The sequence below is a fragment of the Leptolyngbya sp. FACHB-711 genome (assembly GCF_014695615.1).
In the GTDB taxonomy this organism is placed as follows: Bacteria; Cyanobacteriota; Cyanobacteriia; order Elainellales; family Elainellaceae; genus Leptolyngbya_A.
Map to the genome: position 1 here is coordinate 1 of NZ_JACJOR010000371.1, position 45573 is coordinate 45573.

At 49.4% G+C, this 45573-nt stretch carries 37 protein-coding genes and 1 pseudogene; 20 read left to right on the forward strand and 18 right to left on the reverse strand.

All coding sequences use genetic code 11. The annotated features are described in order from the left end of the window. The first annotated feature begins 159 nt into the window (after positions 1 to 159). The 5 genes from H6F80_RS15395 to H6F80_RS15415 all read left to right on the forward strand — a co-directional run bounded on the left by H6F80_RS15395 (position 160) and on the right by H6F80_RS15415 (position 7457). The gene (locus tag H6F80_RS15395; RefSeq protein ID WP_199296601.1) at positions 160 to 408 is read left to right on the forward strand and encodes an HAD hydrolase-like protein; all 249 of its coding nucleotides are present in this window, start codon (positions 160 to 162) and stop codon (positions 406 to 408) included. Between the two features lie 146 nt (positions 409 to 554). Further along, positions 555 to 848 carry a hypothetical protein gene (locus H6F80_RS15400; RefSeq protein ID WP_190792410.1) on the forward strand — a complete coding sequence of 98 codons (294 nt, stop codon included), beginning with the start codon at positions 555 to 557 and terminating at the stop codon, positions 846 to 848. 644 nt (positions 849 to 1492) lie between these two features. Beyond that, complete coding sequence (locus H6F80_RS15405) at positions 1493 to 1891, forward strand: hypothetical protein (protein ID WP_190792411.1); 399 nt, start codon at positions 1493 to 1495, stop codon at positions 1889 to 1891. A gap of 1116 nt (positions 1892 to 3007) precedes the next feature. Next, the gene (locus H6F80_RS15410; protein WP_190792412.1) at positions 3008 to 5143 is read left to right on the forward strand and encodes a serine/threonine-protein kinase; all 2136 of its coding nucleotides are present in this window, start codon (positions 3008 to 3010) and stop codon (positions 5141 to 5143) included. Between the two features lie 271 nt (positions 5144 to 5414). Further along, on the forward strand, positions 5415 to 7457 hold the full coding sequence (locus H6F80_RS15415; protein WP_190792413.1) for a CARDB domain-containing protein: 2043 nt from the start codon (positions 5415 to 5417) through the stop codon (positions 7455 to 7457). A 360-nt stretch (positions 7458 to 7817) separates the two neighbouring features. Here H6F80_RS15415 and H6F80_RS15420 read toward each other — a convergent pair whose 3' ends face one another. Further along, a complete protein-coding gene (locus H6F80_RS15420) occupies positions 7818 to 12929 on the reverse strand; it encodes a WD40 domain-containing protein (protein ID WP_190792414.1) in 5112 nt (1703 codons plus the stop codon). Positions 12930 to 13429: 500 nt separating this feature from the next. Here H6F80_RS15420 and H6F80_RS15425 point away from each other — a divergent pair, with 500 nt between their 5' ends. From H6F80_RS15425 to H6F80_RS15440, 4 genes are all read left to right on the forward strand, one after another. Beyond that, on the forward strand, positions 13430 to 13705 hold the full coding sequence (locus tag H6F80_RS15425; RefSeq protein ID WP_190792441.1) for a UBP-type zinc finger domain-containing protein: 276 nt from the start codon (positions 13430 to 13432) through the stop codon (positions 13703 to 13705). 383 nt (positions 13706 to 14088) lie between these two features. Then, positions 14089 to 14655 (forward strand): CAP domain-containing protein, encoded by a 567-nt coding sequence (locus tag H6F80_RS15430; protein ID WP_190792415.1) that lies wholly within the window; start codon positions 14089 to 14091, stop codon positions 14653 to 14655. Positions 14656 to 15211: 556 nt separating this feature from the next. Next, on the forward strand, positions 15212 to 16108 hold the full coding sequence (locus H6F80_RS15435) for an alpha/beta fold hydrolase (protein WP_190792416.1): 897 nt from the start codon (positions 15212 to 15214) through the stop codon (positions 16106 to 16108). Positions 16109 to 16482: 374 nt separating this feature from the next. Next, positions 16483 to 16761, forward strand: coding sequence for a Mo-dependent nitrogenase C-terminal domain-containing protein (locus H6F80_RS15440; protein WP_190792417.1), 279 nt, complete (start codon positions 16483 to 16485; stop codon positions 16759 to 16761). Positions 16762 to 16782: 21 nt separating this feature from the next. Here H6F80_RS15440 and modB read toward each other — a convergent pair whose 3' ends face one another. From modB to H6F80_RS15455, 3 genes are all read right to left on the reverse strand, one after another. After that, entirely contained in the window at positions 16783 to 18687 is a 1905-nt protein-coding gene (gene modB / locus H6F80_RS15445) for a molybdate ABC transporter permease subunit (RefSeq protein ID WP_190792418.1), read from the reverse strand. Positions 18688 to 18819: 132 nt separating this feature from the next. Continuing rightward, complete coding sequence (gene modA, locus H6F80_RS15450) at positions 18820 to 19644, reverse strand: molybdate ABC transporter substrate-binding protein (RefSeq protein WP_190792419.1); 825 nt, start codon at positions 19642 to 19644, stop codon at positions 18820 to 18822. 156 nt (positions 19645 to 19800) lie between these two features. Next, the gene (locus tag H6F80_RS15455) at positions 19801 to 20196 is read right to left on the reverse strand and encodes an AraC family transcriptional regulator (RefSeq protein ID WP_190792420.1); all 396 of its coding nucleotides are present in this window, start codon (positions 20194 to 20196) and stop codon (positions 19801 to 19803) included. A gap of 691 nt (positions 20197 to 20887) precedes the next feature. On the opposite strand from H6F80_RS15455, the gene H6F80_RS15460 reads away from it, so the two are divergent. The 9 genes from H6F80_RS15460 to uraH all read left to right on the forward strand — a co-directional run bounded on the left by H6F80_RS15460 (position 20888) and on the right by uraH (position 29290). Next, positions 20888 to 22027: an ABC transporter ATP-binding protein gene (locus tag H6F80_RS15460; protein ID WP_190792421.1), complete on the forward strand. Its 1140-nt coding sequence runs from the start codon at positions 20888 to 20890 to the stop codon at positions 22025 to 22027. A gap of 281 nt (positions 22028 to 22308) precedes the next feature. Continuing rightward, complete coding sequence (locus tag H6F80_RS15465) at positions 22309 to 23391, forward strand: ABC transporter substrate-binding protein (RefSeq protein ID WP_199296603.1); 1083 nt, start codon at positions 22309 to 22311, stop codon at positions 23389 to 23391. A gap of 55 nt (positions 23392 to 23446) precedes the next feature. After that, on the forward strand, positions 23447 to 24553 hold the full coding sequence (locus tag H6F80_RS15470) for an extracellular solute-binding protein (RefSeq protein ID WP_190792423.1): 1107 nt from the start codon (positions 23447 to 23449) through the stop codon (positions 24551 to 24553). Positions 24554 to 24565: 12 nt separating this feature from the next. Continuing rightward, positions 24566 to 25426: an ABC transporter permease gene (locus tag H6F80_RS15475; protein WP_190792424.1), complete on the forward strand. Its 861-nt coding sequence runs from the start codon at positions 24566 to 24568 to the stop codon at positions 25424 to 25426. 31 nt (positions 25427 to 25457) lie between these two features. Then, on the forward strand, positions 25458 to 26315 hold the full coding sequence (locus H6F80_RS15480; protein ID WP_190792425.1) for an ABC transporter permease: 858 nt from the start codon (positions 25458 to 25460) through the stop codon (positions 26313 to 26315). Then, complete coding sequence (locus tag H6F80_RS15485; RefSeq protein ID WP_190792426.1) at positions 26315 to 26677, forward strand: hydroxyisourate hydrolase; 363 nt, start codon at positions 26315 to 26317, stop codon at positions 26675 to 26677. Before H6F80_RS15480 ends, H6F80_RS15485 begins: the two co-directional genes overlap by 1 nt. 5 nt (positions 26678 to 26682) lie before the next feature. Beyond that, positions 26683 to 27408 carry a maleate cis-trans isomerase family protein gene (locus H6F80_RS15490; RefSeq protein ID WP_190792427.1) on the forward strand — a complete coding sequence of 242 codons (726 nt, stop codon included), beginning with the start codon at positions 26683 to 26685 and terminating at the stop codon, positions 27406 to 27408. Positions 27409 to 27417: 9 nt separating this feature from the next. After that, a complete protein-coding gene (locus H6F80_RS15495; protein WP_190792428.1) occupies positions 27418 to 28842 on the forward strand; it encodes an amidase in 1425 nt (474 codons plus the stop codon). A gap of 85 nt (positions 28843 to 28927) precedes the next feature. Beyond that, positions 28928 to 29290 carry a hydroxyisourate hydrolase gene (uraH, locus tag H6F80_RS15500; protein ID WP_190792429.1) on the forward strand — a complete coding sequence of 121 codons (363 nt, stop codon included), beginning with the start codon at positions 28928 to 28930 and terminating at the stop codon, positions 29288 to 29290. Positions 29291 to 30019: 729 nt separating this feature from the next. On the opposite strand, the gene H6F80_RS15505 is transcribed toward uraH, so the two are convergent. From H6F80_RS15505 to H6F80_RS31360, 11 genes are all read right to left on the reverse strand, one after another. Continuing rightward, a complete protein-coding gene (locus H6F80_RS15505) occupies positions 30020 to 31330 on the reverse strand; it encodes an IS701 family transposase (protein WP_190792430.1) in 1311 nt (436 codons plus the stop codon). Positions 31331 to 31397: 67 nt separating this feature from the next. Further along, positions 31398 to 32063: an arsenical resistance protein ArsH gene (arsH, locus tag H6F80_RS15510; RefSeq protein ID WP_190792431.1), complete on the reverse strand. Its 666-nt coding sequence runs from the start codon at positions 32061 to 32063 to the stop codon at positions 31398 to 31400. 90 nt (positions 32064 to 32153) lie between these two features. Then, the gene (locus H6F80_RS15515) at positions 32154 to 33404 is read right to left on the reverse strand and encodes an MFS transporter (protein WP_199296604.1); all 1251 of its coding nucleotides are present in this window, start codon (positions 33402 to 33404) and stop codon (positions 32154 to 32156) included. Positions 33405 to 33519: 115 nt separating this feature from the next. Next, complete coding sequence (locus H6F80_RS15520) at positions 33520 to 33969, reverse strand: ArsI/CadI family heavy metal resistance metalloenzyme (RefSeq protein ID WP_190792432.1); 450 nt, start codon at positions 33967 to 33969, stop codon at positions 33520 to 33522. 113 nt (positions 33970 to 34082) lie between these two features. Beyond that, positions 34083 to 34445: a metalloregulator ArsR/SmtB family transcription factor gene (locus H6F80_RS29930; protein ID WP_190792433.1), complete on the reverse strand. Its 363-nt coding sequence runs from the start codon at positions 34443 to 34445 to the stop codon at positions 34083 to 34085. 129 nt (positions 34446 to 34574) lie between these two features. Continuing rightward, positions 34575 to 34877, reverse strand: coding sequence for a protein-tyrosine phosphatase family protein (locus H6F80_RS31355; RefSeq protein ID WP_518523595.1), 303 nt, complete (start codon positions 34875 to 34877; stop codon positions 34575 to 34577). Further along, positions 34825 to 35274, reverse strand: coding sequence for a phosphatase domain-containing protein (locus tag H6F80_RS15535; protein WP_190792435.1), 450 nt, complete (start codon positions 35272 to 35274; stop codon positions 34825 to 34827). The genes H6F80_RS31355 and H6F80_RS15535 overlap by 53 nt, the downstream gene beginning before the upstream one ends. A gap of 96 nt (positions 35275 to 35370) precedes the next feature. Beyond that, entirely contained in the window at positions 35371 to 36525 is a 1155-nt protein-coding gene (gene arsB / locus H6F80_RS15540) for an ACR3 family arsenite efflux transporter (protein ID WP_190792436.1), read from the reverse strand. Between the two features lie 34 nt (positions 36526 to 36559). Beyond that, positions 36560 to 37822, reverse strand: coding sequence for an organoarsenical effux MFS transporter ArsJ (gene arsJ, locus H6F80_RS15545; RefSeq protein WP_190792437.1), 1263 nt, complete (start codon positions 37820 to 37822; stop codon positions 36560 to 36562). A gap of 24 nt (positions 37823 to 37846) precedes the next feature. Continuing rightward, positions 37847 to 38860 (reverse strand): ArsJ-associated glyceraldehyde-3-phosphate dehydrogenase, encoded by a 1014-nt coding sequence (locus H6F80_RS15550; protein WP_190792438.1) that lies wholly within the window; start codon positions 38858 to 38860, stop codon positions 37847 to 37849. A gap of 310 nt (positions 38861 to 39170) precedes the next feature. Further along, positions 39171 to 39281, reverse strand: coding sequence for an ArsR family transcriptional regulator (locus tag H6F80_RS31360; RefSeq protein ID WP_518523594.1), 111 nt, complete (start codon positions 39279 to 39281; stop codon positions 39171 to 39173). A gap of 282 nt (positions 39282 to 39563) precedes the next feature. Between H6F80_RS31360 and H6F80_RS31365 the strand changes: the two are divergent. Then, positions 39564 to 39675 (forward strand): annotated as a pseudogene (locus H6F80_RS31365) (transposase); the annotation flags it as partial. A 197-nt stretch (positions 39676 to 39872) separates the two neighbouring features. Here the strand turns inward: H6F80_RS31365 and H6F80_RS15565 are convergent. The 3 genes from H6F80_RS15565 to H6F80_RS29940 all read right to left on the reverse strand — a co-directional run bounded on the left by H6F80_RS15565 (position 39873) and on the right by H6F80_RS29940 (position 44002). After that, a complete protein-coding gene (locus H6F80_RS15565; RefSeq protein WP_199296605.1) occupies positions 39873 to 42416 on the reverse strand; it encodes a TonB-dependent siderophore receptor in 2544 nt (847 codons plus the stop codon). 217 nt (positions 42417 to 42633) lie between these two features. After that, entirely contained in the window at positions 42634 to 43557 is a 924-nt protein-coding gene (locus tag H6F80_RS15570) for an MFS transporter (protein WP_242067386.1), read from the reverse strand. Further along, positions 43478 to 44002 carry an MFS transporter gene (locus H6F80_RS29940; RefSeq protein WP_242067387.1) on the reverse strand — a complete coding sequence of 175 codons (525 nt, stop codon included), beginning with the start codon at positions 44000 to 44002 and terminating at the stop codon, positions 43478 to 43480. Before H6F80_RS29940 ends, H6F80_RS15570 begins: the two co-directional genes overlap by 80 nt. Before the next feature lie 648 nt (positions 44003 to 44650). Here H6F80_RS29940 and H6F80_RS15575 point away from each other — a divergent pair. Next, a partial coding sequence (locus H6F80_RS15575) for an ABC transporter substrate-binding protein (protein WP_242067390.1) occupies positions 44651 to 45573 on the forward strand: 923 nt, incomplete at its 3' end.

Here is a 45573-nt window from a genome sequence, read left to right on the forward strand (position 1 = left end):
ATTACACGAGTGCGTAAATCCGTTGAGTAAGCGACAGGCATTTCACCAACTTGATAGATTGTCCACTCGTTAGCTTAATAGAAAAGGGGCTAATTACCTAAAAACTGCTGTAAAGAAATCTACTTCTGTCCCGGTTTTGAAGGCAGACGATGTTTTCGCGTGACTCGTCACAACTTCCACAACCATAGTCAAAGCAAGTGGTCGGGGCAGTACAGTAAACCCGGCCCAGGAATGCTGAAACTGGCGATGGCGCGGTACAAGCATAGCCCTCAAAATACTTGGTATGTGGGCGATCGCTCAGAAGATGAAACCGCTGCCCGCCGGGCTGGGGTGCAGTTTCAGTGGGCAGAAGATTGGATTGAGCAACATCAAGCGTCTGTGGCTGAACTTACAAATGTCTCTCCATAAAATGGCTCTTGTTCAGATCATATTCTCTGCTCATGCTCGATGAATCCTTGGGGACCCTCGATGCCCTGACCGGATTGAAATGCAGCGACTAATTGAACGAATCTGGCAGGAACACCGATTTTCTATTTTTCTAATTACTTCATGATGTGGATGAAGCAGTGATGCTGGGCGATCGCGTTCTCCTGATCGAACATGGTCAGATTACGGTAGATATGCCTGTAACGCTGCCACGTCCCCGCCAACGCAAATCTCAGGAATTCATAGCGCTGGCAGAGGAAATTTTGGAGCAGGTAATGGGGCATCAAGCGGATTCAACGAATGTACAACCAGCAGAAATGACAGAAATCATATACGCCTATTGGCTTCTACCACAAGTTAAACTTGAGCTGCCACTGTTGGCACGTTATAGAGCAGTATTTCCAAATGCAGTGACGCACTGATGAATTCAAAAAGAATTGCAGCAGCAGAACTAAACATTTAACCAATTTCCTTTCGTTGGGCAAATTATATGGTTTTGTGCTTACATGATTTTTTAATTTAAGGCACTCCCTTATGAATACATAAGCTTCGCTATTTTGGATGAAGCAACCTTGTCAAGATCGCGCTTTAATAATTAAAATCGTTAATAAATCGGAAAAGACTTGATGCGATAAGCGTATTAAATCGCTTTAGTGGAGATATTTATATAAATACTCTGTTAATGCAAAAGCCCTAAGAAACTGATGAAGCTTTTTAATAGCCTCAGTTAATGAGTTTAAACGCTGTACTTGCGCGGTTCACGATCGCTTTACAAGCCAAATTGAAAATCCAAATTGAAGATTGATTGTAGACATGAATGTTGAAGAAAATCGTGAATCATAACGGAGAGTACAAGCCATAACGATGAAACAGTGTTGGAAGAGGTCGCTTCTGATCCTATCCCACTAATATCCCTTCCACAGATCACCCGCCTCCAGAAGATGCTGCTAATCCAGATGAGGAGACGATCGAAGCTTCCCAAAGCATGTCAGATGAAGCTGATAATCGATACATCCATTAACCGCTTTCAATAACCACTTTGCAGTTCCTATGCGAGGAGAAACTCATGAGTGACCCATCCCTATCTGATCAAGCCGTCAATCCTGATCAAGCAGTTGTTGCATCCGCGCAGTCTCAGCCATTAACTGCTCAAAATATGCAGGGGAGTGCAATGCTGGACGCTCGTGTAGAAGTCGGTGGTAGACAACCGGAGGGCGATCCAATCAGTGCTCCGATCGCTACCAATTTCTCAAGTGCACCTGGAACAGGAGATGCGAAAACGGCTGATGCTTCCGGCGAAATGGGAGCCTTTTCTACTGTCGAACCTTCAGCTGAGAAGGGGGCTGTCAATCTCCATAACAATCCAGATATTCCTGCAAACAGCAGCGATTCGTTACAAGGAGTGTTACCTGACACCGAGCAAATTGGTATGCCGACAGATTCTGCAACTAACCTGCCAGATTAAAGGCATCTAATTCCTCCCTCCATCCTGCAACGCCAAATTGCTTAGATTACAGGACCAAGTCGAGGACTGGGCAAAAATACTGCTCTGGCACTGGCAAAAAAAGGAACGGGTGCGATCGTCACGGATCACAGAAATGAAGTGGAAGCCAAAGTAGTCGTCTCGGCGATCGAAGCACTGGGCAGCAAAGCAGTACCTTGCCCAAGCTATGCCGGTTATGCTAGCGCGAAGGGCGCGGTCGAGGTGTTAACCCGGTATAGGGCGAAGGAATTGGGACAAGACAAGTTACGCTGAATACGATCGCTCCCGGTACAATCGAAACGGATTTTGGCGCTGGTATAGTGCGAGACAATTCAGACATTAACCGCTTCATCGCTTCGCAAATGGCTTTGGGTCGCGTTGGTGGGCCTGATGACATTGGTGTGCGATCGCGGTACTGTTGTCTGAAGACAATCGCTTGTCCGAAGACAATCGCTGGGTGGATGAACAGAGAATTGAAGTTTCCGAGGGCAATCGCTCTAGGTTCAACTGAACGCGCTTGGCGCGACAAAATCGCTCGTAGCCGCAATCCAGGGAAGTCGATCGGCTCTGCCTGCAAAAGCAGGTTTTTTCGTTGGTCGCCTTCAATCTCTTTCTTGATACAATACCTAATATTTGTAACACTGTATCAAAAAAAGCCTCTGTGATTATCGATACAGTTAATCCGAAGCTTTACCCCCGTTGTTCTGTCAGTGTTCCCTTGATTGTTCAGGTTTGCTATCGGAATACGTTCTATTGTTTAGGTCTTGTGCAGGAATCGATTGAATCGCATTTGAATTCTAATCTCGGTTTGTAATCCTTCAAGCCATCTGTCGAAAGGTAGATTAGAAGAAATGTGTTATTGATAACATCGATCGTCGGACTGACTACTGAAGGAAGCGTATTTTCCAACTGAAATTAAAATGAAGAGCTTGTGACTTCTTGCATAAGACAGCAATATGGAAGATATATTCTTTTGGGTTTATCCGGAGGTAAGAACCCACTTTAGAACTGATATTATATTGCTGAAATTATTAGGGTGAGCATCAATATAGTGACCGTAGAATAATCAGACTCGATTCTGTAAGCTACATAACAATCATGATTGGCAAAACACTGAGTGGACGCTATTCAATCATCCAGCGGTTAGGTGGGGGAGGATTTAGCGATACTTATCTCGCTGTAGACAAGCAGCTTCCTACGGTTCCTCGCTGCGTTGTGAAGCGGCTGAAGTCAAAATCACCGGACACGGCAACTTTAAAGACCGTGAGGCGTCTATTCAATGCGGAAGCCACAACTCTATATGAGTTGGGTCGCAGAAGCGATCGAATTCCCCGTCTGCTTGCCCATTTTGAAGAGGATGAGGAATTTTATTTAGTCCAAGAATTTGTTGAAGGACACGACCTGAGCCACGAGCTAGCCTACAGCAAGCGGCTGAGTGAGGCAGAAGTGATTGCGATGATCAGCGACATCCTCAGTGTGCTTCAGTTTGTGCATCGGCAGGGCGTGATTCACCGGGATATTAAACCGCGTAATTTGATTAGGCGACAAGAAGACGGCAGGATTGTACTGATTGACTTTGGCGCGGTCAAACAAATTAGCACCGAGGTCGTTCACCTGCAAGCAAAAGGGCAAACCAGCGTCACGATCGCCATTGGCACACCTGGCTATATGCCAAACGAACAGCAGGGGGGTAAGCCTCGCTTTAACAGCGATATTTATGCGGTAGGGATGGTGGCAGTGCAGGCACTCACGGGTTTACCGCCGCATGAGCTGCAAGAAGACTTTGAGACCGGTGAGGTGATTTGGCGAGAACAGGCTCAGGTGAGTCAGGAGTTTGGTGATGTTGTCGATAAGATGGTTCGAACCCATTTCATCGATCGCTACAAATCCGTTGAGGAAGTATTATTCGACCTGCGACAGTTACAGGATGTTGTTTTACAGGGTGTTGTTTCTGAGGAAACCGTAATTTATGACCCGGCTACAGTTCCTGGCACGCTTCCTAGCACGCTTCCTGACCCGGTAGAGCCATTCCCAACTGCCTTAGGTGATTCCATCATAAAATCCAGTAAAGGTGTGGCAAGTACAGGTGCAACAGGTACAGGTGCAACAAGTACGAGTATCGCAAGCACCAGTATCGCTCGTCGCTGGCAATTGCTTCTTTCTCTAAACCGTTTTGTCAATCGCTGGGCGCTTGTGGGAGTAACGCTGGCATCTACCTTTGCAGGATATGGATATTGGCGGTTTCAAGCGATTCCCAGCAGTAGAGCCCTCACAACTCAATTTTTGCCTGCACAGCCGCCGAGTTCGTCCCAGAGCTCATCCCAGAATTCGTCCCAGAATTCACGCCAAAATTCATCTTTATTTACCCTTGCGAACACGTTAGCAGTCCATCGAGGGGCAGTTGATGCGATCGCCATGAGCCCCGATGGCAAAACCTTTGTGAGCGGCAGCGAAGATAATACCGTGAAGCTGTGGGATTCGCAGACTGGCGCATTGCTCCAAACTTTTTCAGGACATACTGCCGAGGTGGTGGCGGTTGCCATTAGCCGCGATGGAGGGATGCTTGCCACGGGGAGTCGAGACAATACCGTTCGGCTTTGGGATCTCAACACTGGAAAGCTGATACATACCCTTAATCATCCCGATTGGGTTTCCTCTGTTGCTTTTAGTCCAGATGGAAAAATGCTTGCGTCAGGCAATTACGCTACGACCGTTTCTGTCTGGAATACAAAAACCGGGGAACTTTTGTGTGACTTTGAAGGTCATTCACAGCCAGTTAAGTCCGTTGCAATTAGCCCTGATGGAAAACTTTTAGCGGCGGGCAGTGAAGATCAAACCATTAGAGTCTGGAGTTTAGAAACAGAGAAACGGGTTCATACGCTCGATCAACATGCGGGTGCAGTGGAATCGGTTGCGATGAGTCCTGATGGGCAAATATTGATCACAGGAGGAACGGATGAAACCTTGATTTGGAATCTCAAAACTGGGAAAGTGGTACAGACTCTGCCAGAGCAGTCAGGCTTTGTTCGATCGCTGGTTGTTAGCCCGGATGGAACAACATTGGTCAGTAGCCACGAAGACAACACGATCAAGCTTTGGAATTTGCAGACCGGAGCATTGCTAAACACGCTGCCTGGACATCAGGATTGGGTTTTATCGCTTGCACTTAGCCCGGATGGAAAAACATTAATTAGCGGTAGCCGAGACAAAGCAATTAAGATTTGGCGTTTGTAGAAATTATCGAGTTATTTTTTGGGATTCGCTCAGGGGTTTGATCTCCAATCTTTACAGCCGCTTCCGCCTAGTAAGGCATGGGAGGGGGGAAGTTTCTGCATCTGAAGTTTCTGGATCTAGAAACTGGGTTGCCCTGAGCCAAAAACTGACGGTATTCCGGCGATCGACCGCAATTTTGAGTAAATTTGATGATCCGGTGCGAAAATCCTTCGGTTTTTAAGAAAGAACCGATGTAAAGACATAGGAACCTGCTAAAAGTTTGAGGTTTAGAATGGAAGACTCTACAGCCTTACTGGCTTCTGGTGCAGTTGATTTAGCCAGAGAATTTGGACCGTCAGGAGATTTCGGAGAATCTTCTCTGCATCGGGCAACTCGCGCTCGATCGGCTCTTTACTCCGGTGAAACTTTCAGTCACGCTCCCGGGAACAAGCTCGGTCACACTCAAAATAATACTTCAAACAATAAAAAACAATCGACTTTTGATTTGGTTTTCCCAAAAGATGTGGAAGGCTTGAATGACGATCGAAGCTCAGGAATGGATAGCCGATCGGCACAGCTCACAGGTTCAAAAAATAAGAATAAGCCAACATCGCATAATTCGCAGACGCATAGCAATCAAGACTCCTTAACGGGTACTACAGTAGAAGATCCGCTGGTGGGAAATCGCCCTGGCTCAGTGCGGGTGAATCGCAAGCATGGGGGCGCAGGCAGCAGTGGTTCTGATTTAATTGGTGCGGTGGATGACGTGACCATGCCAAAAACGATCGATCCCAGAAAGAAGGATGACAAAGGAAAAATTAAGGTAGATATCACCAATGTGGGTAAGGCTCGAGCTTCAGGATCGCTGGCGGTCGATATCTATGCCTCTCCTGACCTTGTTCTTGATGCAAGCGATCAGCTTCTAGACAGCGTCAATCGGGGCAATGTTCAGATTCAGGCAGGCAACACACGAAAATTTACCTTTAACTTCACGAATCCGGCTGGGGTCGCACCGGGAGCATATTATCTCATTGTCGATATTGATTCTGAGAAAACCATTTCCGAGAGCAATGAAACCAACAATGCAGCCTACCACCGGGTTTCTGCCTCTGGAACGGATGTAGTGGTGGACTGGAACGCAACGATTTTGAATGCGATCGTGGCAACGAAAAGTTCTCCTCCGATCGCATCTCGCAACATGGCAATCCTCCATACCGCGATGTTTAATGCAGTCAATAAAAATTATTCAGAGCCCGTTTCGCGAGAAGCCGCAGTGGCAGTGGCAGCTCACCAAATTCTGCTGAATCTATATCCCACTGAATCCAAACTGTTGAAAGAACAGCTTGAGATGTCGTTAGCCGAGATTACCAACGGTCGGGCAAAAACCGAAGGAATCAGGCGGGGTCAAGAAGTTGCAGTCGCCATGCTGGAAGAGCGAAAACCGAATGAGGATGGCTCAGGCGATTCTGTTCCTCCTTATAACCACACTCTGGAACCGGGTCGCTGGCGGCCCACATCCTCCGCTGTAGCCGTTCTGCCTCACTGGGGCAAAGTTACGCCATTTACGCTTAAATACGGCTTTCAGTTCCGTTCCATGTTATCGGGTCCTCCTGCCTTGAGCAGTGCTCAATATGCAGCAGAGATGAATCAAGTGCAAGCGGTGGGCAGTGCAAACAGCACTAACCGCACCGCCGACCAGACCGAGTCTGCTTTGTTCTGGGCAGATAGTGCAGGCACGTTTACCCCACCGGGACACTGGAATCTGGTTGCCGAACAACTGGCTGTGATCAAAAAGAATACGCTGGCTGAAAATGCTCGGCTGTTCGCCCTGCTGAATTGTGCTCAAGCAGATGCTGGCATTGCTGCCTGGGATGCCAAGTATCTTTATGACAACTGGCGGCCTGTGACCGCAATTCGACTGGCAGATCAAGATGGCAATGATGCCACGATCGCAGACCCCTTCTGGACTTCGCTCATTCCGACTCCTCCCTTCCCAGATTACGTTTCAGGACACAGCACGTTTAGCGGTGCCGCATCCACGATTCTTGCCTCTCTGTTCGGCGAAAATACCAGCTTTAGCACGACCTCGATTGGATTGCCGGGTGTCATCCGCTCATTCACCAGCTTTAAGCAGGCGGCAGATGAAGCGGGCATGAGCCGGATTTATGGAGGCATCCATGTGGATTCAGCCAATGTGGATGGGTTAAAGCTGGGTCGATCGATCGGTCAGTACACTTTTGACATCTCGCCTTTTGGAGCCCAGCTTGAATCGCCGGTGAGAAGGGTTAGAACCCAGAGTCGATCGCCCCTCCGGGCAAATGCCGCTAAACAGTGACGCTGTCCTTCACTTGTGGAACCTTCTGAACGCTCGAAGTTCTCCAGCAAGGGCTACTGGGTTATCTACAAACTGTCTATCCACAAACGGGGTATCTACAAGCTGATTCTGCAAACGTTCCAGGCTTCACAGCCTCAATTCCCCAATATTAGGGGACTTTGAGCGTGAGCAGGATTGGCTCGGTTCCCCTCAGCATTCACCCGCGAGGGGGCGAACCGGATCGCCGTTTGAGCAGGAATCGACAAATCTGTCCGAATGCTTAAAGCCCCCTGTTGCCAGCGATGATCTATTTAGCGGGCTGCTCTTAGGGGGCTGATCAATGTTTGCCAAACTCAATTCTGGATTCCCGATGCAGCAATACTAGTCAATTGACACAGAAGCGATCGCCTGTTGAAAGACGGCTGCATTCTTGAAGTAAATTGAGGGATTATCGACGAGTGCCAGATCGATCAATTCCGCAAGTGCTTTGGGAATTCCGGCTTCGCGCTGGCGAATTGGCACAGGATTGGTTTGCAGCAGTACCAGATACGGATCTTCGCCTTTAAAGTCGCGGGGGAATGTCCCCGTCAACATATAGTAAAGGCAAGCAGCGATCGCCCACAGATCAAGTTCAGGCTGGGTCGCTTTGAAATCGATCGCCTGCTGGCGCGGCATAAAAGCGGCTGCATTTGCGGCAGAGAAATCGCCGAGTCCGGCTTGTGCGATCGCAGTGGCGATTCCATAGTCAGAGATTTTGACGCCCTGGTCCGGGGTGAGCAGCAGATTGCTGGGTGTGAGCCGTCCATGAATCCTGCTCTGAGGTTGATCGGGTGATTGATCCGGGAAAGTTGCCTGATGGGCGTAAGTTAACCCCTCCAGAGCTTGCAGGACAATCTCAATCGCTTCGCGGGGCAAAAGCTTGCCCTGCTGCCGAACCCGATCGGCAACGCTCTTCCCCTCAAACGAGTCATAGGCAAAAAAGAAAGCTTCACTGGCAATGCCAATTTCCTGGAGGCAAAGCAGGTTGGGATGCTGAAGCGATTTCAGCGCATTGACCGATCGCAAAAATGTATCGATCGCCGAAAGCGGAACCGTTTTCTCGGGCTGAAAAAGTTTTAGCGTGACCGCTTTATCGGTTTGCAGCTGCTGTGCTCCATAAATTGAAACGTGATCGGGGTGATGTGAAACTGTTCCCACTTCCGAGGCATCAAGCCGATGCAAGATCTTGTAGCCTGCAATTTCAGGGAGCGGTGCAGCACTAGACGAGTGAACTGAATGATTCAACGCCGAACGATCGCTTACGGTTTTCTGATCCAAAATCGCGGTTTGACCCACGCCCGTTTCGTGAAAGACAGCTCGATTTGCAGCAGCTATTGGATTCACGCCTTCGATCGCAACTTTAAAGACGGTTTTGCCAAGTTTGATTTCGTCTCCCTGCCGCAAGTGATGCCCGGAAGAACGAATCTGCATTCCCTCCTCCGGAGATTGGTCGGGATTTCGCCGTCCAATAATTTGACCATTGACATAAGTGCCGTGCAGGCTGCCCAGATCGCGAATGCTGACCGAGGGCGGATTAATGTCTAGTAGGCAGTGGTAGCGGGAAACCGTTTTGTGATTTTCGTCGTTGGGCAGTGGCAAGTGACAGTCCTTTGCCCGACCGACAATACAAACGGTGCGATCGCGAAAGCTAAACTTCTGCCCTTTCAAAACCCCTTCTGTCACCGTCAGAATGACCTTAGCGGTTGTCTCCAGCTCTGTGAAGGTCGTACCCAGTGAGGTCGCGAACTCCGTCGCAAATGCCGTCGCAAACGCGGTTGAATCCGGAGATGCCACAGCCCTCCGTAAGCTCTCTGGTATAGCTCCCGGTAAGGCTCCCGGTAAAGCCGCCGGTGAAGCAGATACAGTGGCAGATCGAGTGCGGCTTGTTAACTGCTCGCGAACCCCCTCTGGCCGCAGCCAGCCATAGCCCACCTGCTGAAGTAGCCGCATCAACTGGTTAAAGTCGGCTTCTCCCCAGGCAGGCGTTCCATACGGGGTGAGGGCTTGCCTAACGTCTTCGGGACTGGGTTCGCGCAAATCGGGCAGCGTCGCACGAGGCGGCGTATGTAGCCTCAAGAAGATATCTAGATAAGGACTTGCGCCCTCGTCCCAATCGGCAGGCGATCGATTGTTCAATTCCCAGTCCAGTAGCCACAGTTTTATTGTGCGATCGTCACTGCCCGATGCGACAAAGCGACTATCAGGACTAAAGGTGACCGACTGAACCCTTTCCGTATGCCCGGTCAACGTTTGTACAGCGTCTCCGGTTGCCAGGTTCCACAGTTTCACCGTGCGATCGTCACTGCCCGATGCGGCAAAGCGACCATCAGGGCTAAAGGCAACTGATTTCACTGCCTCAATATGTCCGCTCAGCGTTCGCACACAGTCTCCAGTTGCCAGGTTCCACAGCTTCAGCGTCCAATCATCGCTGCCTGACAGTGCCATTCGTCCATCGGGACCAATCGCGACAGAAGACACGATCGCACGATGTCCCTCCAGGGTTCGCAGCACTTCACCGGTTGCCAATTCCGCCAAAACTACGGTTTTATCCGCCCCACCTGACAGCAGCGATTGTCCGTCCGCACTAACTGCCACTGCGGTGACGCGATCGGTGTGGTAGGTCAAGGTTCGCAGACAGCGTCCGGTTGCGGTGTCCCAAAGTCTCACCGTGCGATCGTCACTGCCTGACACGGCATAGCGTCCCTGAGGATGAAAGGCAACCGCCCGCACTGTGCCCTGATGTCCGGTCAGCGTTCGGAGTCTTTCGCCTGAGTTGACATCCCAGAGCGTCACTGTTCCATCGGCGTTGCCCGATAGCATCTGGGTTCCGTCTGAACTGAGGGCGATCGCCTCTGCAATACTCTGATGTCCTTCAAAGTTGAGCAGACAGCGTTCCGTTTCTACATCCCAGCGTTTAAGGGTGCGATTGACACTGCTAGAAAGGATGGACTGTCCATTGGGTTGAAAGGCAACTGCCCGTACTGAAGCCGTGTGCCCGTCCAGGGTTGTCTGCTCCCAGATCTCGCGGAGAGATTGGCGCGGTAAGTCGAAATAAAGCTTTAACCATGCCTGCACTGCTTCTATGCCCCGTGGGTAGCCGGAGCGTGCTGCGCGCAAATGCTGAGCTGCCGCAGGGGCATCGCCGCGTTTCAGAGCTGACTCCGCCTGGGTAATTTCCTCCTCATAGCGACGATCGCCCGTCAGAACTACCGCCGCAGGCAACATTTGCGACAGCGACAGAGGGGCAAAATCAGCGGGGGCATTCAGGTGAACTGCCCAGAGCTTCAGGCTGTCGCGATCCGTAGACAAGGCATAGCGACCGTCCGAACTGAGCGCGATCGCGTAAATTTCCGATTCATGCGGTTCAAAGGTCCGCAGACATCGCCCCGACTCGACCTCCCAAATTCGCAGTCGCCCATCCTGGCTGCCTGACAAGAGATATCGCTCGTTGGGACTAAAGGCGATCGCCTGCACCCCTGGGTCGTCAAACGTTCGCACCACCTGCCCCGTCGAGAGATCCCACAGCTTGATCGAGGTATCGCCTGCCAGCACATAGCGTCCACTAGAACTAAGGGCAATCGCTGTGAGCTGCTGATGTCCCTTCAACGTCTGAAGCACCTGCCCCGTTGTCAGATTCCAGAGTTTAATCGTTTGGTCATTGCTGGCAGAAATAGCTTCGCGTCCGGTTGGATCAAACGCCACCGCAAACACCCGCGCCCGGTGCCCCCGTAGCGTTTGCAGGCATCTGCCCGAGTTTACATCCCAAAGCTTCAGAGCTGAATCATCTGCACCCGACAAAATGTTGCGTCGATCGGGGCTAAAGGCAATCGCCCGTATCGTACCTTTGTGCCCATTGCTGCTGCTAGTAGGCGGCGATGGATTCAACAGGCGACGAATTTTATCCCGAAAGCGAACGCGTTCGACCCCGCCAAACGTGAACTGAAGGCTATTAGAAGCAATATTCCAAAGTTTGATTGTTTGGTCTTCGCTGCCCGATAAAAGCTGGCTACCGTCGGAATTAAGCGATACGGCAGTCACCTGTCCTCGGTGTCTCCGAAAGGTACAAACGCAGCGACCGCTGGGAACCTCCCAGATCCGAATCAGGCGATCCGAGCCGCCCGATACCGCATACAGTCCGGTGGGACTCAGTGCGATCGACGATACCCAACGACTAGTGCCTTGCTGGTATTCCATAACGCGATCGCGAAACTCTGGCAATAGCTGCTTCGCCTGGGGACATTTTTCCCGGAGTTGTGCCAGCAGCGGCGATAAAGTATCCGTGTGGATGCCCTGCGCCTGAACTTCTTCTAGGAGCCGAAGTGCAGTGTCATAGTCGCCCCGCTCCCAATGCACTAACCCCAGAAAATACTTGCTGTGCCCATCTTCAGGAGAAGGACGGTTCGCTTCGAGCTGGTTCAGCAAATCGCGATCGCTTATTTTGCCCGATCGCCAAAGCATTATTCCCCGGTTGTAGATTGAATTGAGGTGCTGCGGCTGAAGGGTGAGGGCTTCGTCCCAACGCTGAAGGGCTTCTGCGCCCTGACCCAGATCCACCAGTGCCAGTGCCCAGTTGTTGTACGAATCGGCACTTCGCAACGGAGACGGCTCTTGACGCGGGTAGAGTGTCCCTGTCACCGTTTGGTAAATTGCTTGCATCTGATTGGCGACCTCCCGCAGGCTCCCAGGACGCAGATCTGGAGCATTCTGGAAGCATCGACGCAGCAGTTCTGCTACGGGCGCAGGCATCCGGGGAATGCCAGAGGTCATGCCTTCTAGATAGCGATCGAGCACCTGAACTGCCCCCAGACTCGACGACCCAATGGGTTTACCTGTAAACATTTCCAGCAGCGTCAACCCCCAACCCCAGAGGTCAGTTTGGGAAGTTAAGTCAGTCTGATTGATCTGTTCGGGCGATTGATAACCTGGGGGAGCCTCGGCTAGCCCAACCTGAGTGATCTTGGCAATGCCATCGCCAGCCATTAAGACGGTTGCAGGGGTTAGATTTCGGTGGATTAAGCCCTGATCGTGCAGGGTTTGCAGTCCCCAGGCAAGCTGAATGGCGATGTCTAGAATGCGACGAAGCAGTGCGCTCTGCTCGTAAAGCCGCCAATTTTGAATCCACTGATGCAGGGTTCCGTCACTCCCAAACTCGGTAAACACCAATGGCTGCTCACCGGACGGCTCATTCACCCACCGCAGATAGTAGGCGTTTGCCACATGGGGATGCAGCCCCAAGCCTACCCAGGCATCGGCGGTTTGCTTCAAGGCTTCGATTCCACCGATCGCTGCGATCGCCCTCGGCTTGAGACGATGAATTGACAAATCGACATTCCAGCCCAGATGCCGCGCCCGGTAGACCTCGCCAAACTCATCCTGATACAGAATTCCGATGACCCGATACAGATCCAGGATTGTGTCCCCAGCCTGCCACTGTCCGCTGTTCTGGTTTGACATAACAGTAATTTTTTGACTTACGCCGAATCGATCGCGACAACTAGAAATAGGACGTAGAGGACGTTTGAAAAGTTGTGGCTATCGCCCAAATTGCCCCCTGAACCTCCAGGCTCGGGGAGAACATCGCTCGCTTTAGGGATTCAAAATGCACCCAGATGGGGAACCAGAAAGGGAAATAGCGGGGCGATGTAGGACACTTGCGACTGTTTAAACATCCTCCTAGATGATCATCTGATTCCAGTGTGTCAGTCAACCTTCCGGAAAGGGCACTGATTGAGATCACTGATCGAAGTCAGTGGAGGCCATTGATTGAGATCACAGCTGAAGGATTTCGATTCGGTATTTTTATTTTTATACATTATTTAAAGGAAATAGCGCAGCAAGCCATTGGGCTGTGTCGCAAAAACATAAATAGAGTGTCTCTATCCTGCACGATGAGACTATCATGGGTGAACAAGATTGAAGATACGCTCTTAACTTATCTACCCCCCGGTAATCCAATGCCCTGTCAACATTTGAATGAATTGACTGTAGAAAACCTGATCCTAAAATCTAACTATCCTACCTTTCAGTGCGAGGAGTGCGTTCGGGTAGGCGATCGGTGGGTTCATTTGCGAATTTGCCAGACCTGCGGGAAGATGCTGTGCTGTGATTCCTCTAAGAATCAGCACGCCCGTCATCACTACAAGGAAACGGGACATTCTGTAATTAGTTCGGCAGAGCTGGGGGAACAATGGCTGTGGTGCTTTGTGGATGAGCAGGGGAAGAACTATTAATCAATTCTGATGATTTCAATAACGGATTCTGATAATTCCAATAGATCGATTTCCAAACGACGCTTAAGCAGGATTTTAGTTAGCCGGACAGCCTGATCATCGCATCAGAAAGCCTGCAACAAAGGAGATTTTCGCCCAAACGATCGCAAATCTCCGCAAAATTACGTCCGTACGCGCGGTTTGCTTTGCTTTTTGCCCAATCTGGCTGGAAAGGAGCGTCTTGCTGCATTGTGCAACAAGTCCTGTTTTTCAATCAAAAACGATCGATTTTTGTACCGCCAACACATTTCGCAGCATTCGTCATCGATCGCTGTCACATCCACCTCCGATAAAGCCTAGTAGTGTAGAGGCTGCAATCTAGACCTGCTTGGAGGTAGTTCTACATGAATAGCATGTCGCGTTCTACAACTCGATCACCACTATCTTTAGGAGGATCTACGAAGCGGTCGCTCGATTTCCAGCCTGTTCGCTCTGGTGGAGCAAGCGAGTTCGGAGGACTTTCGGCGGAGAGGTACGCGCTTCCTCAGACGTTTCCTCGGAGTATCAAGCGAGCCGCCTCTACAGCTTTAGCAACCTTAGAGCGATCGGTCTTCCAGAAGATTAACCAGTATCGCCAGCAGCAAGGGTTATCTTCGATGAGGTTGAACAGCACAATTACCCAACAGGCTAGGCAGCACAGCCAATCGATGGCAGATCTCCGTGCTTTAAGTCATGACGGTTTTAGCAGCCGGGTGCTAACGATTAGAAACTCGATTCCTTTGCGTGCCTCAGCCGAAAATGTTGCCTTCAATCAAGGCTTCAGCAATCCGACGGCTCAAATCGTGAATGGATGGCTCAAGAGTCCGGGGCATTTTCAAAACATTATGGGGGACTACAACCTGACTGGAGTTGGAGTCGCTCAAAATAATCAGGGCGAATTCTATTTCACTCAGGTTTTCATCAAGCGCTAACTTCGATCCTGCATTAGAAATTCGATCGCTACCACCTTCACTCAGTAGCGCGACAGCAACCAGGGAGCTTCTACCACGTTCAGAGTCTTATCGCTTCAATGACTGGCTTTGCCGCATTCCCTGAAAATATGCCTTTTCTCAGCAATCAATTTAGCAATCCATCTCAGCAATAAATGTCTGTGAACCTGAACTCACTGCATTGACGCAAATTCCTCGATCGATTAACTCAAACGCAAACCTTTTTTCCTTTAGCAGCAGCTAAACCACGATCGCGATTTTCTTAAATTCAATCCGTCTTTAACACGTTAAGGGCTTGGGGATAGCACTGTGCTCCGCCATCGGAAAGACGTTAAGAAGGCAGAAGAGAAGTAGCATGGCACATCATATGGATAACACTGGATAATCACCAGGTGCGTCGTGTCATGGGCTATATTCATCGTCTCTCGGCGCAAAAACCGTCTGGCAAGATTGAACCTACTCGCTGGCGATCCTCGCTGAAAAACTGGGGACATGAGCCGCTCAAAGATTAGATGCTCATTTATCAGAGGCTCAAACGATGTTTATACCAATGGGTTTTGGCCAGCAATCGATCGTCACTTCTCTGGGAAAAATCGCGTATTACACAGCTGAGGACAAGCTGTGGAACACAGGGAATACTAACCCAGAAACGCTGGTATTTCTTCATGCGCTCGGCGGCGGTTCCTCTGCCTATGAATGGTCAAAAGTGTATCCTGCTTTTGCCGCAGACTACCGGATTCTCGCACCTGATTTGATTGGCTGGGGACGTTCTGATCATCCGGCTCGCAATTATCGCGTTGAGGATTATGTGCAAACGATCGTGGAGTTTATCAAACAGAGTTGCACTGAGCCGATCACGGTGATTGCATCGGGTTTAACGGCTGCGTTTACGGTACGGGCTGCGGTGCAACATCCCGATTTGTTCAAATCCCTGATCCTGGTGACGGCAGCGGGATTGAATGATTTTGAGCAGAACTATCAAGACAATTTCTTTGCCCAACTTATTAAAACGCCGCTCCTCGATCGCCTCTTCTACAGTGCAGGGGTTGCGACCGCGTTTGGAATTCGCAGTTTTCTAGAACAGCGGCAATTTGGCAAAAGCGATCGGGTTTATCCAGAAATTGTCGAAGCTTACCTCCAGTCTGCTCAGCAGCCCAATGCAGAATATGCGGCACTGGCGTTTGTACGCGGCGATTTGAGTTTTGATTTGGCACAGTTCATTCCCCAGCTCGTGACACCCACCGCTTTGATCTACGGAATGCCGACCGAGTACACCAGCCCTGAATTAGGACAGCGTTTTGCCAAACTTAACCCATCTGCAATTCGCACCTTTCAATCTGTAGACGACACCAGGCTCACCCCCCACCTGGAACTTCCTGCTGTGGCGATCGGATTAATTCGCAAGTTTCTCCCGTTGCTTGTAGTTTCTGAATAATTTTAATCTGGCGTTTTAAGCTGGCATTGCTGCTCCGACAGGTGAATTCTGTAAGGGTGATTTGCAAACGACCACTAGCGCAAAACTCCCTATCCGCAAATCCGATTTCCATTCAGCAATGCCTTTAATCTCAGGCTGCGGTTTGAATGGGTACGAGTCGCTTGCCGACCTAAAGCCGAGCCATCGATTCCTGTTGAGAAACTCTGCGCCAGAAGTTACAGAATGCCAGAAATCACAGAGTCGTGTGAGTTGATCAGGGTCGGAACGTTTTGAGAACGCTTTCGGAACGCTTCCCTCGCTAATTTAGATTCAGATAGCAAGAAACAGACTTCAAGTTATCCCAACGACTCACAGTGCTCTGGAGGAACATCAATATGAAACGCTTCACAATCAACCACCTCAATCTTCTCGCTGCACTCCGTCAACAACTCGAATCGGTTGAAATCCGCAATCATGAGATGGCGCACTGGATATGCAAAGTCATTCCGGCGCAGTGTCCTTTTGAACGAACCATCAAGTTCTTCGATCGCCCTTTGGTTCACATTCCCCCTTTGTGCAAACTCAATCCCTTGTATGACCAACTGGTTGAACTACGGTTTAAAGCTTTGGTGTATTTAGCAGACTATCCTGAATCAAGCCCGGTTCTATCCTGAATCATGTCCGGTTCCATTCTGCTACTCATTCACCCATTTTCGCTGAGTTGGCAGCATTGAGACACTTTGTTTCAAGTCAGCCATCAAAATGAGGCTCAGGGGGTCAAATTGAACATACCAGGGAAAAGGATGATCCTTAATCGCCCGCCACTTATCCTTAAACAATTCCGCTTGCAGATGATAGTCCTGTAAGTCTTTGGGCGCAGCATTTAGCTTGAGGAACAGGGTGATTCGGTGAGGCGTTTCACTGGTGGAAGTTACCCAAGCGGGAAAAGTGTTTGTTTTGCCTGCTTCAGGATGCGTCGTGATACGAATTTGATGGGCACGAATTCCGACATCGGTAAGGTTATCGGGAATGGCTTCCACGGTTTGCAGCGTCACGCCCCAATCGATCGCCTCGATTGCATCTGATCCAGCGACGGCAGCCCGGGAAAAGTTTTTACATCCGGTGAGCTGGGCTACGCGCACCGTGCGAGGATGCTCAAAAATCTGGTGTTTCGAGTCATAGGCGATCGCCCTGCCGCCAGACATCACCAGCAGCTTTTCACACACTCGATAGGCTTCCTCTAAATTGTGCGTGACAAAAAGCGTCACCCCAGAATAGGTAGACAGGGTTTCGACGAGCTGCCGCTCAAGCTGGCTGCGGAGGTAGGTATCCAGTGCTGAAAACGGTTCATCCAGCAATAACGCTTCTGGTTCGGTTGCCAGTGCCCGCGCCAGCGCAACTCGCTGCTGTTGTCCCCCCGAAAGCTGATGCGGATAGCGATCGCCTAATCCCTGTAACTGCACCAGGGCAAGCTGCTGATTAACTCGCTGCGATCGCAGGACTTTAGGTAAACGCTGCAACCCAAAAGCGATATTCTGGGCAACGGTCATGTGAGGAAATAGCGCATAGTTTTGAAATACCAGGCTGACTCTGCGTTGATGGCTGGGGATATTAATTCGCTGAGCTGAATCGAACAGCGTTTGCCCATTCAAAACAATTCGTCCTTGGGTTGGTGTTTCGACCCCCGCAATACAGCGCAGCGTCATGCTCTTGCCGGAACCAGAGCCACCGAGGAGCCCTAACGTTTCTCCGTGGGCTGCAAAAGCCGTGTCCAAGGTGAAGTTTGCAAGCTGTTTCTGGATGTTAACCAGCAATCCCTGCTCTGTATTCAACAGCAGCGAATGGGTCAGCGGCACAGCAGGAGAATTACCAATTCGATCGCTTCTGCCGTTCACGGGTTCATTCGCTTCCACAACTCCAAAGGAATTTTTCTGAATTTTACGCTCGTGCTGTTTCTGCCATCGGTTGACCACAATAATCCCTGACAGCGAGATCGTCATTATCACAATCACCCATAGCCACGCTTCTTCCATTGCGCCTGCTTCCACCGCAAAGAAGATTGCCATCGGAATTGTTTGCGTTCGACCGGGAATATTGCCTGCCAGCATCAGGGTTGCGCCAAACTCCCCCAATGCTCGCGCAAATGCCAGTGTGGTCCCAGCTAAAATACCTGGAACCGAGAGTGGCAGCAGGATTTGCCAGAAAATTCGCCCTTTGGATGCCCCCAAGGTTTGGGCCACTTGCAACAGGCTGCTATCAACCTGTTCAAATGCTCCCAATGCCGTTTTGTACATTAGGGGAAACGCCACGACGGTCGCAGTGATCACAGCAGCGTACCAGGTAAAGACGATCGTGAAATCAAATCCAGCCATCCACTGGCCAAGCAGACCATTACGACCCAACAACAGCAGCAGCAAAAAACCGACTACAGTGGGCGGCAGAATGAGCGGCGCGACAAAGATTCCCTCAATTACAGACTTCCACCGTCCCCGATAGCCTAACATCCAGTAGGCAGCTGCCAGCCCTGTAAAGAAAGTGGCGATCGTGGCAAGCCCGGCGGTTTTGAGTGAGATCCACAGTGGAGAGAAGTCGGGGGTCATAAAGAGGTGAGGGGTGGAAGGGCAAATCAGTGAAGGGGCAGAGCAGTAGAGATAAGACAGAGGCTGTAGAGGCTGTGCTTCCCTTGGGGTAGGTTTCACCTCTGCACCCTGCTAAACTATTCACTCCCTCTTCTAACGGGCAATTCCAAAGCCATAGCGTCTAAAGATAGCTTGCGCTTGACTGCTGCTCAAAAATTGCTCATACGTCTGAGCTGCCTGCTGGTTTCGGCTGGCGGAAATTACGGCGATCGGATAGACGATCGGGGAGTGGAGGCGATTCGGGGCGGCTGCCACCTGTTTGACCTGATTGGTAATTCTCGCGTCCGTTCTGTAGACTATGCCTGCATCTGCGTTGCCGCTTTCAACGGTTCCCAAAACGCTGCGAACGGAGTTGCCGTAGACAAATTTAGGACGAAGCTGCTCTAAAATTCCCAGGTTTGTAAACATTTCCTGGGCGTAGGTTCCAGCTGGAACGCTGCGAGGTTCGCCCACCGAAATTCTTCTGACATTGGAATTGATCAATTGCCGAAAACTCGTTAGTCCCAGCGTCGAATTGCTGGGGGCAACCAGCACCAAATCATTTGTAAGCAGATTGCGACGGGTATTGGTTACAATCAAATTTTTCTGTTGTAAAGCATCCATCTGACGGCTTGCAGCCGAAATAAATAAGTCAACGGGTGCGCCCTGCTCAATCTGCTGCTGAAGCGGTCCTGAAGCGGCAAAGTTATAGTTGACGGTAATGCCGCGATCGGCTGCTTCAAAGATAGGATCGAGTTCTTCAAGGGCATTTTGCAAGCTGGCTGCAGCGGCAATCAAAAGCGTTGTAGATTGAACCTGGGCTGGAGCAAGCATGATCGTCCGAATGCCGTTTACTGCGAAATTTCCCGAAGGAGTAATTGCCAGCAGCAGTGCTGCAACTATTCCGCTTAAGAATCCGAGAAGGCGTTTTCGGTTCATCAAAGTATCCTGGAGACTAAGATTGGGTATGGCCACTTGTGATACCCATCTTATGGAAGGCTGATGTGGAAAGCCAATGTGGAAGGCTGAATAGAACACAAGACTTGAGCCAGTTGCCGAATAAGAGCTAATTCTTTGCAGGCTTAGATTTGGCTGTTAAGCCGGGCGCACTTCGGGCGACGAAGTCGTTCGCAGCCGTTCAACGTCCCGCGTCGGGTCTAAGCTCAGCTTCAGCCCTAAAAACGGCTTGTTGGGTGTCGCCTCAACCACCCATCCGCTCAACGGTAAATCAACCGAAGCAGCAAGATATTGCATTGCGCCATATTGATATGCTTCCTCACCCAATAACGCCTCTTTTTGACCTTGCACGACGATCGCAAGCATCAGCTCATTGATACTGTGAAATCCGGTCAACACTGCATCCGATCGTATCAGGTACAATTGCTCGATCGCAGCCGGATGGATACCACTGTCCTCGGTATACCGCATCACCCGTGTTGCCAGTTCCTGGCACTGCTCCGCGATGATGTCAGGGTTAGAGATTTCGATCATGGTAAAGACTCGATTGACTCAATGCCTTACTTCTGACGATTATAGAACTTCTCTAAACGATCGCCTTAGTAGAGAATTAGGCAATTACTAGATAGATTTAGACATTTGAAAAGCTCGATCGAGTTTGTAGGATGAAAGCACTTCGATTGCAGCTGCAAAAGATAAAACGATGAAGAATTAATCATAAAATTTCTGACAATTCCAAAAACTAAACAATAAATTACTTGCGCAACAAAATAGAGAATATGTAGATGGATGCGAACGAAAAAGTTGCTTTAATTACGGGAGCAAACAATATTAGCCTCAAGGACAGATAACTTAATAATTTAGAATTTGCAGCGAGACTGGCTCAAACTTCTTATGGTTTCCTTGCTAAATTATACAATTTGGTAGTTTTTGGCAGTTTTTGAAACTAATTCGCTAGTTGATTCACCTTGAATCGACAACTTTGTTTCTTACGATACTCTTTCACTTTGTGCATCCAGTACATTGATTAATTAAAGATTACAGCATAGTAGTAACGCTATTAGTTCAATCAGATTAGTTCAATCAAATTAGTTCAATCAGAGTATTTTGATTGCTCTATCAATTGCTCTATCAATTGCTCTATCAATAGAGATGGAGATTTGGCAAAGCAAGCGGCAGTTCATTCCTGCCTAATATTTATTCCCGCCTAATAAGGATGAAGCGCATGAAGTCAGTTGAGCAGGTTCGATCGGTTGATACGTCTGCCCTAGTATCCGAAATTGATTCGGGAAACAGTCTTGTGCTTGAGCAGATCGTGCATCGTTTTGGTGAAATGGTCGCGTTAAAAGATATTAATTTGAATATCCAGCCCGGTGAATTTGTCTCGCTGCTGGGACCGAGTGGCTGCGGCAAAACAACGCTGCTGCGAATTATCTCCGGCTTCCTTAAACCCAGTTCTGGCAAAATTTTGCTGGATGGGCGATCGGTGGAAACGCTCTCAGCGAGTCAGCGGGGAGTCGGGATTGTGTTTCAGAACTACGCCCTGTTTCCGCACATGACCGTTTGGGACAATATTGCCTATGGCTTGAGAGCGAAACGGATGCCGAACGCCAGCGTCAACAGCAAAGTGGGAGAAATGCTGGAACTGGTGCAGCTTGGGCATCTGGCAAAACGTTATCCCAGCGAGCTATCAGGTGGACAGCAGCAGCGGGTGGCGATCGCCCGTGCCCTGGCAGTTGAACCAAAGCTAATGCTGCTCGATGAACCGTTCAGTGCCCTAGACAAAAATCTACGGCTAGATATGCAAATCGAGATTCGGCGACTGTTGAGCAAGCAAGGCGTAACGGCGATTCTGGTGACGCATGACCAGGAAGAAGCGATGAGTATGTCCGATCGAATTGCGGTCATGTCCCAGGGCGAAATTCACCAGTTTGATACACCCAGTCAAATCTACGATCAGCCTGCGACAAAATTCGTCAGCACCTTTGTCGGAACCTGTAATTTGCTGCCTGTAACGCTGGTAGGACGGGAGACCTCAGACTATGTGGTGCAGGTTCCCGGAGGAGGACATCTGCAAGTGGCAAGCCAAACGCCAATTCAACCAGCTAGCGATCTGCTGCTCGCAGTCCGACCGGAAAACCTGCGAATTCAAGCCCAGCCGACCGTCTATAGCTTGTCCAGTACGGTGGAGATGTGTTTGCCCCTGGGAGCGGTGACTGCCTACGAGGTGCAAGTCTCGCCGGATACCAAAGTGAAAGTGACGCAGCCTCGGGTTCCGGGAACTCGTTTGCTGGAAAAGGGGCAGCAAATCTATCTGGAACTCGCTTCTCCCCACGCCTGTTCGCTGTTCCCAACTGTCAGCTAGCGTTTTGTGTTTGTATTTCTGTTTCTTTTGACTTTCGTTTTGCAGTGTTATTCATCTGCATGGCTACTTATTCGCTGCATTGCTATTCATTCGCCATTCATTCGTTGATTTCCATGAGTTTCATTGTTGGCGTTGATTGATAAAGCAGTTAAAGGGGACGTGAGAGCAGATTTAGTTTTTCAGTCTGATTTTCAGCCGGAAATTCAAGCCATTGTTCACCTTTGTTCCGCAATCTCTTTTTACATCCGCTTTCAGGAGTTCTTCAAATTATGGATTATGGTATGAAACGCCGGACTTTTTTAGGCGCAAGCTTCGGGGCTGGCTTGGCGATCGCAGGTTTGAATTCCTGTGCAAATCAGACCCAGGCAGAAGGCGATGAAGGAAGTTCGGGTGGTCGCTTGGTAGCAGCAACTTATCAGGGGAACTGGGAAGATGCTCACCGCAAAATCTTAGTTCCTGCTTTTAAGAAAGCAACCGGGGCAGAGGTTACTCTGGTTCCCATGTTTGCTGTGGATCAGGTGGCGCGATTGCAGGCTGCGGGCGCAAATAATTCACCGTTCGATGTGGCAATTCTCGATCCAGGTCCGCTGATTACTGCTCCGAAAGATCAAATTTTACGGGCATTTCCAGCAGATAAAAGCAAAAACTTTGCTGATGTACTGCCACGCTATCAAAAGTCGGGAGATGGCGACTGGGGACCCGTTATTGGGCTTCAGTTTGTTGGCATTGCCTATAACCCGAAGAAAATCACCACTCCTCCAACCTCCTGGGCTGATCTCTGGAAGCCAGAATACAAAGGGCGCGTTGGAATTACCAACATGAGCAGCACCCTAGGCACAGGCTGGATGGTGGAAATTGCCAAAATGCACGGTGGCAGCGAGGCAGATCTGGAGCCTGCGTTCAAAGCAGTAAAGGAACTTTTGCCCAATGTGGGTGCGATCGCGCCGAACCTGGGTGCGCTGGGCACGCTATTTCAGCAGGGCGAGATTGATATTGCGCCGCACAACCTCAGCAGTATTGCCCTTCTGCAAAGCAAAGGCGTAGATGTAGACTGGACGATTCCCAAAGAAGGTAGCTATGCGTTTGGGGCTTCGATGCACGTTGTCAAGAATCCGGTCTCCAATGCGGATTTGGCAATCGCTTATATTGATGCCGCCCTCAGCACTGAGGTGCAAACGGCAATGGCAAGTGAACCCTACTTCATTGCGCCTGTGAACAAAAACGCGCCACTGACAGGAATTCTGGCAGAAAAAGTCGCCAAAACATTCAATGACTATGAAAAGTACATCTACCAGGATTGGACAACGATTAGCAAGAATCGATCGGAGTGGATTGAGCGATTCAACAAGGAGGTAACGGTTTAATCTTTTTGGGTTGATTCTTTTGTCATTGCAGTTCAATCCACTTAAGGAAACTTTTATGTCAAATCATGAAATCGTTCGCATGACCCGCCGAGCGATGCTGGGAGCCACTTTGTTTACTGGGGCAGGCTGGGTGCTGAAAGGCTGTACGACAGGCTCAGCTCCTGACACCACAAGCAGTACGGCAGCCAGTACGGCAGGCGGCAAGCTCATCGCTACAACGCTACCCGGATCGTGGGAGCAATTTAACCGCACAGTCGTTGTGCCTCAATTCAATGCGGCTACGAATGCAGAAACTTCTTTAGTGCCGCTGGTGTCTGCCGATCAAATTGCCAAGCTGACAGCTTCTCCTGGCAGCCCGCCTTTTGATGTGGTGTCTTTGGACTATGGCGTGTTTGATGGCGCACCGAAGGAAGAACTATTTCAAAAACTGCCGATCGATCAGCTCAAGAACTACGGGGATTTAGCCGAGCGGTTCAAAAGTCAGGATACCTGGGGACCGTTGATTGGAGTTCAGGCAGTGGGCATTGCCTATAATCCCAAGGTGATTACAACACCCCCGGTTTCCTGGGCAGATTTATGGGATGCCAAATATAAGGGTCGGGTTGCACTGATGGCCATGAAGAACAACCACACGATCGGCTTTATGCAAAAAATTGCCAAAATGAACGGCGGCAGTGCTGAAAATCTTGACCCGGCATTTGTTCAGCTAGAAAAGCTAGTGCCGAATCTGGCGGGAGTAGTTGCCAATGCTGGGGCACTGATCACGCTCTTTCAACAGGGAGAGATCGACATTGCACCACATGACTTAAACAGCGTCAAACTGCTCCAGTCAAAAGGCGTGGACATTGACTGGATTATGCCGAAGGAAGGCGGCTTTGCTCTGACTCCGACGATGAGCATTGTCAAAAATCCCAATACCAGTGTCGATCTGGCTGCTGCCTATATTGACACAGCAATTAGCACCGATGTTCAGACCAAGATGACCGAAATGAGCTATGTCCTGCCTACGAACAAAAACGTGCCTATTCCCGCTGACATTGCTCAGAAACTTGGCAACAGCCTAGACGAAATTCTGCCCAAACTGGAGCTTTTAGATTGGGCAACAATTAACAAACAGCGGACCGAGTGGGTCGGACGATTCGATAAAACGGTTCAAGCTTAAGAGGGTTTCATTATGGCTGCCAAGGGATTTGCGCGGTTATTTGCGCGGCGCGAAGGGCAATTGGCTCTGCCGCTGGCAATCTTTCTGCATTTGTTTTACGTCGTACCGCTTGCGGTTTTACTGGCTTCTAGCTTTCAGCAGGCTGCGGGCATGCCGGGCTTTAGCCTGGGGCAGTACGGCGAATTCTTCAGCGATCCGGTGAACCTGAAAGTTTTGCGCGACACGGTTTGGCTTGGCATTCAGGTGACGTTGGGCTGTTTAATTCTGGGCTATCCCGTCGCTTATGTGTTTGTCAATGCTCCTGCTGCCTGGAAAGGAATTCTGACGTTTTTGATTCTGCTGCCACTTCTAACTAGTGCTGTAGTGCGAACGTTTGGCTGGGTTGTAATTCTAGGCAAGCAGGGATTGGTGAATTCGTTCTTGCAGAGTTTGGGATTAATTTCAGAGCCAATCAAACTGCTGTTTACGCATCATGGGGTAGCGATCGCCATGACCCAAATTCAGCTTCCCTTGATGATTCTGCCGATCGCCGCTTCTCTCTCGCAGGTTGATCCACGCTTGGCGGCTGCTTCAACAAGTTTGGGGGGCGGAGCCTGGCGCACTTTCTGGAAGATCATTTTTCCGCTGACGTTACCGGGCGTGGTCTCTGGTTGTCTGCTGGTATTTGCAATTACGGTCAGTTCGTTTGTCACGCCTTCGATTATTGGGGGTGGTCAGGTGATGTTTATGCCGACGCTGATCTATCAGCAGGCGGTCGTCTTGCTGAATGGTCCGTTTGCGGCTGCCGTTTCTGCGATTTTGCTGGCGGTCGTGCTAGCGGTGGTGGTGGGACTCAGTGCACTCGGTCAAAAGAGCCGTGCCTATATTCGCTAGGAGTCAACTAGGAGTCAACTAGGAGCTAATGATGTCAATTGCTGCTTCCAAAACTGCATCAGCGCGATCGTCCTCTCACCCATCGCCTCAAATCGATCGGCTTTCGTTTAACTGGGTGATGGGCGGCATTGCTGCCTTTAGTCTGCTGATGCTCACCCTGCCGACCCTGATTGTCCTGATTGCGTCCTTCAGTTCTGCCCCAACGCTGCGGTTTCCGCCGCCCAGTTTTTCGCTGCAATGGTATTTGGCGTTGTTTGACTATCCCGAACTCTGGTCGGCAGCCGTCACCAGTTTTCAAATCGCGCTGTGGGCAACCCTGCTCTGTGTCGTTCTGGGCGTTTGCGCTTCTCTTGCAATGGCGGGAAGTCGTGCCCGCTGGGTATCGGCAATGGATGCGCTGGTCATGTCACCGCTGGCATTACCGGGAATTGCGGTCGGTCTGGGAATGCTGACTTTTTTTAGCATGATTGGCTGGCGGCTTTCGATTCTCACACTCGTTATCAGTCATGTCGTGATTTGTATTCCCTATGTCGTTCGCACCACGCTCGCCAGTTTGGCTCAGCTGGGTAACTCTTTGCGTGAAGCGTCAACGGTTTTGGGTGCAAGTCCAATCTACACTTTCTTTCATGTCACATTACCGCTGATTAAACAAGGTGTGATCACAGGTGCATTTATGGCGTTCCTCAGCTCGTTTGACAATATTACCGTTTCGCTATTCTTATCTGATTCTAGAACCGAGGTACTGCCCATCCGGATGTGGTCAATGATTGAAAATGATTTAGATGTCCGAGCGGCTGCTATTTCGGGTCTGCTGATTCTATCAACTGCGCTGCTGATGATATTGATGGAGCGTGCTTCTGGATTATCTAAATTCCTGGTTAAATCCTGATGGCGGGTGGAATTTCGGTTCATGTGGTGGATGTGACTCGCGGGTTGCCTGCGGCGGGAATGAAGGTCGAAATCTTTCAGCTTGGCGTACCCGCACCGATTGCTTCAGGCATCTTGTCGAGCCAGGGGACTTTAGACCATCCGATCGCCCATGGAAAAGCTCAGGGAGAGAAGGTCGAACCAGGTATCTACAAGGCAGTTTTTCATGTGGGCGCGTTCTATCGTCAGCTTGGATATCCGTTGCCCGATCGTCCCTTCCTGGATGTGGTTCCGTTTCGATTTGGCATTGATGCAATCGAACAGCACTACCATCTGCCGCTGAAGGTTTCGCCCTGGGGATTCTCGCTGTTTCGGGGTGGATGAAGGTGATGACAAAACGCGTGCTGCTGGGAATGCTCACCCCTTCTTCTAACACCGTCCTGGAGCCGATCACGAGTGCAATCGTTGTCGAGTTGCCCAATGTCTCGGCTCATTTCGGGCGATTTCGCGTCACGGAAATCTCGCTGCGGGAACAGGCACTCGCGCAGTTTGACAACGCCCCTTTGCTAGAAGCGGCTCAATTGCTGGCAGATGCCCAGGTTGATGTGATCGCCTGGAATGGAACGTCAGCGGGCTGGTTAGGCTTCGAGGCAGATGTGCGGCTTTGTCAGGAAATTACCGCCGCGACGGGTATTCCGGCAACGACTTCTGTGCTGGCACTTGCTGAAATTTTGCGGAATCGTCAAATCACCCAACTCGGACTCGTCACGCCCTATCTGGGTGAAGTGCAGGAGCGAATTATCGCCAACTTTGCCCGCGAAGGGTTTGACTGCATCGCCGAGCAGCACCTCGATTTATCTGTCAACTTTGATTTCTCAGAAGTAACGCCTAAGAAGATTACCTCGATGATTTACCGGACTGCGGCAGAACGACCTCAGGCGATCGTCACTTTCTGCACGAATCTGCGGGCGGCTCCTTTAGTAGATGAGCTAGAGCAAGCATTGAGCATCCCCATTTATGACACCATCTCAGCAGTGGTCTGGAAATCCCTTAAAATCGCAGGAGTCGATCCCACCCCTGTAAAAGGCTGGGGACGCTTGTTTACTGAATCATGACGCTAAATCATGACTGCGATTCATCAACTTACCGCCACCCAACTTGCCCAGGCAATTCGCAATCGACAAATTCGTGCCGTAGAAGCGGTCGGTGCTTGCTTTGAGCAAATCGATCGCCTCAACGATCGCCTCAAGGCAATGATCACGCTTTGCCGGGAACGGGCTGAAGCTGAAGCAATTCAAGCAGATGCCGCGATCGATCGGGGTGAATGGGTTGGGGCACTACACGGCGTTCCCTTTACTGTGAAAGACTTAACGCCCACGGCAGATGTTCGCACCACCTTCGGGTCACCCCTTTATCGGGACTATGTGCCGCAGCAGGATGAACTTTGTGTGGCGCGATTGCGATTTCCCCTTCGGGGAACTGCGAAGCTTACGGCAGGGGGAATTTTGATTGGCAAAACGAATACCCCAGAATTCGGCATGGGTACTCACTGTACGAATGCGCTGTACGGACCGACTGCCAATCCCTATGACCCCGATCGCAGTTCGGGCGGGTCAAGCGGGGGGGCAGCCGTTGCGGTCTGTACCGGAATGAGCTATCTGGCGCAGGGAACCGATATGGGTGGGTCATGCCGCACACCTGCCAGCTTTTGCGGGATCGTTGGACTTCGCCCCTCTGCCGGACGCATTCCCCGTCGTCGGAAGCCGCTGCTTTGGGATTTTCTAGATACAGATGGTATTCTGGCACGAACCGTTGAAGATGCTGCGCTGATGCTTTCAGTGATGGCAGGCGCAGACGATCGCGATCCGCTTTCGAGGAACAGTTCCGCCTGGACAATGCCGGATTTTTCATCCTTACTGCGATCGCCCGTCCGGTTGGCTTTTAGTCCATCGCTCGGCATTGCGACGATCGATTCTGAAGTCGAGGCAGTATTCCAGCAGGCAATTGCTCAGATTGCCGCCCATTTACCCGTTAAAGCGGCTCATCCAGACTGCTCAATGGCGACCTTTGCCTTTGAAACCCTCCGTGCCGCAACCTTATTGCACAAGCAAAAATATCACTACGAAAAGTATTCCCATTTGCTGTCTGAAAGCGTTCGCTGGAACATTGAGCGAGGCATTGGTATCTCCGCCGCCGATTTGCTGCAAGCTGAAGCCGACCGCGATCGCCTTTATCTCAATTTTCTACGCTTTTTTGAATCCTACGATATCCTCGCTACTGTTACTGCCAGTATTCCTCCCTACCTCCATACAGAGCTTGAAATCTTGGAAATTAACGGTATTCCAATGCAGACGATTATTGACTACCTCACTATCACCTATACCATTTCCCTCACAGGTCTTCCCGCTGTCTCGATTCCCTGCGGTTGGACATCCTCTGGTTTGCCGATTGGGATGCAGTTAGTAGGTAAACCGGGTGGTGAAGCAGCCTTGCTCCAATTCGCTTATTTTCTACAAGAAACTCTAAACTTTCGTCACCGTTGGGTTTAACGCTTGGGTTTAACGCTCCAAATTTAACGCTCCGAATTAAACGCTCCGAATTAATTATTCAGGCACGATTAAGGACTGCAATGCAATGGTTGGAAAACTCTCGACTCACGTTTTAGATACAGCCCACGGCTGTCCGGCGATCGATGTTGCGATCGAGCTTTGGCGAGTCAATCCTGAATCGGGTGAAAAGACCCGACTAAAAACAGTGCGTACCAACCAGGATGGTCGCACGGATGCGCCGCTGCTGACAGAAGACGAACTTCAAGTCGGGGTCTACGAGCTAGTTTTTGGCATCGGTGAATATTTTGCCCAGCAGCTAGAGAACTTACCAAGTCCTCCCTTTCTCGATCGCATTTCCATTCAATTTGGCGTTGCTGACTCCACCGCTCATTATCATGTTCCATTGCTCGCTGCTCCCTTTGCCTACAGCACATATCGAGGCAGCTAAAAAGCGTGTGAAGTTAGGACGCAGGGATTTATGCTCCCCACCTATCTCCACCGGAAGACAACTTATCGAACCTGTTCATGGAAGGAATGCAAGTTAGTTTTTGTATCTTAAGCACAAAGGCGGCATTCGATCGTTCAGATTGTGATAGGAATCCGGCTATAGAGTAACGCTATAGAATGGAGAGATGGGACGCACAATTACGCTAAACAATCCCTATTGCAACGGCGCATCATCGCTATCAATCGCTCTACCTGTATGCCTTCGTTTGTCTTCAGAGTGGATTAACCCAGTGGTTCATCCTACCGAGAGTCAGGGTGCCTTGGTTCGATCGAGCGTTGCAGGAGTTTACCCAAGCGGTCAGGGCAGGAGCCAACAAGCAGGTTTTATTAGTGATTGATGGAGCGGGGTGGCATTAAGCCAAACAAGCCGTTGTCCCCCAAGGCATTCATCTGGAATTCCTCCCGTCTTATTCTCCAGAGTGACAACCTGCTGAACGTTTGTGGCAATTGAGCGATGAACCCTTAGTCGATCGCAAGTTTGAGAACTTGGATGCACTCGAAGAAACCTTAGTATCTCGCTGCAATATCCTTACAGCCAGGCCAGAAGTCATTCGACAACACACCCTTTTTCACTGGTGGAAGGAGGCATAAAATAGTGTTACTTTACAATCCGGATTCCGTATTACCCCTCTTTTGTTACTACGGCAGAAGAAAAGAGATTCAAGTCCCATCAAGCTGCTTTCAGGTCTGGGATTGGAAGAATCTGGAAGGTGTCCATCCAATCCATTAACTGATGCAAGGCTCGTTTGAGTCCAGGCACTGGAAAGACATGTAACCATTGTTCTAACCATGCCCAACACCAATAGGGTTGCAGCAGTAAACGCAAATTATTCAAAGCACTCTTCCAAGTTGTTCCCAACTCCCAATCGCAATGCTTGCTAAAGGGCAAAGGGACTGGTTGTGTCTCATCATTGTCCTGAGAAGCTTGGCGTTGCTTAAATTCATCGGCATGTAGACTCACCAGTAGATAAGCACTGAAGATCAACTCCCACCAGCGTTCAATACTGGCATAATCGGTTAGGCGATAATCGTGCCAGCCCAGTTCATTTTTTACTTGCTTGAAGCCATACTCAATCCAGGTTCTCAACGTGTACTGACTGCCTACACTCAAAATAATGTCTCCTACCAAGTTGGTCATGATGAACCAGCTGTCGGATTGGTCTGGGTTATCGGTGCTGCCTTTGGTAATCTGGTAGAACCGGACTGAGCGACGAGTTCCGAAGAGGATTTCGCGGATATAGCGACGTTGAGTGGGGTGTTCAGCTAAGGGTTGGTCGTAGGCACGCCAGTGGTTGTAGCGCACTCGTTGTCCTTTGGGCATGAGCACGCCATGATTAGAGCGAATTGCGACAATATAAGGTAACTTCAATTGATGTAGAACGCCCGTGACATCGCCACTTTCACCATATAAGCTATCAGCTAACACCCGTTCAATGACAAATCCCATGGCTTGAATTTCACGAATGATTTCCACAGCTAATTGCGGTTTTGACTTGTACTCATCACTGGTTTTCAATCGTGATTTAGGTTGATAAATCTTGAACAGCAAGGGATAGGTAATGCCATCAACAACAGCATAGGCATTCACACTGACTATTCCATTAGCAGTTTTGCCCAGATTACCGATGTATTGTTTGGCAACATAGTCAGTTGTGTTGCCCTTCTTGGCATCCCCAGTTTCATCAATACATAAGCTAATCGGTCGAGTCCCGATTTGTTGTCGAATCAGATGCAACCGAATCGCTCTGACTTGCTCAACGCACCACACCCCATCGCGCAGAAAGTGATGTAAACTTTGCCCATCTTTGAGTCCTGTGAGTTTGGCAATCTCTGGTAATGTCTTGCGCGACAGCGGGCTGAGAATGCCAGCATGCAAATACTTGAAGCATTCATACAACCGGATATCTGCGAAAATTGAACGGTATCGCAGGCAGTAGTCATCAATGAACCCAACGGTTGCAACAGATTGTCGTAACTCCATCCAATTTTCAGGTAGAACGCAGCTTCTTCCAGCTTAATTTACTCTCATTAACGTAACAAAAGAGGGATTACATCTGACTCAGATTAACGCCATTGATTGTCTTACCAATGTCGCTCATAGACTCCTGAATGCCCTTTTCCTTACGTTCACTGTAGCGATCGGTCAGATAATCCACCTGATCGCGCAGCAGCAAGGTGAACTTGTAGAGTTCCTCCATCACGTCTACCACGCGATCGCGGTAGGGCGAGTCTTTCATCGTGCCGTCCTCATTGAACTGCTCGTAGGCCTTGGCAACCGATGATTGGTTGGGGATTGTGAACATCCGCATCCAGCGACCCAAAATACGCAGGGTATTAACGGCATTAAAAGACTGAGAGCCGCCGCTCACCTGCATCACAGCTAGTGTTCTGCCTTGAGTGGGACGAACAGCTCCAATACTAAGGGGAATCCAGTCAAGCTGGTTTTTCAGAGTGCCCGTAATCTGACCGTGCATTTCTGGGCTTGACCAAACCTGCCCCTCAGACCACAAACTTAACTCGCGTAACTCCTGCACTTTGAGATGAGTGTCAGGAACGCTGCTATAGATGGGAAGTTCACGAGGATCAAAAAAGCGAACCTCTGCGCCAAGTTCTTCAATAATGCGGGCAGCCTCTTCTGCCAAAAGACGGCTGTAGGAGCGTTCACGTAGCGAGCCATACAAGAAAAGAATTCTGGGCTTGTGATTGAATGACATGGTTCAACAGCAGCAAAGTGACAACCGAAAACTGGTAGAAAATGAGCGTTGAGTCAGCTTCAGTAGAGTTGAAGACATGAACAATTCCCTTTATTTAAAAATGTCAGGGTAAACGATTTGCCTCAACACAACCGCTATCCAAAACCCTACAGCTAAAATCAGGGTTGCTAAAAAGAGTGCCGTCAGAACTGCATTGTAGCCACCCGTTCTTACCCAAAGCATCGCGATACCGACCGGAGCTAAAGCCTTTGCAACGAGAGATGGTGCAATAATGGCACTGTTAATCGTGCCATAGGAGTGGCGCGTTAGCATTTCAGGAATGGCAACTCCCCTCACGATCGTCATGACCCCATTGACTGCCCCATAAAGAACAGCAATGCTAATCAAAACAGTTAATGTTGGTGGTAGCCAAGCAATTCCTAGAAATACCAGGGGAAATAACGCAACAACAAAAGAGCCAATCCTCTGAATTGAAGCGTGTGGAGCAAGTTTCCACACCCAGAGCCGTCCTACAACTTGCGCTGGACCGATGACTGCTAAAACGGTTACCACCTGTGCTGAGTGCAACCCCCGCTCCAGTAGCAATGGGTAAAGGTGAAAAGTAAAGGCAGAAAAGACAGCAGCATAAACCATGAAAGACAACAGCAGTGCCCAGAAAATAGGGTTCTGGAGTGCCCAAGTTATTGTCTGACGATTGTTGAGTTCAGATGATTTTTTCAGGAGTGAAGCTGGCAGGGGAGCAAGCTTCGGCTGGATCACTGCTGCATAAAGGCTGGCACAAATCACGATATTAACGGTTCCCAATACCATCAATGTTTCACGCCATCCGACCTGTGCCAGTAGCCATTCGGTCAGAGGAATGAAAACGGTACTGGCGAATCCACCCCAAAGCGTTAATGCAGTAATCCCCTGCCGAGCTTTGTCTCCGCCCATTTGATTTGCAATCACCGCAAAAGCAGGCTCATACAGAGTCGCTGCCTGCAAGCAGCCAATTCCTGCAAAAATGATGTAGAACGCAATCAAACTGGAAATTTGCGACCAGCCTATCAGGAGCAGTCCTGCCAGAAGCGAACTGAGAGACATAATTCTTCGTCCGTAGCCTCGATCGATCCCGGCTCCAACGGGGTAAGCTGCAATGCCAGAGAGCAAAAGCCCCAATGTTGCTGCCCCGTAAAGACTCGTCTTCGTCCAGCCAAACTCAGTTGACATCGCTTCTGCAAGCAGCGGGAAACTGTAATAGAGCGAGCCCCAGGAACAGATTTGAGCGACTCCTAAAGCACTAATAAACCGCTGGTCTGCTGGACCAAAACGCATCAGGCTAGTGAAAGGTTTATTGCTCATGATGGCTCTTATCTGATGAATTGGCATATGCAGACTGCAAGAGTAGAAGGCTGTTTATCACCGTCCGCTGATTCGGTTTCTGGCTTATCACACGGGATGACGAACAGCCCTTTGCTTAAGCGCAGCAGGTTTTAACTGGCTGAGTTTGCGATCGAGTGCTGCATGAACCCACATTTTGTTCGGAAGCTGTGTCTGCCACCTTGACCACAAAGATTTCCCAGCGGTTGCCGTCCGGATCGGTTACCCAAACCTTGTCCTGTAAGGCATAGCAACAGTCCGTATCCTGTTCCTCAAAGGTTGCCAAGCCTGCCGCTTTAAAACGATCGATCGCCTGCTTCACAGCTTCGCTGCTGTCTACTTGAACGCCCAAGTGCGAGAGTGCCCCGTGTGGCTCAACTTGCTGGGTCAGATTCAGGGTGAGATTGAGAGCAGGATTGTCTAAATCAAACTTGGCATAATCCGCTTTATGTTTGACTGGGGTAACACCGAACATTGCCTGGTAGAAGGCAACAGACTTTTCGAGATTCGTGGCTTTCAATGCAACATGAGTTTTAAACATTGTCATGATTTTTCTCCTAAATAGAACTTGTTGAACTTTGAGTAGAGTTTGTCACTATATCGAACATTGATGATATTCGATATTCAAGACAAGCAGTTGTTGAACAATTCGTTTCCGTGTTAGCCCCCCATAATCAGCCGAGCAGCTTCAGGAAGCCCTGTCACGCACTCGCGGTTGATGCTGTAGTAGATGAAATTGGCGCGTCGCTCTGTTTTCACAAAGCAACTGTCTCGCAGAATTCTCAGGTGATGGGAAATGGTGGGCTGACCTAAATCAAAGCGATCCACGATATCGCAAACGCACAAGGGTTCTTCATTCCTGGATAGGAGGTTGAGAATTCGCAGCCGGGTGGGATCTGCCAGCACCTTAAACCATTCCGAATATTGCCGCGCCTGCTCCTCAGAGAGGGTGAGAGCCGCAACCGTACCGCAACGGCCAACTTCTTGCGTCTTTTGTTCTAGCTCTGCTTGTCTAAGCGTCACAACTTCTTCTCAAGGAACTGTAGGGGTGTATGGGAGCAACTCTAATCCTTAAATTGATAATCGTCAATATTGAAACTTGTCAATATTTGTGAAATTCAGTGAGAGGAATGAATCTGCTAGTGTTGTGCATTACTTTGAACTTCGCTCACCAGCCAATGCTTTCAGGTAATTGAGCCGTGCCTCTCGCAATTCAATTTGTGAATTAGCGGTGAGAATCACTTCTATTGCCTGATCAAACGTTAGACCCGTTTCAATTAGAAAAGCTGCCAGCATCGTTCCTGTGCGCCGTCTGCCATTGGTACAGTAAATTGCAACACCCCGACTGAGCCAATGTTTCTGAACCGTGTGAGGAAGAGCGATCGTTGCTCGGTTGTACTGGCTATAGCACTTGGAGGAAAGCCGATTGATTGCTTGGAAGTTCGATTTCAGGATTTGCGCTCACCACCGACTTCATTGCCTCCAAGTAAGACAAACCATTCTTGATGAGATAAGCAGCCAGCATGGTTCCTGTTCGATGTCTCCCCGTGCTGCAATGTACAGCAACGGCTCGCCCTGCCTCGTTTTGCTGCTGAACAAAATCGAGAAACTCCTGAAGCTGGGAATCTGTAGGAACCGAATCGATCATAATCGGGAGCCAGACAAAAGGAATCCCGGCTTGCTGATATCGCTCCAGATTGGCTGGCTCATGAAAAACCGAGACGATCGCCCCAATACCTGCCGCTTGCAGGGTGGAGAGTTCTTCCCCGACAGGTTGGCGGACTCCTGCTAATTTACCGGGAATCACCCACCACAGATTCTCCTCAATCGGTTGTATTGCTTGCTCTTTCATAGTTTTGCTGTTGTAGAACACATTTTTCGATCGATTCAACAAGCCCAATGACCGGCGATCGAATCTCATCTCGCAGATACGAAAAGTTCTCTTGAACTAGCGATAAGGACTCATACAGCGCGGGTCGCTCAGCGTTGCCTTTTCTGGCTCTCGCGGAAACCACATTGCAGTCCGCTTACAGATTTCAACCAGCATCAGCATCACAGGCACTTCAATCAGCACCCCCACCACCGTTGCCAGAGCCGCACCCGAATTCAGCCCAAACAGCACAACTGCGGTAGCGATCGCCACCTCAAAGTGATTACTGGCTCCGATTAGTGCCGCCGGGGCAGCATCTTCGTAAGACAGTTTGAGCTTTTGTGCTGCCACATAAGAGATGAGGAAGATGAAATTGGTCTGGAGGAACAATGGCACTGCAATCAGCAGAATGTGCAGCGGATTATTGACAATCAGTTCCCCTTTGAAGGCAAAGAGCAGAATCAGCGTAATCAGCAGCGCGGCGATCGCGACCGGACTGAGATATTGCAAAAACCGTCGTTCAAACCATTCCCGTCCCTTATGTTTAAAAATCCAATAGCGCGAGTACATTCCTGCAATCAGCGGCAGACCCACATAAATCAGGACAGAGAGCGCGATCGTTTGCCAAGGCACAGCCAGATCATTGGCTGCCAGGAGCCAGCGACCGAGCGGCGCATAGAGAAACAGCATTGCTAGCGAATTGACCGCAACCATCACCAGCGTATGTCCCTGATTGCCGTAGCAGAGATAGCCCCACAGCAACACCATTGCCGTGCAGGGTGCGATCCCTAGCAAGATGGTTCCTGCAATATAGGAATTTGCCAGCGACACTTCTACGCCTCGAATCACTTCAGTGCCCACAATCAGCGGGCGGAAGAGCCAGCCGAGAAAGAACTGGGCAAAGACAACCATCGTGAACGGTTTAATTAGCCAGTTCACGACCAGCGTTAGAACCACGGGTTTGGGAGTGCGAACCGCCTGCGCTGCCTGGGAGAAATCGATCTTCACCATGATCGGATACATCATGAAAAACAGGCAGATGGCGATCGGAATTGAAACCTGATAAATGCTCATTGCATCCAGCGCAATCGCCACACTAGGGAACAGCCGCCCCAGCAAAATTCCTGCGCCAATGCAAAGAAACACCCAGAGCGTCAGATATCGCTCGAAGAAGCTGAGCGAACCGCCTGCCTGCACTGCATGGGAATGCGTTGAAGAACCTTTGGAAGCCATGAGAACAACCGCGAATGAGATGAAATGAAAGAGATTAGTCGCCGTCACCTGCTTTCCAGGCAAGGGCTTTACTCGGTTGGGGATCAGGCAGTTTCAGTGAGATCATCCAGGCTGCCAGGACAAACAGCGACGACACCCACAGACAGCCCACTAATCCATAAAGCTGATAAATTAAGCCAGAGAGCACGGTGCCGATTAGTCGGCCACCCGAATTTGCCATGTAATAGAAGCCGACATTGAGGGCAACCTTGTCATCGTCGGTAAACGCCAGCACCAGATAGGAGTGAACGGCAGAATTGAAAGCAAAGACAATGCCAAAGATCATGAGTCCTACCACGATCGTTACATTGAGTGGTGCATTCAACTGCATGGCTAAGGCAATACTGGCAGGAACGGCAGTGAGAATGCCTGTCCAGAACTGAATGGTTTTTGACTTAGGTGGTTCACCGTTGCCAAAGCGCCTCAGCAAAGTGGGAGCTAGAAACTGAATAATGCCGTAGCCAATCACCCAGCAGGCTAAAAATCCCCCCGCTTGATAGAACGACCAGCCCAGCGCACTCCGCAAGAAAACAGGAAGCCCCACCACAAACCAGACATCTCTGGAGCCAAACAGAAAGAAACGCGCTGCCGACAGAATGTTGATCTCACGGCTCTTGGAAAATAGCTGGGTAAACTTGACCTTCGCCTTAATTTTGCCCATGCCCCTGGGCAGCATGACCCCAGTAAACAGGACCAAGATCAGCCCGATCGCCATGATCCACAGCGACGTAACAAATCCGAATGTGCCCAGCAGTGCGGCTCCTAGAAAGAACCCCACGCCCTTCAATGCATTCTTTGATCCGGTTAGAACTGCCACCCAATTGAACAGTGAGGATTGCGCGTCTTGAGGTACGACCAATCGAATTGCACTCTTAGAACTCATTTTGGTTAAGTCTTTGGCAATCCCTGAGAATGCCTGAGAAGTCATGACATACAGCACAGCAAACCACTGTGCCCAGTCACGGTTTAGAAACGACAGCATGATCAGGGCAAGCACCTGAAGCCCAATCCCGCTGTATAGGGTGACTTTCAGCCCGAACTGTGAGCCAATCCAACCACCCAGAAAGTTCGTGACAATGCCAAACACTTCGTAGAACAGAAACAGGAATGCAATCTGAATCGGCGTGTAGCCAATCTCGTTGAAATAGAGCAGCACCAGCATTCGTAGTGCGCCATCCGTTAGCGTAAACCCCCAATAAGCAAGGGTGACGATCGCATAGTTTTTGAGGCTGGCACGGGGAGCAGAGGAAGAAGCCATGTCAGAGAATTCCTTAATTCAGGTTCAATTCAGACTGGATGCAACTTTTCGCGCCAGTTCCACCATCCGGTTGGAATAGCCCCACTCGTTGTCGTACCAGGCATAGATCTTGACCTGGGTGTCGTCTACGACCATGGTGGACAGCGCATCAACGATCGAAGAGCGCGGGTCGTTGAGGTAATCGATCGAGACCAGCGGACGCTCCTCATAGCCCAGAATGCCTTTCAGCGGCTCTTGCTCCGATGCGGCTTTAAGCAGTTGATTGACCTCTGCCACAGTGGTTGGACGATCGACTTCAAACACGCAGTCTGTGAGGGACGCATTCAGCAAGGGCACTCGTACCGCCAGCCCGTTCAGTTTGCCGTTCAGTTCGGGATATATCAGGCCAATCGCTGTCGCTGAACCTGTGCTGGTGGGAATGAGGGATAGGGCAGAAGCGCGCGCCCGTCGTAAATCTTTGTGCGGGGCATCAACCAGCGTTTGCGTATTGGTATTGTCGTGGATGGTCGTGACAACGCCATGCTTGATGCCAATGCCTTCATGGATAACTTTTACGACCGGGGCAAGGCAGTTGGTGGTGCAGGAAGCCGCCGTTAACAAATTGTGCTGAGCGGGGTCATACAGATGATCATTGACTCCCATCACCACGTTCAATGCTCCTTCTTTCACCGGAGCCGCCACAATCACTTTGCGAACGCCTCGCTTGAAGTAGGGATCGAGCGTCTCTGGGGTGCGAAACTTGCCAGAGCATTCCAGCACAATATCAACACCCAACTCATCCCAGGGCACATCGCCTGGCTTGGTATGTTCGGAAAAGGTAATTGGCTGACCGTCAATGTAAATGCGATCGTCGCCCGCCGTAACATCGGGTGCCCAGCGTCCGTGTACCGAGTCGAACTTTAACAGATGAGCAGCAGCTTCAGTGCCACCTTTGACTTCATTGATATGAACAAACTCCAGATCTGCCCACCCCCAAGCGGCTCTCAGGTCTAATCGTCCAATTCGTCCAAATCCGTTGATTCCAACCCGTATTGCCATCGCTCCTCCATCTAAACTTATATTGATGAGTAGTCTATCAATTTTTATTGATGGATGCTAGAAAATGGCACCAATGCACTTTATATAGCACTTCACACAAATGAATTGAACAAATGAATTGAGTGTCCTAATCCTTATCGGTACAAGGACAGGCAGGCAGCATTAGGCTGTAGCGGCGAAACTCCAAGAGGTATTGCTCCAGGACAACAAATTGTGGCACATTCAAACTGTAGTAGATCCAGCGTCCTTCCTGGCGCGGTCGCGCTAAGCTTGCATCCTTCAGAGTCTTGAGATGAAACGACAGCTTCGATTAAGCCACGTCCAGCACCTCACAAAGGTCGCAAACGCAAAGCTCATTCTCCCGCAGCAGCTCCACGATTTTGACGCGCAATGGTTCTGAGAATGCATGAAAGCCAGCCACAACCAGTTTAGAAGGGGAAGAGATTGCCTTAACCGTTCGGATTCACCGTATCCATGAAGTTTTATTGTTATAGCCTCTATCCTAAAGCATTCATCTTCGTGCTGACAGCTAAGACTACCCGGACACCGTCTCAACGCCACACTCTTAGAACGATTGAAGTATAAAAAATGGGGCACAGCCCCACATCCCCCGTACCTTACGGGAGTGAAAAACGCTGCATTAAAGAAGGTCGATAGGAAGATTAAGATCTTTTAGGTTTCCTTCTGACCTCCTTGTCACCCCTTGAGCTTTTTACCTCCTTATTCACCAGACCTATCTCCGATTGAACTCTGTTGGTCGAAACTCAAGCAGTTTCTTCGCTCAAAAGCGGCTCGCACCGATGAAGCTCTCGACCAAGCAATGACCGAAGCGGTTCAGTTCATTACTGAAGATGATGCCATTGGTTGGTTCAATCACTGCGGTCTATTCACTTGAAATTTGCTGTAAATAAAAATACAGCCATCCTTGATTGGATTGAAACGGGGTGCAGGGGTTATCCCTAATTGGGGGCACAGCCCACACACCCCTTGTTCACAACCTATTTGTCAACGCTTAGAACTCGTAGGAAATGGTTGCACGAACGTTAAAAGGTGCGCCGGGATACACGATTCGAGCCGTTTGGCTAGTTTCATAGTACTCCGTGTCAAATAGATTCTCAAAGTTGAGCTGCGCTCTCCAATTATCTCTTCGATAGTAAAGGGCAGCATCAGTGCGGAAATAGCTGGGTAGCTCAAATCCTGGTGGATCAAACGAAAATCCACTGCGTTCTGAAACATAGAGTAAGCCAAGCCCAAATCCTAAGCCTTGCAGATCACCGCTTTGAATTTCATAGGTTGTCCAGAGGCTAGCAGCGTGTTCTGGCACGTCATCTAAACGGCTGCCGATCTCAATATCGTTGTCTTCTGTGACTTCCGCATCCGTATAGTTATAAGCACCGATGATATTCCAACCGGGAAGAATTTCACCAACAATGTTGAATTCAATTCCCTGGCTGCGCTGTTCACCGACTTGAATTTGGAAATCCGAATCTTCTGGATCGCTCGTCGCCACATTGGCTTTGGTCAGGTAATAGGCAGCAAGGGTTGCAAATAAATCATCTGTGATGTCTGCCTTGATCCCAATCTCATACTGCGTACTCCGCTCTGGCACGAAGGCTTCTCCAGTCCGAGACAGCCCCGTCTGCGGCACAAAAGATTGGCTGTAGCTGGCATAGAGAGACAGCGGCTCGATCGGCTGATACACAATCCCGATTCGAGGACTAAAGGCATTATCGACTTGATCAACTACGCTGCCAAAGGACACTCCTTCTTGATCAAGAATATCAAATCGCCCGCCAACCAGCAGATGTAAATTATCGAGCAAATCAATTTGATCTTGAATGTAAATCCCTAAATTATCAGTGCGAACGTTTTGAGAGAAGCTGGGCTGTAGCTCTGGAACTTCAATATCGTAATTGGGATCGAAGATATTGAGAGAGGGTAAGTCAGTGTCTCTTGAAGTATAAACACTGGTTCTGCGGTTTAGATCTAAACCAACCAGCAGCTGATGCTCGATCGGTCCTGTGGCAAATTCTCCAATGACTTCTGTTTGCAGTCCATAGTCCTGTCGCAGAAAATCATCGTCTACATACTCCATTGGCAGCAAGCCATTCTCTGGCAGACCAGTAGATTCTGTTTTTGTCCCATTTTGCAAATCACTGAAGAAGGAAAAGGCATTACGCACTCGCCAGTCATCATTAAACTGATGCTCAAACGTGTATCCTGCCCGAACTTGCTGTTGCTCATACTCATCAAGTTGGGGGTATCCCAAAAAGCGATCGATCGGCAAAACAAGTGAACCATCGCTCAAAGCCGTGACACCGCGATCGAACACGGGATCATTGTACAGATACTCAAATTCAAAAGTGAGGGATGTATTGTCACTGATATTCCATCGCAGCACAGGGGCAATAAAGAATCGCTCAGTATGCACCTCATCTCGGAAGCTGCCAGAGTTTTGGTATGCCACATTGAGGCGATAGAGCAAGTCGCCATTGTCAGTCAAAGGTCCAGAGAGATCGATCGACGGTCGATAGAAGCTAAATTGCCCTACGGTAAACTCGGCGGCAAAATACGGCTCGCTCAAGGGTTGCTCTGTAACGATATTGACAACACCTCCAGGCTGCGTCTGCCCGAACAACACAGAAGCGGGTCCTCTGAGAACTTCAATGCGTTCAATATTGGCAGTTTCCGAAAGACCGTAGAAATCATTGCTGCGGAAGCCATTTCTGAAGTTGAAATCTTGCGTGAAGCCGCGCAGGATAAATGAGCCTGCTCCCGTACCGCCATAGTTGCCATCGGTTGTAACGCCTACATTCTGTAATGCATCCCGATATTCAACAATATTCTGGTCTTCCAAGACCTGTTGTGGGATCACCTGAATTGAAGCGGGAATATCACGAATGGGAGTATCTGTGCGAGTCGCAGTCGTTGCCTCAGGCGTATAGTAGTCGTCCTCGGTTTCGTCTCCCGTTGCCACCACCTGAATCGCTTCTTGATCTTGAGCAACTTCTGTTGCCGAACCTGTTGTGACACCCAACACTAAATTCTGTGCTTCTGCCCTCACATCAGCTGTAGGGGGTGCATTCAGTCCGGTAATCGCAACACGAATGCTGTTATCTCTGCGGTTGGTTACAGTAACGAGTGCAATGCCTTCGGCAGGATTCACCTGCTGAAATTCGTCGCCATCTGACAAGGACAGCACTGTGTTTGGAATATCAGCAATCAATGCATTGCCAATCACCGAGGTTTCGACGGGTGGCAAGGCTTCTGCTGCTTCCAAGACTAGCTCGAACCCATCTGCTGTTGCATTCAATTGCACGCCTGTTACTTGCACGATCGAGGCTTGCGCGATTTGCTCAACCCAGTCATCAACAGTTGTTGCAGCAGGTGCAATGTCGTTAAGACGAGGAATTGCTGAAGCTGAAGTTGATGTAGTCGAAATCGAAACAGCACGGTTGCCTTCTTCCTCAACACCCTGAGCCAGGGTAGACTGCGCTACGCTGAGCAACATGACACCGACTAACTTGAGAATCAATACCAGTTGAAAATTTTTCACAGTAAAATTCCAAACCTCACAGCCGAAATCAACAAGAAATAAACAATAAAGTTTCTGAAAGCACGCTCTACTGTTGAGCTACTTTCTAGCTATCTAGATAAATCTTTGGTTGGAGCTGTCAGTAATGCTACATCCTATCTGATATTACTTGATAATAGTTCCTAATAAGCAACCAAGTCTAAAAGTATCAGAATTGTGTCAGAACAATTTGGTCGTCTCAGGTTCGATCGGCTTCACGTTCACAGTTGGAGTTGGATAAAGCTGCCTGCTGATCTGTGTCGTGATCTGAAACATTCATTTCTACCATGCGTAATGACTCAACGGCATATCCGCCCATGCCAACCAGCATTAAAGTTACGGATGTGATCACGTACAGTAAAGCCATGCCTGCACCGGAACCTGTCCCGAATATTCCACCAAATGTTTTGGCTAAATAACCACCTGGCATCATTGCAGGTTCAAAGACAAAATCAGCGAGCGGTCCAGCAATTAAAGCAGCGATCGTCGAAATTAGAACGAGCAGCAGCGATCGGGTAGCAAACACGCGCCCTTGGATTTCTGGTTTGATTTTTGCCAACCAAATTGCTTCACTTGAACTGCCCAGTAATGGAAAGTTAAGCGACGAACAAAACTGTGCCGGCAGCCAAATCGACGGCAACTGCCCTAGCCCAAATAGGGTTTTGCTGATCCCTGCACCAATCATGCCTCCGAGAAACCCGTGAATCTTTTGCCGAAAACCACCCCCGATGCTGACAGCGATTGCGCCAATGACACCAGCAACACCCGCCATCGTAGACAAACTGGCTAAGATGGCTGCATTATTATTGCTGCGAGCTAGAATCATGGCTGAGTAAAGCGAACCGCCTAAGTCGTGAGCAAACCAAAACAGCAAACTTATCACGAGTAAAGCGAACAAGCCTGGTCTTGCAAACACATAGCGAAAGCCAGAAGAGATGTCTTGCCAGAGACTTGCCTGGTTCTGAAGCTGGGTTTCAGGAACAACTGGCTGGGGAATTTGAGTTCGCAATACAGTGAAGATTGCAATGCTAAAGGTGAATAGATCAATCCATAGAATGCCAAATAACCCAATGATGTAATAGAGGACTACCTGCCAGGGCAGGAGCAAAAATACTGGGTCCATAATGCAGCATTGAAACCATACTGCTGGCACGAGTATAGTGTTGCTTCGGTAACATCAGAGCGATTGACGTAGAATAGGCAAGTTCTTGAATATTGCTGAAGATGCCGTTGATCGCACTTGTTACATAAAAGTGCCAAACCTGAAGATGTCCAGTGAGGTGGAGTAAGAGAATTGCAACAGTAGAGAGGGCTGCAACCGTATCGCTTAAGATGATGAGCTGTTTGCGGCTCCAACGTTGACCAAAGATTGGCCGGAGACCATCAACAATGACTCCAGCAAAAGGAGCAACCAAAAGGCTTGCCGCTTGGTTAAAAAAAACAATCAACGTGAGTGCAGTTGCTTGATCGGTAAGCTGCCATGCCCAGAGCGTGATGGCAAAACTAGTCACATAGCTACCGATCGTCGAAACGAACTGACCACTCCAGACAATGACGAAAATACGCATCTACCGTGAGCTAACGAGAGATGGCATTGAGAGGAGTGCGGCTGATCGAAGTGCAGCAAAAGCAAGATTCTGATTGCGATCGAGCCTGAAGGATTGGAAGTTGCACCATACAGTCTTAAGTGACGATTCTAACCGGGGATCAAGTTTTAGAAACCATAAAAGCTTATTGCAAGCAATTTGCAATACTTGAACTACTTATAGCAGGTTCATTGCCTCTGTTCAAGATTTGCTCTTAAATTTCCTGGCTGCACGGCTACTGGTTTTTAATGATCTAATTTTCCAGAATGTTTTTTTAGATCTTTTGCAGTTCGAGTCGGAACGCTACTAGAAAAATTTCCTAATAGAGCTTGTCAGAAGTAAAGATTTGCCGTAAGGTATCAATGATTTAATGCGAATTAGATGCAATAGGCAGAAGTCACTTCAATAGGAAGACTAGAACAGGAAGGCTAGAACTGCAAAGAGCCCTATGAACCAGCCCCCAACAGACATTTCAGAAATTTTCCACAACCCATCAGGGTTCCGATATTGCTTATCCAGGTGCGCCAATCAATTTGAAGGCGAAGGTTTCCTATACGTTACTAATTAGGAGAAACCGCTGTGAGAACTCGACAATGGTGGAATTGGCTTAAACGATCGCTTTTAATCTGCATGACATTTGCGCTGGTGACGGCTTGCCAAAGTTCTGGTCCTCGCAATCTAGCTGTTAATCGTGATCAAGCAAATCAATCAATCGAATCCCCTACATCCTGCCGGCTTGTCTCTCATGAGATAGGAGAAACTGAAATCTGTGAACAACCTCAGCGAGTCGCCGCGCTCAGTCCCCATATTCTGGATTCTATCCTGGCACTGGGAGTACAGCCTGTGGCTTATGCCGAAGTAACTGCCTTGAACCTGAAGAAATTTGACAATCCAAGTCAACAGATTCCTTATCTGGGCGATCGCGTTACAACACAACCTGTGAACCTGGGCGATCGAAAAAGTCCATCGCTGGAGAAACTGGCTCTCATCAAACCCGATTTGATTCTTGGTGAGAATTGGTCAATCGAAAGCCAGTACAAACTGCTTAATCAAATTGCGCCGACTTTGTTGTTTACAGACATGAAAGACAACAAGCAAGTCTGGTTTAATGACATTCAGCCTATTGCGAAAGCACTAGATCGGGAACAAGAAGCTGAACAGTTATTAGCTGCCCATGCTGAACAATTAAGAACAGTTCGATCGCAGCTAAAACCCGTTGTTAACGCTTATCCTAATGTTTTAATTTTGGCAGTCAATACATTGTTGAATGATGTAGCGATTGCTGCTGATAGTACCGCAGGGCGTTTGCTAGAGGAAATCGGATTTCATCTGGTTTTCCCTAAAGCTGTTCCAGCAGGAGAAACGCGATGGATGCAAACTTCGGTGGAACTCTTGCCTACCCTCAACGCGGATATTGTTTTGGTGATTGCCTGGGATTTTTCAGACCCTTATAATCCCAAAGACCCGCTCAGAACGAAATGGGATCAAAACCCTATACTCAAAAAGATTCCAGCGTCCCAGTTTGGTCGAATTTTCTTTGTAAATTATCAACT

Excerpts from the sequence above, each read along its gene's own strand:
- H6F80_RS15405 (WP_190792411.1), top strand. The coding sequence starts at position 1,493 with ATGAGTGACCCATCCCTATCTGATCAAGCCGTCAATCCTGATCAAGCA.
- H6F80_RS15410 (WP_190792412.1), top strand. The coding sequence starts at position 3,008 with ATGATTGGCAAAACACTGAGTGGACGCTATTCAATCATCCAGCGGTTA.
- H6F80_RS15415 (WP_190792413.1), top strand. The coding sequence starts at position 5,415 with ATGGAAGACTCTACAGCCTTACTGGCTTCTGGTGCAGTTGATTTAGCC.
- H6F80_RS15420 (WP_190792414.1), bottom strand. The coding sequence starts at position 12,929 with ATGTCAAACCAGAACAGCGGACAGTGGCAGGCTGGGGACACAATCCTG.
- H6F80_RS15425 (WP_190792441.1), top strand. The coding sequence starts at position 13,430 with ATGCCCTGTCAACATTTGAATGAATTGACTGTAGAAAACCTGATCCTA.
- H6F80_RS15430 (WP_190792415.1), top strand. The coding sequence starts at position 14,089 with ATGAATAGCATGTCGCGTTCTACAACTCGATCACCACTATCTTTAGGA.
- H6F80_RS15435 (WP_190792416.1), top strand. The coding sequence starts at position 15,212 with ATGTTTATACCAATGGGTTTTGGCCAGCAATCGATCGTCACTTCTCTG.
- H6F80_RS15440 (WP_190792417.1), top strand. The coding sequence starts at position 16,483 with ATGAAACGCTTCACAATCAACCACCTCAATCTTCTCGCTGCACTCCGT.
- modB (WP_190792418.1), bottom strand. The coding sequence starts at position 18,687 with ATGACCCCCGACTTCTCTCCACTGTGGATCTCACTCAAAACCGCCGGG.
- modA (WP_190792419.1), bottom strand. The coding sequence starts at position 19,644 with ATGAACCGAAAACGCCTTCTCGGATTCTTAAGCGGAATAGTTGCAGCA.
- H6F80_RS15455 (WP_190792420.1), bottom strand. The coding sequence starts at position 20,196 with ATGATCGAAATCTCTAACCCTGACATCATCGCGGAGCAGTGCCAGGAA.
- H6F80_RS15460 (WP_190792421.1), top strand. The coding sequence starts at position 20,888 with ATGAAGTCAGTTGAGCAGGTTCGATCGGTTGATACGTCTGCCCTAGTA.
- H6F80_RS15465 (WP_199296603.1), top strand. The coding sequence starts at position 22,309 with ATGAAACGCCGGACTTTTTTAGGCGCAAGCTTCGGGGCTGGCTTGGCG.
- H6F80_RS15470 (WP_190792423.1), top strand. The coding sequence starts at position 23,447 with ATGTCAAATCATGAAATCGTTCGCATGACCCGCCGAGCGATGCTGGGA.
- H6F80_RS15475 (WP_190792424.1), top strand. The coding sequence starts at position 24,566 with ATGGCTGCCAAGGGATTTGCGCGGTTATTTGCGCGGCGCGAAGGGCAA.
- H6F80_RS15480 (WP_190792425.1), top strand. The coding sequence starts at position 25,458 with ATGTCAATTGCTGCTTCCAAAACTGCATCAGCGCGATCGTCCTCTCAC.
- H6F80_RS15485 (WP_190792426.1), top strand. The coding sequence starts at position 26,315 with ATGGCGGGTGGAATTTCGGTTCATGTGGTGGATGTGACTCGCGGGTTG.
- H6F80_RS15490 (WP_190792427.1), top strand. The coding sequence starts at position 26,683 with ATGACAAAACGCGTGCTGCTGGGAATGCTCACCCCTTCTTCTAACACC.
- H6F80_RS15495 (WP_190792428.1), top strand. The coding sequence starts at position 27,418 with ATGACTGCGATTCATCAACTTACCGCCACCCAACTTGCCCAGGCAATT.
- uraH (WP_190792429.1), top strand. The coding sequence starts at position 28,928 with ATGGTTGGAAAACTCTCGACTCACGTTTTAGATACAGCCCACGGCTGT.
- H6F80_RS15505 (WP_190792430.1), bottom strand. The coding sequence starts at position 31,330 with ATGGAGTTACGACAATCTGTTGCAACCGTTGGGTTCATTGATGACTAC.
- arsH (WP_190792431.1), bottom strand. The coding sequence starts at position 32,063 with ATGTCATTCAATCACAAGCCCAGAATTCTTTTCTTGTATGGCTCGCTA.
- H6F80_RS15515 (WP_199296604.1), bottom strand. The coding sequence starts at position 33,404 with ATGAGCAATAAACCTTTCACTAGCCTGATGCGTTTTGGTCCAGCAGAC.
- H6F80_RS15520 (WP_190792432.1), bottom strand. The coding sequence starts at position 33,969 with ATGACAATGTTTAAAACTCATGTTGCATTGAAAGCCACGAATCTCGAA.
- H6F80_RS15535 (WP_190792435.1), bottom strand. The coding sequence starts at position 35,274 with ATGAAAGAGCAAGCAATACAACCGATTGAGGAGAATCTGTGGTGGGTG.
- arsB (WP_190792436.1), bottom strand. The coding sequence starts at position 36,525 with ATGGCTTCCAAAGGTTCTTCAACGCATTCCCATGCAGTGCAGGCAGGC.
- arsJ (WP_190792437.1), bottom strand. The coding sequence starts at position 37,822 with ATGGCTTCTTCCTCTGCTCCCCGTGCCAGCCTCAAAAACTATGCGATC.
- H6F80_RS15550 (WP_190792438.1), bottom strand. The coding sequence starts at position 38,860 with ATGGCAATACGGGTTGGAATCAACGGATTTGGACGAATTGGACGATTA.
- H6F80_RS15570 (WP_242067386.1), bottom strand. The coding sequence starts at position 43,557 with ATGGACCCAGTATTTTTGCTCCTGCCCTGGCAGGTAGTCCTCTATTAC.
- H6F80_RS29940 (WP_242067387.1), bottom strand. The coding sequence starts at position 44,002 with ATGCGTATTTTCGTCATTGTCTGGAGTGGTCAGTTCGTTTCGACGATC.